The organism is Sphingobium lactosutens, assembly GCF_013393185.1.
Taxonomy (GTDB): domain Bacteria; phylum Pseudomonadota; class Alphaproteobacteria; order Sphingomonadales; family Sphingomonadaceae; genus Sphingobium; species Sphingobium lactosutens_A.
The window spans coordinates 1-41,237 of record NZ_QJQX01000074.1; the positions used below are offsets into that span (position 1 = coordinate 1).

A 41,237-nucleotide genomic window follows, 5' to 3' on the forward strand; every position below is an offset into this window, starting at 1 on the left:
TGTGCCCACCACCTTCCGCGTGCTGGTGACACGCCGCCCGCGCTATGGCTGTCGCTCCTGTGAAGGCGCGATCGTCCAGGCTCCCGCTCCGGCGCGCATAGTCGAAGGCGGGATTCCGACCGAAGCGCTGATTGCACAGGTGCTGGTCTCAAAGTATGCCGATCATGTGCCGCTATACCGGCAGGCTCAGATCTATGCCCGGCAGGATATCAGACTCGATCGCTCCACCCTGGCGGACTGGGTGGGCCGGGCAGCATGGTATCTGCGGCCGCTGCGCGACCGGACCCTTGAGGAGCTCCGGCGATCCGAGCGCCTGTTCGCCGACGAGACTACCGCGCCGGTGCTTGATCCAGGGCGCGGCAGAACGAAGACCGGTCAGCTATGGGCCTATGCCCGCGATGATCGACCATGGGGTGGCGCAGGTCCGCCGATGGTCGCCTATGTCTATGCGGCAGACCGCAAGGCCGAGCGGCCCGACATCCACCTTGGAGACTTTGCAGGCATCCTGCAGGTCGATGGTTATGGCGGCTATACAGCTCTCGCCAAGCGGCGCGGGCAGCAGCTCAGCCTCGCCTTCTGTTGGTCCCATGTCCGGCGCAAGTTCTACGATCTTGCCGCCAGTTCTCCCGTCGCGACCGAGATATTGCGCCGGATCGCCATGCTCTATGCCATCGAAGACGAGGTGCGCGGCTCGACCGCTGAACACCGCCGCCTTGAGCGCTCTGAACGCAGCCGCATCATCATCGAGGACCTCAAGCTCTATTTCGATGGCCGGCTCCGGCAGATCAGCGCCAAGAGCAAGCTGGCTGAAGCCATTCGCTATGCGACCGGCCGCTGGGCTGGCCTCGTCCGCTTCATCGACGACGGCCGCATCGAACTCGACACCAACACCGTCGAGCGATCAATCCGCCCCTTGGCTTTGAACCGAAAGAACGCGCTCTTCGCCGGCTCTGACGAAGGCGGCGACAACTGGGCGGTCATCGCCACGCTCATCGAAAACTGCAAGCTGGGCGACATCAATCCCCACGATTGGCTGGCCCAGACCCTGACAGCACTCGCCAAGGGCCATCCCGCCAATCGCGTTCATGAACTCATGCCCTGGATCGCGGTGGGCTGAGGCCACCGCTTACACATCAGCGGCTTGGACTACCCCGTCAAGAGTGTTGATAGTCGAAGCACTCTAACACTCCTGCATCCCTATCCCGGCCAAACTGCTGCTGGCGTCATCTACTCGTTTGTTCCGGTTTATCCGAACAACATGACATCGACCAAAGCGGTTACGGCTGTTATGGAATCGATCAACGAAATCCTTGAACTAGGCACACTGCAACCCGGTGATGATGCCTACGAACTTGCCGTTAAGAATGGCTTCGTCGGCACAGAACAGGAATGGCTCGCTAGCCTCAAGGGTCGCGATGGCGTTGACGGCTCGGTCAGCATTCCTGCAATTCTGGACTACTCGAAGATCACCGGCTTGCCTGTTGGTGGAACCGGCATTTTCCTGCTGACGCAGCTTATGAACAGCGCAGCCCCGTTGAACCTCACGCAAAAAGGTGAGGTCATCATTCCTGCAAATAGCACGACTGCCGGTATGGGCATTTGGGCTTACCCCCGATCCGATGGCAGCATTGTTGCCACTTTCGGCCTCACTAATGCGCCAACACCGCAGCCACCGGGATCTGATGAAGAGCTAGATATGTCCGGTTCCGGCGCAATCGTCGCTGAACCCGGCGCGATCACCCCTCTCGGCATCTATCTCGCAGGATCGACCGCGAACTTCACACTAACTGCCCCGACGAATTTCCCCCTTCGCATTGAGCGTCGCACCGACATTACGGTCCCCGTTGCAACTAATTGGGCAATCACCAGTGCAGGTTCGCCCTACGCGAACGCGGGCGATGCAGTTTCCGCATCAGCAGTTCTGAACAAACGCATCTATTCCGGCCAAGGCGGTGCGACCGGCGACAACAGCGAAATGGTCAGTGGTCGTTTGAAGCTGATGAGGCACATTTACCTGACCACGGATGCTCTCGGCTTGAACTTCAGAGCCACAACCGACGACACGACCACACAGGCACCACCAAGCATTAAGCTGTCGTTCCGTGGCACGATCAATGAAGAATATCCAATCCTCGCTTCCCTGTTCCATTATCAGGTCGGCGAATTCACGCTACGCCCACATTGGGACGGCAACACTATGATCGTCACATGCGGTCGCGGTAGCTCGCCTCCACAAATCAAGAGTGATCAAAACCCAGCATTCGCTATCGGTCCCGGCATCCTCAAGACTTATGAAGTTGAGTATGTCGACAACGTTGGCGGTGTTGGCGGCGTCGTGAAATTCTATGTTGATGGCGTTCAGATTGGTTCTGAAAAGCCGGTCGAAGCCAAGCTGCGCATCACGCCCTCGATGGAATTGCAATGCAATGCGTCTATCGGCAACACCTCAGATTCGGTCAACAATCTGGAAGTTGCATCGCTTGGTGTTTCGTTCGGTAGGCCCGATGTGCAGCGCAGCTATGACCCGGTTTCATCGGGTGCGATCAGCGCGGCCGATCTGCAAAACCTCGTCGTTGATGCGCGCACTATCTCAACGGCACAGGCTCCTGTCACAGTTCGCTATCAAGCTGCTGGTCAGAACCCCTTCGACATGGAAATCACTATCGGTGACATGGTTCTGCCTGCCGGTCGCGCTTATAAGGCCGTTCTTGAGGACTGGTCATCCGGTGAAGGTGTCGTTCACCCGAACGAACTCGTTATGACAAAGCCGATCAATCAGAACGTCCGATTTGAGGATAGTTGGCTATATGGCAAGCAGGCTCCTTGGACAGAAGTTGGTCCAAAGGGTCCGGTGCCGAACATCGGTGGCATCAATTATCACTGCGTCGGCAATCGCATCGGCACCTTTGTTGAATTCCAGTTCGGCTACGAGTGGGATGCAGCGACAATGCCATATGCGCCGTTCGGTGATCCATCGGGCAAGAACAGTTACATGGTCCCGCACAAATGGCTGATCTACGACAACGCAGGCACTTTGCTGGGTCGTATCGAACAGCCAAATGGCCAGCCTTTGAACTCGGCCAGTTCGCCAGTTTCATGGGGGGGAGCGCTCGACGGACGAGGCAATCCAGTCGTGACCTCCGCGAACAAGTGGTATCCGAAAGGCACCGTGCGTTCGTCGATCATCTGGCGCTCACATGCTGAGCCACCAGCTTACAGCCAAGCCGACATTTGGGCTAATGTCCCGACCTACGACATGCCAGTTCCTTTCGGTTCTGAAGGCGGCGCTTCGGTCAACGGAGGCGACTTAAGGACCGGAGCCGGCGAGCAGCTAAACGGCTTCGCAAACTGCCGCAAAATGTCGTGGGAGCAGACCACGTACAATGAGATCATCACTGCTGGTCAGAACACACAAAGCCCGTGGAAGTTCGGCTATGACGAACAGGGCATGGCACCAAATGCCAGCGTCTGGTTGAAGGATGATCCATTTAACCAGATGGGTCGTTCGCCAATCACTGGTCCTGGCGGTGTGCGTTGCGATCGTCAGATTATAGCCGAGCCTGTCGCTCGCTATGCGCGCAATGCAGCTTCTACGCGACCACATGACGGCAGGACATGGAAGCAAATCGCATATGCCTACCTCAACGGATATGCTGCTGATCCATATCACTGCTGGGAAAAGGGAAGCATCGCGCCGCTGTTTAAAGGCGATCCTCGACGCAATATCACCTTGCGAAACCACTACTATGGTGGCGGCGAACAAAGCACTCCACCTGAACAGGCGTATTACATTCAGGGCGGACGCTCATACGAGATTGCGTCGTCATATAACCCACTTCGAGTAAATGTTCCGGCCAAGGGCGCGGCGTCTGACAAGCCATATTTCGGCACGAACCAAATCGACTCTGCTCACGCGCACCAGTTCCCTCATTGGGGTTCGCTGATGTGGCAATCGCCGTTGTTTGCAATGCTGGGTCACAAGTTCTTTGACCAAACTAGGCTCTATGCGAACTGGATTTTGAACAACCGACTTGAAAATGCGTCTGAATTTGCATCACGTGACGCTGCGTGGAAGTTCATGCACGCCGCATTGGCATGGAAAACCGCTTCGGCCAACTCCCACAGGCTCTACAGCCGAGCTGAAATTATGGACTTCGTAGTTTTCGACTTTGAATCATTTTATGACAATTATTACGATAGCGAACCCGGCTTCCTAAAGGTGCCAGCGAACATCAGCGGTGGCGGCAACAATGCAGTGTTTGCTGCTGCAAAGGATTTCGGGCCTTGCATGTGGAATGACGAACTCGGCATCTATCAGCATGACTTCTTTATCGGCTACTGGGTGTCAGCACTTCAAGCTGGTCACTTCTTGGGCTTCAACGCTGCAATTCGAGCAGCTTCGCCAAAGGCAGCAGCTATCTTGAATTGGCTAATTGCGATGCACGTTAAGCGCATCACCGGAAGGATCAACGGCGGCATGTTGGTGAACGCGATTGGCATCGAATACCAGCTATCTATCTGGACGCCACAAATGGTCGCTGCGGCAGGTAACAATCCTGCGAACTTGCCAAAAACACACGCGGCGGTAGCTGCCGCTCAGGGTTCTAACGCCGCTCGTAGCTGGGATACGTGGAACAATAACGGCACCAACAACGGACGCGACGGTCAGGCGATGGATCAACTTCTAGTTGGAGCATCACTGTTGCTCGACATGGGGGAGGATACTCCTGAAATTCGCCAAGCTGAAGCCACATCAGCCAGCTATCGCCAGACCAAAATCGATAGTGCAACTGCTAAAATCAATGCAGGTCAAAACCCTGACTGGTATTACTACCTACAAGCCACGAACGGCACACCGCGCAAGCCCTAACATAAGTCTGCTGGAACGGTCCTCCAACTAAATATCCGAACAAAATGGTTCGGATAGGAGGGCCGCTCTGGTGGCAACAAACAAAACAATTGAAGTCCGACATATCCCGGCACTTGATGCCGATGCGATTGTCTATATCGACAAGTTCGGACTGATCGACACCGCTACCGGCGAACCGATCCCCTACACTGCTGAACAAGCAGTTTTCAGCATCAGCGAAAACGAGCGCTCCAAGCTGCAACTCACCTTGGGCGAAGGCTTGCTGTGGGACGATCTTGAGAAGTCCTTCTCCATCGTAATTCGCAACAGCCAACTGCGCTTCATTCGTGAGGACAGCGAATTTGAACACGCGCTGTCGGTGAAGTGGTCCGGCAATCAACTCGCAGAGACAATCATCGAAGGAACCGTAACAGCGGTCAGGGTGGCCTAATGACAACAGAAATCGGGATCACCGATCTACTCAATCAAACCGAAACCGGCACTGTCCAATATACTACCGGCCTCGTTCCCATTCCCGGCCCCAAAGGCGATCAGGGCGATACTGGCCCTGCTGGTCCGTCCGGTGACGCTGGCCCCGCCGGTCCTGCTGGCACAGCCGGTCCCAAGGGCGATAAAGGGGATAAGGGAGACAAGGGCGACACCGGCAATGTTGGTTCTGCCGGTCCCGCTGGCGCAACCGGCGCCGCTGGTCCGAAAGGCGACAAGGGCGACACTGGCGAGCGCGGCCCTCAGGGCTTGGTCGGTGCAACTGGTCCTGCTGGCGCGAAGGGTGATCGCGGTGACACAGGTGCGGCGTCGACCGTCCCCGGTCCTACTGGCCCTGCTGGTGCTACCGGCGCAACCGGACCAAAGGGCGATAAAGGTGATCGCGGCGATACTGGCCTAACCGGCGCGCAAGGCCCGAAGGGTGACACTGGTGCGACCGGCCCTGCTGGTGCTGCTTCGACCGTTCCCGGTCCTAAGGGTGACACAGGCGCGCAAGGCCCAATCGGATTGACTGGCCCAGCGGGCGCAGCTTCCACAGTGCCAGGCCCAAAGGGAGACAAAGGCGACAAGGGCGATACTGGCCCTGCTGGTACTCCCGGCGTTCCCGGTCCTGCTGGTACGGACGTTGCCGACTTCAATTTCGCAGATGGCACTCTTACGCTTGAGATGAGCAACGGCTCTGTCTGGGAGGCTTTCATTCCCGTTGGCAGTGGCGGCTCCACTCCCGGTCAAGATGGCGTCGGCGTCTCCAATGCGGTGATCGACGGCAACGGGCATCTGCTCCTGACACTCACCGACGGCGCGATCATTGACGCTGGTGTTGCGAAGGGCGCGAACGGCGCTGCTGGTGCAACCGGCGCACAAGGTCCGAAAGGCGATAAAGGCGATACCGGCAATGTTGGCCCTGCTGGTGCTGATGGCGCAGCCGGTGCGACCGGCGCGACTGGTCCTAAGGGTGACAAAGGCGATACCGGAAATACTGGCGCGACCGGCGCTAATGGCGTTGGCGTTCCTGCTGGCGGTTCAACGGGACAGGTTCTCCGCAAAACCAATGGCACCGATTACAACACATCATGGGTCACGCTAACCGGCATCCCAACTGGTGGCACGACCGGGCAGGTTCTCGCGAAGAGCAGCGCGACCAACTATGCCGTTGGCTGGGTCACGCCATCAAGCGGCGGCGGTGGATCGGGCAAGCCTTGGTATTTCGACGTTCCGCAGGCCAGCACTTTCTCAAAGCTATCCGGTGACGCCACGCAGATCACGATGACCGACGACACCGATGCTGGTTTGCTGATCCAGAGCGGTGCGAGCGTATCCGGCGATATTAGCCGCGTGGCCTTCAAGACGCTGACAAACAAGGCGCTGGATTGGGACATCGTTATCCGCGCTCCGATCCTCATGAACGAAGCTGATTACCGCAAGGCTGGCCTGATGATTATGGACAGCACAACCAACAGGCACATCATCTGCGGTCAGATGAACGAGTATCAGCCGTTCGGCGTCATCAAGTTCACAGGTCTGGTCGGCGGGTATAATGGCCCGGTTGGCGATGCACAGGTTTTCAAGAGCCAGCCCGATTTCTACCGCGCATCATGCGTGGGATCGACCCTGACATTTTACGTCAGCCGTTGCGGCAAGAACTGGCTTCCAGTTGGTTCGACCCCGGTTGGCGATGCTTTTGGTGCAAGGCCGGATCGCATTGGCGTCGGCTTCAACATCAGCACTTCAAATCCGTTGCAGGCGACCATGACCGTCGATTGCTTCAAGCTAACTGGCCCGGCTGTTTAAGGGTCAGGAAAAACATAAGAATGGTGAGGGTCGCAGTGAAAGCAAAAACAAGAAAAATGTTGGCCGGGGTTCTCGGCTTCGTAGGTCGTTCAGTTGTGGGGCTGGTGAAAAACCCTGTCACGCAGACTGTCGTAGCAACCGTGGTCAAGCATAAGGTCAAGAGTGGCGTTGCCGCTACCCTGATCGTCGCTGCCTACGAAGCGTTTGCGGGGAACCTCTGATGATCGACAATCCAGTCAAATTCGCGGGCGACATTGTGAATGGCGTGATGGCGTTCGGTGCGATGTTCACCCTCAACGAGTGGGCCGCTATCTTGTCGATCTGCTGGTGGGTGTATCGCTTCGGCGACGAGTTCTACCAAAAGCGAAAGCGCAGCAAGGCCGCTGAATAAGGAAAAGCCCCATCCTGTGGTGAAAAGCGAAATGGCGATCGAACGAAGCGTGACGGCGACGAACCGAAATTGCTCGCTCTTTAAAACCTACCCCTCCTGCATAGATGCAAATCAATAACAGGAGAGCCGTATGGAATACGAAATTATCCGTTTTATCAACGGGAAGCGGCGTGATGGTAGCGAGAAGCTAAAGGGTTTTCCTCTTGCTGATGCACAGGGCCAGGCCAAGCAGCTTGTCGAAACTGGCGTTGCCGAACGTGTGGAAGTTCGCGGGCCTGAGGATGTGCTGTTGTTCCAATGGCCGCGCACGATGAGCGTTGCGTCCTGATATGGAAAAGCCCCGGAAGCAATTCCGGGACTTTCTTCAATTTGCCAGTTTCCAAAGCATGGCGGCTTCTAATCCCTGCTTTCTAGCGATCTGCCATATGGTGCGCTTTCGCCGCGCATCTTCCATTGCCAATTCAAATTCAGCTGTATTGGGCAATGGAATCCAGTTACCAGCGGCGACAGATTTGATCTTGGCCAGAGCCGCTACATAATCCGCTTTGAGGGTGGCGACAGTGACCTTGGTCATTCTGCTGGCTCCTTTCTTGCTGGAAACTGCAACAGCTTGCCTTCTGCAACCTCTTCCACTGCCGTTAAATGAGGTTCCTGTATCAATCCTACCGAAGCAAGAGCAGTATGATGCTCAATCATAATTTCATGTGTTGCCAAGAACTGCTCTTGAAGCTGTATTCCGAGTTTAGAGAATGCACCATCGTAGCACTCGCAAACGCTGGAAATCGTTGTTCCGAGAAGGACTAGGCGATCACTTACTTCGGACTCCAAAGCTAAAGCAGCATTGGTGAGCGTATCCAGCTTTCTTTCAACGTTCAGGATATAGATAGCCAGAAGTCCAATGATGATGTAAAGGAATGAAACACTCATTGCGCACCTCCCCAAGTCAGCTTGGCGAGAATGGCTGTATCCCTATCGCGGATAGTCCCTTCATACATACCATCGCCGTCATGCGTGAGTTTGACCTTGCGGTTTTGCATCCACTTGCGAACTGCGCTCATGTCTTCGAGACGGTAAAAGGCAACTTCCCAAACAGTGTTACCATCATCGTCCTCTGATTGCGTCAGTTCAAAGAACGGATCAATTGGCTCACCAATTCTGATTTTACCAAACGCCTGACCCAGCTTTTGATAGACCGATGCTACGTGCTGGATAGAGTAGCCGCCACTTTTATGCTTTGAATATGTCTTAATTTCTTCTGCGCTGCCATTCAGCAGCAAATCTACGATTTCATTCGACATTGCGATATATCCCTTATGTTCTGTTCTTTCGGGTTTCACACTTGTGATTAGCCGATTTGTGCAGCGGCTTCCTCGGCCTTCCTGCGCGCCCAATATGCCTTTGCGGCATCCGAGCGGGCCAGCTTGCCAGCGTCGTCCATCGGACCTTTCGACACGCCTGTGCAGCTTGCCGCGATCTTTGCGCGGTGTTTAGCGGACTTCGGCTTGCCCTTGGTGCTGTTGCTGATCCTCGCCTTGCTCTTCTCGGAATGCTTGTCGCCCTTCTTCATCTTGCAGTCTTGAAGCGCTTTGCCACGAGTGCAAATCTGCATGTTCTGGGCGGTGCGGACAGGCTGCTGGGTGGCGGCAAAGCTGATCGGGCTGAGAACGTAGCCGTTTAGGTTTGGGTCGGTCTTCGTGCTTTTGCGGTTGCGGGCATAAAGCGATCCGTCATCCATCCACTGCGCAAGGGTGCGGAGACGGCGGCGACCCCAGAGGTTCAGGAATTCACCGAACGAAAGCAGGAACTCTTTTTCGTTCTGCTCCTGACGCTTCTTGGCTTTATCGTACCAGCCTTCAAGATAGGCCAGAACATCGGGGCGAACGTCTGCTGGTGTGATGATCTTCATGCTCCACCTCAACCGAAACGGACTTCGCCAAAGGCGGAAAGCTGCACAATTCGGGAATAGTCACACCCGTCGCCTTCGCCATTCAAAGCCGATGCGAATTCCGTTGGATAGTCACGGGCGAAAAGGCGAAGGCCGCGCTGAAGCATCTTGTGTGACACCCAGACTTTGCGCTGCTCACCCTCAGGATGCGTCGTGACGAGCAAACGCATGTCTGGATCGGCAAGTGCCTCCGACCAAGATGGGTGAAAGGGATGGTCGATACAGCAGAAATCGCCGAAGCCCTCGTAACCGAAAAGCTGCTCGACCTGAGTTGCCGATACCGAAACTGGAATGGTGAAATTGTAGGTCATGTGTAGTGTTCCTCAAATAGAATGACCCCGGATAGAACACTACTAATCTCCGGGGTCTAAAGGCTTTTGGCCTCTAACTCGTTAAACGCATTGATGTAGTGTTCGGCGTTCGATCTATTTATCGGATGGGCTTCAAAACCGGCATCAAACGGATTGGGCGAGCCATAACGTTTTGGCCACTGTTCCAATATGCTGCCTTCGGACTTCTGCTGTCACTATTATTCTCGACTGCTGGGCAATCTCGTGAAGTGATGTAAGTCCTAGTGGATTGGGCATCATGATAGCCGAGAAGTGAAGTAACACCTCTATTATATAAGGGCATATCGGACATGACTTAACTGAGAAGTGAAGTAACACTATCTACTTCGTAGAAGTATATAGCGTCCTTTCCACCTCCCAACTAAATCACATCCGACACTACCGCACCGCGCGGTTTTCGCCGCACTTCTTCGCTCTCGCTCAGAAGCCCGTCAAACCCGCCTGTGCGGATTGCGATTAGTTCGTTGAACGGGATGCTTCGCTCACCCATTGTCTGCGACGCCCATTGTCCTGCGGACGGCCAACGCTCCGCTTTTGGGTGGCTCGGCTTCGCCTCGGAACTCGCCGTTCGGGCAGAGAGAAAATCGGCGATTGAAGGGAAACGGGCTGACGCAGCCAGATTGCGACCGCACCGCGCCAACCCGCCCCATCCTGATATGTCCATGCAGTTAGGGATACATGGACACACCGGAACCAATGTAGTGCTGAGAGAACATCTCAGGGCTTCGGCACGATCAACTGCGTCGGCCCCTTCCACACTTGTGTAAGCCAATATCTGCGCTCCAGCAGGTGCGGCTTGCTGGCCTTCATTTCGAGCGGCGGACCAAATTCCTGAACCATGCGCTCGTTGGCGGCCTGCATGAACGGCTTGCGATCCACATCGGCGGCACCAAACGCACTGGACGCCAGCCCCTTCTCCTTCAACACGATGTTTTCGCACCGCATTACCGAATGGCCAACCGCCACGGCGTCCATGGCCAGCTTGCCGTCCTCGCACCAATCATAGGTCGTGTCGGGATAGATTTCTGTCTGCCCGGCCCTTCTGAAATTGCGGACGAAGATCATGCTGCCCTTCACGTCCATGTGGCGCACGAAAATGTGATTGGACTGGAAGGCGTCTGATGCGAGCTTTTGCGTGAAGGGCATCTTCCGTGGGTCTATCGGCACGAACATGCCCAGCCCGCTATATGACGCCAACTGCTGTTCCATTTCACGGATCAATCCGTAGGCCGAATTGTGCTGCGGGGCATGGTAGAGCATCGCATCGTTGTCCATGATGACGCCCCATTCCGCTTCACTCCCGTAGAACAGCTTGAACGCTTCGTGCCGCGCTGCGCTGGTCTTACGGGCAGAGATGTCATGATAGGTGATGCGGGGATCGGTGCGATAATCACCCTTCTGGTAATTCATCGATACGATGTGGATCGGAATGTTGGTGTGAGCCAGCCACTCGTCAATTTGTTCGTTATGGACGGCGAACCTCGCGGCTCTCCTGTCCGGGTCTGCATCAGCATGGCTGATGATGAATGCTGCAAATGCCAATGGAAATTCCTTGTGTGGGGGAGCGGCGATCAAGCCGCCCCCTCGTTTTCGACTGCCCATGTGAGGAGTTCCAACTGTCGCACCCGTTGAGGTGGTTCGTTGGGCGCCCAATGGAGGAACGGCCAACCGGCATCGAGCGGGTAGCTACAGGCCCATGTGAACCGTCCTGGCGGCGCTGCTAGGTATTTGCGGTCTTCCTCCGTCAGCCCGTTCCAGAGTTCGGCCGCCCTCTCAAAATAGTATTTGATACGCTGCTCGTCGAACAAAGCTAACTTGAGGAATTCTGCATCCTCTTCATTTAATGGCGGGTCAGAGGAATGTTTCTCCTCCTGCTGCCGATATAGTTTTTTCGCTCTCGAATAGTTCTTGGATAGCCGGTTTTCATGTGTTTTGCTTGATCTGCGAAACATCTCCACCCATTCGAGATAGCTGCTTACACGCCCCGGCAGTTCTGGCATTTGAATTGGCTTGAGGGGCATTTTGGCGAGTTCGGCCAGCATCACATCATTAGTGCTGCGTCGGATCGCGAACGGAATGCCTAGATTGATGAATTCCTGTTCTGGGAAGAGCAGGAAGCGGTCGCCGTGGTGGGCGGCCAGCATTTCTGCTGGCCGACTCCACTTCTTTAGTTCGGTCATTCCGCTTCGGAAGCCGGTTCGCTCGGCACGGTGAGAGCTGCTTTTGCCGTGTAGGCATCAGCCAGCTTCTTTGTCAGTGTATTCTGACCCGCAATCTGCTCAACAATGTCGAGGCCGTGACTTTCTACACGGGCAAGCACCAGCACATACGTCCCCTCATCACCCCATTTCGCATGAGGAGCGTGAGCTTTGGCCAGCGGAGCAGCCTTCCGTGCCATCTGGTAATTGTGATCGTGTTCCTCCTTGGAAATCTCGCCCTTTTTGGGCTTGGCAGCTTCCAAGATACCACCGGACTTGCCCTTATGCGTGAGGATCGTCTTGCGCAGGGTTTCGACGGCGAATTTCTCCGGGTTTCGGTAGAAAATGCAGTAGAATGAACCTTGGCGCTCGTCGCGGCGGCTCGTAACGGTCCAAACGGTGGCCGTCTTGGTCGCTTTGTAAAAACCCAACTGCAACTTGGCAATCTGACGAAGCAACCCGAAGTCGTCGTTCACCGGGGTCAAGCCCCGCTTCACCAGTTGCTTGAGCAATTCTTCCCTGTTCGACAGCCAATCGAGTGCATTCTGGTAGCCCATGGCCAAGCTAGTGGCATGGCGCTCTTCTGCGCTGTTGTAGGCAGCAGCTTCCGCGACAAGCATGGTGTCGAAGTGGTCTTTGACCAGCTTGGTACACTCCCAGAGGGCGTCACCGCCAAGCGGCTTGCCTTCTTCGATTTGGTTAGCGAACTCAGTACGGGCAGTGGCGAAGGCCTCCAGCACGTCAACTGCATTTGAAGGAAGAGCCTCTTCCATTTCCTTGCGGGACATTCCGGTGACAGCCGGATCAGTCGCCGGGGCCGCCACGGCCTGACCGCCCAACTGCGGTGCCGTCACCTTGTCCGAGAGCGTGATGGCTTCGGCGGCGGGGGTAGTAACTTCGTTCGACATATTAAAACGTACCTTTCTACAAAAACCCGGTCGTTGTGATCCGGTGATTTCGTTCTGGGGCCGTTTGATCGAGGGGCAGAAATTAACTACATTTTTGGAAGTTGGCGTTTTAGCAGTCCCATGATCGACGCACCGAAACGGCTGATTTCTGTGGAAGACGAAGGGCTTGGCTGGGACGTGCATCTGCCGCACAATCCGTCATGCTACGGCAGCGAAATGATCCTGCGCATGGTGAAGCTGATAAACCGACGCGGGCGGGTCAGGTTCTTTCAAAAGGATAAGACCGGCAAGTTCTGGCGATGGGAGGACCACCCAGATAACGCTAAGGGCGAGGAAGATCTGCCTTCTTTTTTGAGGGATGCCGTCGACCTTATTAGCCAATGCGAACTAGTCATCAGTTTCGAGGATCAAAAGGAAGCGCATAAGCTGGTACGCGACTTATCCCCTGCTCAACTCACGCCAGCAGTCCAGCATGGAATTGAACAAGAGCAGAAAAGGCGACTGTCTCTTTACAACAAACATTCGCGACAGGATTACCCCCGACCTCTGCGTTTCGTCGCGAGGACAAAACAGGCATTTGCTCCGGTCCTCATGGGCGTCGGTTGGATGGTGATGGTAGATGCCAGCGAGGGTAATGCAGCCGAAATACATCGTTGGATGACGCGTAACATGGAAGAGCGGATTTGGGCTGGCGTGTGGAATGGAATTGATGGCGTCGAATTAGCCCGCAACTCGTGGCGCTATCACCGCCTCTCGGTGAGCGATTGGCAGGGATTGATCGACAAGTGCCGCGCAGACCCATCAAATCTCCTGATCGTGCATTTCTTTTTCAAAGGCGACCTTGCGCGTTTCGACAAACGGTATGGCCCTAGTCAATTTCTATGAGAGCAAAAAGCCCCAGCCGAGTTTAGCAGCTAGGGCTTCTCTTTTAGGAGTCAACTTACAAGACTGAGCAGCTCCGACGGAGCGTCCTGTTCGTTAATTGTATTTATGCCTTACTTGCCTACAAGGCCCGACTTGTATGCACCGCCCCACCAGGACAAAACCTGACCGCGCATACGCGGATCGAAGCTAATATGAACCCACTGGTTTCTTTCCATGATTAGCTGATCGAACTTGATGCCCGACGCGACGATAGCTCTGCAGATCGCCATGGGATCGCCGAACGCAGGGCAGACAAAATCAACAGCGTAACCCAGCGCATGGGCAGACGTTGGAGAACCACCAACTTTGCGATTAACCGCTGCGCTACGGAACCCGCTATTCACGCGGATTGGGCTTCCTAGCAGCTTTCTGACTGCATCCATGGCCTGTGCCGTGCCTGTCAGAATGGCAAGCTGCTGAGTGTTAGGTGTGTTGTTCAGGCCGGTGGACGTTACAGTCATTTCGGCCAGCGAGAAGTATTGCGAGAGCTTTGTCATGCCGATAGTTATCGACTTCTCTCCACCATCCACGCCGTAACGCTGCTTTCCTTATGAAGCCGGTTTTGATGCTTTTTGCGTAAATATATTGACAGCAGAAAACTGCTGCAAACCGCTTTTAGGAGAGCAACATGATACAACAATACCTAACCCGCTTCGACGTCACTCGTGATGGATACAGCCTAGTCGATAGCTATCTTGCAGACTGGAACCCGACTTCACATCACGACAACGGCGGCAAGACCTACGACATTGCGGGATACCTATTCGGCGCAGTCGGCTTGATGAAGGACTACCCCAACGAACCAAAGGCATGGGGCTTCGGTCGCTACTCCAGCAAAAAGGGGAGCGAGAACGAGAAAGCAAATTGGGTCGAGACACGAACCATCAAGCTAGAATACTACACCAAAGATCGACCACAAAAGCGTAGGGAATTGCATGAGGCCGCCGAAAGGCTGGGCTACGCGCATTGCGTCTTCGATAGCAGCGACCGCTATGGCGCTACCACGGTCGCGATCATCCTTCCCCTCACCGAAGCGATTAATCAGGGCCAATATGCTCGCTTGGCGACCGTGTTTGCATTTGAATTGAACCACTGGCGCGCCGTCGATGGCTATTCCTCAATGACCCATCTGGCCCATGTGGACAAAGACTGCGTGATCGAAACATTCGAGGGTGCGGTGATTTCGCCGAACGCGAAGATCAAGGAAACGAAGAACCTCTACCAGCACATCAATTCCAAGCACTTCTGTGCCGGTGGCCCAAAGGCGGTGGCTCACTTGGTGCCGCCAGTCATCACCAGCCACGATGGCTTGTTTGAATGGACCGCAACGCCGGTCGAGACTGCACAGAGGACCGCTGACGAATTGCTGGCATCCATCGGTGTGAAGCTGGGCTGATAAGTAGAACAAAACGGATCAAGGAGAGGCAAATATGTCCACCGACGCGAACAAAGAGATTTACCGCATTCCCGAAGGCGAGAACCAGAAGGGCAAGCCCAACTATTTTTTCGAGGCCGACAAGGCGATTGGCGAAGCCGCGATCATGCTCGACAAGGTGTATAACCTGACGACCAAGCGCGAAGAGTTCGTGACTGTCAACATCGACCCGGCGCTGGATAAGGTCGTCGCCCTGCTCGAAGAGGCGAAGGCACTGGTCGAGAAGGCCCGCGCTGCCGATAAGGAAGCGACTGACGCATAAATACTGCGACCTCGCGAAAGGGTCGGATAACGTTGGAAACCCGGTGGCCCAGAAGGTCGCCGGGTTTTCCCATTCTGGCGGCTGTTTCCGCATCTGCTATGGACAGGCTTCAAATGGGAAGGCCTGCATGGTGAAGTTCACATTCAATCTCGACGGCGTGGTTTATCAAGATGGTGTGTCGAACATCTTGGTCAGCTTCAACGCTGCCCATGATGCGCTCGATCAGCAATATAAGAAAGCTGAGGCTGAAGCTGCCGACTACGAGCGGTCGATCGACGATGGTGCCGAACCAATCGAGGAACGGGACGAGGACGGCCACCTCATCTATACGCATTCAGATCTTCTGGAGATGCACATTCGGGACGCAAACGATGCTGCTCGCGTTCTACGGAAAGCGTTCGCGATTACCATCTACCACTACTGGGAACGCAATGCTTTGCGGTGGATCGGCAAAGACAAGTTGGAACACTCCAAGCTGGTGAAGCGGGTGCAGGCCATCGGCTATCCCATCGCACCTCGGTTGGAGGAACTGCACCTGTTGGTAAATCTCCTAAAACATAACAATCCGGTTTGGGGTCAAAGGCTCTACGCCGTGAGGCCTGACCTGTTCTGGGTGCTGCTAAAGCCGGATAATCCGAAGCCAAATTGGGAAGCTAGGGTTGTTTTAAGCCGCGAGCATATCGAGCAATTTGTGGACACTATCGCATTTTCTGGACCCACGACAGAGACGCTAAGGACCGATCAGACCGATTAGCCTCTTGTCTTGTTCCCGTTCTGTTCCTTATATCGTTCTCATGAACCAGCCTGATTCCCTCTGGCTCGCGCAGAGCCTTCTTCACGCGCCCGGTTGGGCAAGAGTGGCACTGACTGCACCGAACGAGCGCCTGCGAGAAAATGCCGCGCTTGAACTGGCGCAGAGCATACTTGCGGCTTGGGACAAGCAACAGCCGATGCCTGATGCGCGCCAGATGACCTTCCCGCTTTGACGTGGGGGCAAACCCGACGCTGCGCAATTTGGGCGACTACGCTCGGCGACAAGCCAACCTTTTTATAATCTGCAAATGCGGTCACTCAGGAGTTCTCGATGCCGATAAACTCAACCGTTGGTTCCTCGCCCATTGTTGGAACACCACAATGGAAACAGTCGGAGCGCATCTGCGCTGCTCGCGCTGTAGGGGTCATCCTGAACGATTTGCTCCCTCGCCTCGCAGACCAGATAACCCGGACTGGATGAGCAGCGAGGATCAGTGGAAACGCTTAATCCGGCGTCTCAGGAATTAATCAATAAAATCAATGTATTGTAGGCTGTGCAACTGTTGACGCTTGCATCAGCGAATTGCATCCCTGCGCGCGCGGGTCGAGCGGCGATCCCGGCACCGCCATCACCTCGCGCCCCGCCTCGCCCGCCAGCCGCGCGGTGATGAGCGATCCGGACTTGGGTGCCGCCTCCACCACCACCGTGCCGAGCGCCAGCCCGGCAATGATCCGGTTGCGCGCCGGGAAATGGCGGGCGAGCGGCTGGACGCCGGGCGGATGCTCGGTGACGAGCAAGCCTTGGCTCGCGACCTGCTCCTGCAAATCCTTGTTCTCAGGCGGAAACACGACGTCGATACCGCTGGCGATCACGCCGATCGTCCCGCTTTCGATCGATCCGCGATGCGCCTCCGTATCGATGCCCCGCGCCAGCCCCGACACGACGACCGCGCCGCGCTGTCCCAGCTCCTGCGCAAGGGTTCGCGCAAAGCGGCACGCCGCCGCAGAGGCATTGCGCGCCCCGACCATCGCGACACAGGGCCTCGCCGCCAGCGTCACATCGCCCCGCGCGATCAGCGCGGGCGGCGCGCCCTCCATCTGGTCGAGCAGCGCAGGATAATCGGCATCCCCCATAAGCAGGTAGCGCGCGCCCAGCGCCCGCGAGGCTGCAATTTCCCGCTCCACCACTCCGGCATCAGCGACGCTCGCCTTGCCGCCACCGCGCGCGGCGAGATCGGGAATGGCGCGCAGCGCCTCTCCCGCCGTCCCGAACCGGGCGAGCAATTGCCGATAGCTGACCGGACCGATCCGGGGAGAGCGGATGAGCCGCAGCCTGTCGAACCGCTCCCGCTCGCTCATTCAGGCGACACGCTCTTGGACTTGCCGACCTTGGGTTCCTCACCCTTCATCAGCCGGGCGATATTGACACGATGCCGCCACAGCACGATCAGCGCAAGCGCGAGGCTGACCGGCACCAGGTCGATCCGCCCGAACGCCCACATGGCGATCGGCGCGCTGACCGCCGCCGACATGCCGCCGACCGACGACCATTTCATCCCGAACAGCGCGCCCAGCCACACGACCGCAAAGACGATCCCGGCGGGCCAATATAGCGCCGTCACCACGCCCATCATCGTCGCCACGCCCTTGCCCCCGGCAAAGCGCAGCCACACCGGATAGCAATGGCCGATGAAGGCCATCGCTCCTGCCATCGGCCCGCCGCCTTCGACCAGCGCGGCACCGATCAGCACCGCCGCCGCACCCTTCAGCAGGTCGAGCAGCAATGTCGCCGCCGCCAGCCCCTTGCGCCCGGTGCGCAGCACATTGGTCGCACCGATATTGCCCGACCCGATCTTGCGCAGGTCGCCCGCGCCGGTGACACGGGTCAGGATCAGGCCGAAGGGGATGGAGCCGAGCAGATAGCCCAGCACCAGAAGGAAAGCGGGAAGAAGCCAGGGAGGTGTCATGAAATTCGCCAGTATAATTTGCGCGCGACCATAGCGTGACAGGCGCGCGCGGCAATGGGGTTATGCGGCGTCTAACGCACCCGGGCCGGATTGCCGACCACGGTCGCGCCCGCTGGCACGTCGCGCGTCACCACGCTGCCCGCGCCGATCAGCGCATCGTCGCCAATGGTCACGCCGGGCAGGATGATCGCGCCGCCGCCGATCCAGACATTGCAACCGATACGGATCGGCCTGCCCCATTCGATGCCGGTGGCACGCTCGGCCGGATCGCGCGGATGGTCGGCGGTCAATAACTGAACGCCCGTCCCGATCTGCGTTCCGTCGCCAATGCGCACTTCCACCACGTCCAATATCACGCAATTGAAGTTCAGGAACACGCCAGCGCCCAGAAAGATATTGAAGCCATAGTCGCAGTGGAAGGGCGGCCGGATGGTCGCCGCCGCGCCCAGCGCGCCCAGCCGCTCGCGCAGCAGCGCTTCCCGCTCGGGCGGCAGGGTCGCATTGAAACGCCGCATCCATTCCGCCGCCGCCAGCTGATCGGCAATAATCTCAGGGTCGCTCGCATGATAGGGTTCGCCCGCGATCATCTTCTGCTTCATGCTGCGTTCGGTCATCTTCGGCTCCTCCATCGGGCAGGCGAGGTGGCAGTCGAGAGGCCGCTTTGCAAGCGGCAGCCGTTGACACTCCCGCCCCATGCCGCGACACAGGCGCGCATGACGGTCGCACCAGACGCTCCCATCCTCTTCTTCGATTCCGGCGTGGGGGGATTGTCCATTCTGGCGCCGGCCCGCGCGGCGCTGCCGACCGCGCCCATCGTCTATGCCGCCGACAGCGCCGGCTTCCCCTATGGCACCAAGAGCGAGACGGAAATCGCCGCGCGCGTGCCCACCCTGCTCGGCCGGCTGGTGGAGCGCTACCGCCCCCGCCTTGCGGTCATCGCCTGCAACACGGCCTCGACCATCGCGCTCCAGCATGTACGCGCCGCGCTCGACATTCCGGTGGTCGGCACCGTCCCGGCGATCAAGCCCGCCGCCCTGCTCTCCAAAAGCCGCGTCTTCGGCGTGCTCGGCACCGACGCCACCGTGCGCCAGCCCTATGTCGACCGGCTTGCCGCCGAACATGGCGCGGACTGCACCGTGCTGCGCCACGGCTCGGCCGCGCTGGTTCAACTGGCCGAGGCGAAGCTGCGCGGCGAGCCGCTTGACCCCGCCATCGCCCGCGACGCGCTCGCAGGCCTCATCGACCAGCCGGGCGGCGATCGGATGGACATGGTTGTCCTTGCCTGCACCCATTTCCCTCTGGTCGAACAGGAACTTGCCGCCGCCGCGCCGCACCCGATGGGCTTCGTCCATGGCGGCGAAGGCATCGCCAGGCGGATATTGTATCTGACACAGGGTCAGGCATGGCCTGACGCGCCGTCGCCCGGCACCGCCGTCTTCACCCGCGTCGATGAGAGCCAGGAAGCGCTGCGTCCCGCGCTCGCCACCTATGGCCTGACGCAGATCGAAGCGCTGTGAAGACCATGTTTTGAAAGGCATGGGCCATTTGTCCAATGGCCAATCCTTTCTATCAGAGTGATAGGTATTTCTCGCTAGTGACCCGAACCTGAAGTTCGTCATAATGTTGGCAGGCGGTGAACGAACTTCAGGTTTATCAGGGTCACTAGCAAATATATGATTCCAGCGCGGTTTATGGATTTGAAATACGCTCCCCACCTGGCTGCCATGACATGGCGTATTTCAAATCCACCGCACTGGCGTTGCGAGCGGTTATCGCTGGTAATGGCGGGCCCGCGCAGGTAAATGCGTCATCGGGCAAGAGGATGGCGCAGCGACAAAAATCAGCGCGCGAAGAAACGGGAAGACAGGCGTAGTGAACTACAAACATATCTTTTCGCAGGCGATCGACCGGCTCCACAGCGAAGGCCGCTATCGCGTGTTCATCGACATCCTGCGCAACAAGGGGGCATTCCCCAACGCCCGCTGCTTCCACGGCCATAACGGCCCCAAGCCCATCACCGTCTGGTGCTCGAACGACTATCTCGCCATGGGCCAGCATCCCAAGGTCGTCGCCGCCATGGAAGAAGCGCTCCATGATGTCGGCGCCGGTTCGGGCGGCACCCGCAATATCGGCGGCAACACCCATTATCATGTCGATCTGGAAGGCGAACTGGCCGACCTGCACGGCAAGGAAGGCGCCCTGCTCTTCACCTCGGGCTATGTCTCGAACGAAGCGACGCTCTCCACCCTCGCCAAGCTGCTGCCGGGCTGCATCATCTTCTCCGATGAACTGAACCACGCCTCGATGATCGCGGGCATCCGCAATTCGGGCTGTGAGAAGCGCGTCTTCCGCCACAACGACGTCGACCATCTGCGCGAACTGCTCGCCGCCGAAGATCCCGACGCGCCCAAGTTGATCGCGTTCGAAAGCGTCTATTCGATGGACGGTGACATCGCCCCGATCGCGGCGATCTGCGACCTGGCCGACGAACATAACGCCCTCACCTATTGCGATGAAGTTCATGCCGTCGGCATGTACGGCGCGCGCGGCGGCGGCATTTCGGAACGGGACGAGGTCGCCGGCCGCATTACCATCATCGAAGGCACGCTGGGCAAGGCGTTCGGCGTCATGGGCGGCTATATTGCCGCCGACCAGATGATCATCGACGTGATCCGCAGCTATGCGCCTGGCTTCATCTTCACCACCTCGCTTTCGCCCGTGCTGGTCGCAGGCGTACTGGCCAGCGTGCGCCATTTGAAGGGATCGAGCGAGGAACGCGAAGGCCAGCAGGCGTCCGCTGCCCTGCTCAAGCGCCTGATGGCCGAAGCCGGCCTGCCGGTCATGCCGTCGGTCACGCATATCGTGCCGCTGATGGTCGGCGACCCGGTCAAAGCGAAGCGGATCAGCGATATCCTGCTGGCCGAATATGGCGCCTATGTGCAGCCGATCAACTATCCCACCGTCCCCCGCGGCACGGAGCGCCTGCGCTTCACCCCCGGCCCGGCCCACACCGAAGAGATGATGCGCGACCTGGTGTCGGCGCTGGTGGAAATCTGGGACCGCCTGGAACTGGAAAAGGCGGAGCGTCAGGCGGCGTAGGATGCGCTGGAGCGGGTTACGATCACTTGTCCTTGAGCGTTTCGCGCCTGAACTGCGCGGGCGACTGGATATCCATAGTACCCGCTATGGCAATTGCAGTTGCGGTCATGCCTGGATGACTTTCGACGGTGAAGTCATCGCCAATTTCTGTACGCGCGCCAATTATATTGCGGATGGGCATGAGACCGGATCGCCCAGACGCAATCCCATGTATCGACATCAATTTGCCGACTTCGGAGAATTGAGCAGGCAGGATGCCTATCATGCCTGCTGGGATTTCGTGCATGCACTGTCCATCGAGCAGGCGATGCAGGACGAAGATCCCCTGATCCAGTCGCTGGCGATGGCGGACGGTCGGATAGGAAAACGCCGACTGGCGCAGATCGACGCAAGCAAACTCCACCGACTGGCTGCGCATATTCTGGATACCCGTCGCAAAGCGCAAGGACGTGTCCAGCACGCGGTGGCGTGAATGTGCTATAAAGCCGGAGAAAAACGCCTCATCCGGCCTAAAGGCCTAATCCCAAAACCCCGTTCCCACACGCGCAGCGCAGGGGCCAGGCTGCTATAATCCCGCCGCACTCGCCCGGGCGCAGAGTCGGGCGTCTAGAGCGTTTTCCAAGCAGGTGGAAACACCTGCTGACTTGGAAAACGCGGTAAAATAAACGACTGGAGCAGCCGAGCCGATGCAATCGGATCGGAATCTGCTCCAGCGGGAGGAGCGCAGCCATGGCCGCACCGATCGACGAAGCGAAACTTAACGCCTTTGTGGGCAAGATGCTGGGCGACCTGGGCGGCGCGATGAGCGTGCCCACGGTGCGGCTGGGCGTCCGGCTGGGCCTGTTCGATGCGCTGGCGACCGGGCCGGCGACCTCCGCCGAACTGGCGCAGCGCGCGGGCGGGCTGCATGAACGCTATGTCCGCGAATGGGCGATGGCGCAGGCGGCCAACGGCTATGTCGGTTTCGATCCGGCCAGCAGGGAGTTCAGCCTATCGCCCGAGCAGGCGATGGTGTTCCACCATGCCGACAGCCCGGTCTATCTGGTCGCCGCCTATGAAATGGTCGCGGCCATGGTCGAGGCCGAACCCAAGGTGGAGGAATGTTTCCGCAACGGCACCGGCGTCCGCTGGGGCGACCATGCCGGCTGTCTCTTCTGCGCGACCGGCGCCTTCTTCCGCCCCGGCTATGTCAATCATATCGTCCAGACATGGATACCTGCGCTGGACGGGGTCGAAGCGAAGCTGCACGCGGGCATCAGGGTTGCGGACATAGGCTGCGGCGTCGGCTTCTCCACACTACTGATGGCGCAGGCCTATCCGCAGAGCCAGTTCACCGGCTATGATTTCCACGCCCCTTCCATCGAGGAAGCCCGCCGCCATGCACTGGCGCACGGCCTTGCCGACCGGGTGCAGTTCGAGGTCGCGACCGCCAAGGAGGTTCCCGGCCGCGATTTCGACCTCGTCACCATGTATGACTGCCTGCACGACATGGGCGACCCGCGCGGCTGCGCGAAGCACATGCGCGAAATCCTCGCTCCGGACGGCTGCTGGATGATCGTGGAGCCGATGGCCGGCAACCGGCCGGAGGATAATCTCAATCCGGTCGGACGGCTTTACTATAACGCCTCGACCATGATCTGCGTGCCGACCTCGCTCGATCAGGAGGTCGGCGAAGGCCTCGGCGCGCAGGCCGGGGAACCGAAGCTGGCCGAAGTGATCCGCGATGGCGGCTTCGCCCATGTCCGGCGCGCGGCGGATGGGCCATTCAACATGGTGCTGGAGGCGCGATGAGGACCGCCTGTCCTACAGGGCATTGCTCTGCTAAAAGAGGGCCGGCTCTTGCGCCCATTGCGTAATAATATTTCCAACATTTATCAGGAAATATCAAAATTTGCGGGAAATGTGCGAAGTTAAGCGCGCATTTCCCTACAACATCAGACGCGGATCAGCCCGCCCCGAACGGCATAGCCGCGATAGAGCGTCCGGCTGTGCGGGAATCCGCCCATATCCTGCGCCAGCCGCTCGATCGCAGGTTTCAGGTCATGGCGCGGCGACACATGGAAGCGCCCCAGCCAGCCGAACAGCGCCCGCCGCCATAGCGCCGGCAGTTCGTCCTGCTGGCCGAAGTCGACAATCTCCAGCTTGCCGCCCGGCGCCACGCAGCGCGCCGCTTGGCGCAGCGCCATTTCCCATTCGGGGATCATCGACAGCGCATAGCTGATGAACACCCGCTCGAACCTCGCGCGGCCGAACAACGCCTGCGCATCGAAACCGCACGCATCACCCTGCGCCAGCGTCACCCGATCGCCCACGCCCGCCTTCGTCACCGACGCGCGCGCTGTCTCCAGCATCGCCTCGCTGATGTCGACGCCATAGAGCCGCGCCTGCGGCCAGGCCTTGCCCACTGCGATCAGGTTGCGCCCGGTGCCGCAGCCAATCTCCAGCACCGCGCCGCCCGCCGGCGGATCGAGATCGGCGATCAGCCCGTCCCGTCCCAGCAGATAATATTTGCGCGTGAGGTCGTAGATATGCCGTTGATAGCGGTATACCCCATCCATCAACTGGCTATGGCCGCTCACAGCACATCCTTCAGCACATAGAGATGGACCCCGCCATAGATGGCCGAGCGGTCGCGCGCCGTATAATCGAGCGACTCTTCCGCCCGATAGTCCCAGCGGTTCAGCACGGCATCGACCACCCGCCCCGGCAATATGCTGGGTTCGCCCGCGGTGCGGAACAGCACGCGTGCGCCGGGCTTTGCTGTCCGTGTGATCTGCGCCCAGATCGCGTTCAGTTGCTCATCGTCCATCCAGTCCTGCGCGTCGAGCAGGATATAGCGGTCGCACGACGCATCCGGCTGGCTGGCAAGAAAGTCGGTGAAATTGATATGCCGCACATCGACCCGCTCGGCCCGCGCGCGCACCGCCTCATGGTTCGCCGCCTGGAGATAGGGCGGCAGCGGCCCCTCACCCCCGGCATAACCACGCCCGAAAGCCTGCACCGCGAAATAATTGTCCTTGAGGTCGAAGTCGCAGGCCAGCTTCTTGAGCCGCGCCTTCAGCACAGTGTCCATCCGGTCGTCGCCCGCCAGCGCCTCGAACTGCGCGGGCGGGATGCCGAGGCCGAAGAGCGAGGCAGGCTGGCTGGTCAGCCAGCGCACGAAGCCCTTGTCGAAGATCGGCGCCAGTTCACGCTCGAAAATCTCGACCTGCTCCTCGCGGCTCTGCGCGTCCAGCATCCGCTTGGGGTTTACGCCATGCACCCGCGCCAGCAGATGCGCCGCGCCGATAAAGCGGCCGAGCAGCCCATGCTTGTAGATGCCGCGCGCGAAACCGCCGATGCGGCGGCGGCCGATCATGTCGCGTCCTTCCCAGTAGCGGCGGGTCGCCTCGTCCAGATGCGGCGCGACCACGCTCCTATAGGCGGCGACATTCGCCTTGTTATCGGCCTGCGCGAAAAAGCGGTGGAAGGCGGCATGATCGGGCAGCTTGCGCGCCGCCATCAGCTTCAGCTTGTTGAGCGCGATATGCGCGGTGTTTAGGTCGACCGCCGTGATCTTCGCGGGGTCGGCGGTCAGGTAGGAGAGCACGTTGCAGCCACCCGACGCGATCGTCACCACATGGCTGTCGGGCGTGATCGCCAGCGCTTCCATGTCCACCGCCGGATCTTCCCAGATCTGGGCATAGACCAGGCCTCGAAAAGCGAAGGTGAAGGCGCGCTCAAGCAATCCCTGTTTCGACAGGTGGCGGTGGCGGTGCACCGCATTGGTGATTTTCTTGTGGCCGATATCACTGGCTGTTACTGCCATGGCGCACTCCTCGCTGCCGGGTCGTTCCCGCGCCGATAGGGCAATGGCATGTCGGCCGCATGACGCACGGGTTACGCGGCGATGACTCCTCTTGCGGAACCATGACGCCCTCTCCCATCTTCTGCACTTGATGGCCCACTGGATCGAACCGCACCCTACCGGCATCTATGTCCGCCCCGCCGATGCGTGGATCGACCCGTCGCTGCCGCAGGAGCGCGCGCTGGTGACGCACGGCCATGCCGACCATGCGCGCGGCGGCCATGGCCATGTCTGGGCGACGCGCGAGACTTTGGCGATCATGGCGTTGCGTTACGGCACCGCCAGCGGCACGGCGGTCGGCTATGGCGAAGAGGCGCGAATGGGCGGCGTGACGATCCGCTATGTCCCTGCCGGCCATGTGCTGGGATCGGCGCAGATCGTGCTGGAACATGCCGGCGAGCGCGTGGTCGTCACCGGCGATTACAAGCGCCGCCCCGACCCCACCTGCAAGCCGTTCGAGCCGGTCCCCTGCGACATTTTCGTGACGGAGGCGACCTTCGGGCTGCCGGTGTTCCGCCACCCCGACACGGGCAGCGAGATGGACCGGCTGCTCGCCGCGCTCCATGCCCATCCGGACCGCTGCGTGCTGGTCGGCGCCTATGCGCTGGGCAAGGCGCAGCGCGTCATCTGCGAATTGCGGGCGCGCGGCCATCATGATCCCATCTATATCCATGGCGCGCTGGAGCGGATGTGCGCCCTCTATGCGGATTTCGGCATCGACATGGGCGAACTGCGTCCGGCGACGGGGGTGCCCACCAAGGACATGCGCGGAGCTATCGTCCTGTCGCCGCCATCCGCCCTCAACGACCGCTGGAGCCGCCGCCTGCCCGATCCCATCACTGCCATGGCGTCCGGCTGGATGCGGGTGCGCCAGCGCGCGCGGCAGAAGAATGTCGAACTGCCGCTGGTCATTTCCGACCATGCCGACTGGGACGAGTTGACCGACACGATCCGCGAGGTCGCGCCGACCGAAACATGGATCACCCATGGCCGGGAGGAAGCCCTGCTCCACTGGTGCATGACCCACCAGATCCGCGCCCGCGCGCTGGCGCTGGTCGGCCGCGAAGATGATGAGGATGAGGGGTGATGCGATCCAGCACCTCCCCTCCGTTCGGTTCGAGCCTGTCGAGAACCTTAGCGCGATGGTTCTCGACAGGCTCGAACCGAACGGGAGGGATGCTATGAGGCAATTCTCCCAACTCCTCGACGGCCTCATCTACACCCGTTCGCGCAACGGCAAGCTCGACCTGATCGCCGCCTATATGCGCGACGCGCCCGATCCCGACCGGGGCTGGGCGCTCGCCGCGCTGACCGGCAATCTCGATCTCAAGGCCGTCAAATCCTCCGCCATCGGGGAGATGATCCGCGCCCGCACCGATCCGGTCCTCTACGAAATGAGCCGCGACTATGTCGGCGACCTCGCCGAAACTGTCGCCCTGCTCTGGCCTAAGCGCGAAGACCAGCCCGCCGAACTGGACGACGGCTCGCTCAGCCTGTCCGCCGTCATCGACCGCCTGCACGCTATCAGCCGCGCCGCCGCGCCGGACGCGCTGGCGCAGATGATGGATCATCTCGATTCCTCCGGCCGCTTCGCTCTGCTGAAACTTGCCACGGGGGGCTTGCGCGTCGGCATCTCCGCCCGCCTCGCCAAGACTGGCTTCGCCCAGGCTTTCGGCCTCGACGTCGACGATGTGGAACAGGTCTGGCACGCCCTCGCCCCACCCTACACAGCCCTGTTCGACTGGGCCGAAGGCCGCAGCGGCCGTCCCGATCCCGAAGGCACGCCCTATTTCCGCCCCTTCATGCTCGCCCATCCGCTGGAGGCCGACAGCGTCGACCTCACCGACTATGCCGCCGAATGGAAATGGGACGGCATCCGCATCCAGATCGTCGGAACGGGCAAGGAAACGCGCCTCTACAGCCGGGCGGGCGACGATATCAGCGGCAGCTTCCCCGAAATCGCGCAGGCCTTCACCGGCCATGCCGTGCTGGACGGCGAACTGCTGGTGCGGGGCGAATTTCAGGGTGGAGAGGCCGCCAGCTTCAACGCCCTGCAACAACGGCTCGGGCGCAAGGCCGTCACGGCGAAGATGATGGACGATTATCCCGCCTTCGTCCGCCTCTACGACCTGCTGATCGAGGGCGATGACGATCTGCGCGCCCTCCCTTGGGAACAGCGCCGCGCCCGGCTGGAAGCCTATATGGCGCAGCTTCCCGCCGACCGTTTCGACCTCTCGGCCGTCATCGATGCGCCCGACTTCGAGGCGCTTGCCGACATCCGCGCCGGCGCCCGCGACGCCGCGATCGAAGGGGTCATGCTCAAGCGCCGCGACAGCCCCTACGTCGCCGGGCGCAAGGCCGCGCTCTGGTATAAATGGAAGCGCGATCCGCTAACCGCCGACTGCGTCATGATGTACGCCCAGCGCGGCCACGGCAAACGCTCCTCCTTCTATTCCGACTACACATTCGGCTGCTGGACCGAGGACGGCGAACTGCTGCCCGTGGGCAAGGCCTATAGCGGCTTCACCGACGAGGAGCTGAAATGGCTCGACCGCTTCGTGCGGGGCAATACCGTCAACCGCTTCGGCCCGGTGCGGGAGGTGGAGAAAACGCTGGTGCTGGAAGTTGCGTTCGACAGCATCCATGACAGCAAGCGGCATAAGTCGGGGCTGGCGATGCGCTTTCCCCGGATCGCGCGCATACGCAAGGACAAGCCGGCGCAGGAGGCGGATACGGTGGCGGGATTGCGCAAGCTGGTGAGCTGACGCATGATATGATCAAAGGGAGAACGGATATGGCCTATGAAGGAAGCTGCCACTGCGGCGCGGTGACATTCAGCGTCAATGCCGACGCGCCGACCGAAGCAATGACCTGCAACTGCTCCCATTGCAGCCGCAAGGGCTTCGTCCTGACCTTCGTGCCGGTGGACCAGTTCACCCTGGAAAGTGGCGAAGACCAGCTTACCGACTATCTCTTCTACAAGCACAATATCACGCATCAATTCTGCAAAACCTGCGGCACGGAAGCCTTCGCCAAGGGCAAATCGCCGCAGGGAGAAATGCGCGCGATCAATCTGCGCTGCGTGCCATCGGTCGATATCGATGCGCTGACGATCAACAAGGTGGACGGCGCCAGTTTCTAAGTCTGACTTTGCGCTGTCACGCGACGTCCCTATATGGGCGCTTTCGCGCGTCGGGCGCGGCACAGCTATGGAGCAGTTGAATTGAGCAAGGTTCTGGTCATTGGCGCGGGCGGCGTGGGTTCTGTCGCGGTTCACAAGATGGCGATGAATCCTGATATTTTCAGCCATATCACGCTCGCCAGCCGTCGCATCATCAGCTGCGAAAAAGTCGCCGAATCGGTGAAGGCCCGCACCGGCGTGACCATCGACGTGGCGCAGGTCGACGCCGACAATGTCGAAGAGACGATCGCCCTCATCGAGAAAGTCCAACCCAAGCTGGTCGTCAACCTGGCCCTTCCCTATCAGGATCTGGCGATCATGGACGCCTGCCTCGCGACCAGGACCGACTATCTCGACACCGCGAACTACGAACCGCGCGACACCGCGAAATTCGAATATAGCTGGCAGTGGGCGTATCAGGACCGCTTCAAGGAAGCCGGCATCATGGCGCTGCTGGGTTCGGGCTTCGACCCCGGCGTCACCAGCGTCTTCGCCAGCTACATCAAGAAGCATCTGCTCGACCAGATCGACACGCTCGACATTCTCGACTGCAATGGCGGCGACCATGGCCAGCATTTCGCCACCAACTTCAACCCGGAAATCAACATCCGCGAAGTGACCGCCCCGTCGCGTCACTGGCTGAACGGCGAATGGGTCGAAGGCCCGGCGCTCAGCCACAAGCAGGTGTTCGACTTCGACCAAGTGGGCGAAAAGAACATGTACCTCATGTATCATGAGGAACTGGAATCGCTCGCGACCCACTATCCGGAAATCAAGCGCATCCGCTTCTGGATGACTTTCGGCGACGCGTACCTCAAGCATCTCGAAGTGCTGCAGAATGTCGGCATGACCCGGATCGATCCGGTCATCTACAATGGCCAGGAAATCATTCCGCTCCAGTTCCTGAAGGCGGTTTTGCCCGAACCGTCGAGCCTGGGTTCCACCACCAAGGGCAAGACCAACATCGGCGACATCGCCACCGGCCAGAAGGACGGTCAGGACAAGACCGTCTACATCTATCAGGTCTGCGACCATGAGGACGCCTATGCCGAAACCGGCAACCAGGCGGTCAGCTACACCACCGGCGTGCCCGCGATGATCGGCGCCGCCATGATGCTGACCGGCGCCTGGAAGGGAGAAGGCGTGTTCAACATCGAGCAGTTCGATCCCGATCCCTTCATGGACATGCTGAACAAGCATGGCCTGCCCTGGCAGGTGAAGGAACTGGACGCACCGCTGGATTTCTAAGCGGCGGTTGTATCTGAAACCTCGTCATTCCCGCGGAAGCGGGAACCCATCTCCAGGCCTCACATCTGGAGATGGGGCAGGAGATGGATCCCCGCCTGCACGGGGATGACGGAGTTGGCCGGAATGCGAAACCTTATGGGCGCCGTTCTGGCCCTTTCACTATTTGCTTCAGCCGCCACGGCGCAGCAGCCCGCCGATCCCTACGCCATGGCAAAGGAGATCGTCGCCGACATCAACCGGATCGTCACGCCAAACGGCGTGCAGGAAAATCTGGTCGTCACGCTGGGCGGCGCGCGGCAGGCGATCAATGTGCGCGGCGCCGACCGGGCCAACCCGATCCTCATCTACGTCCATGGCGGCCCCGGCGCGGTGGAAATGCCCTTCGCCTGGTCGTTCCAGCGGCCATGGGAGGATGTCTTCACCGTCGTTCAGTGGGACCAGCGCGGCGCGGGCAAAAGCTATGCGCTGAACGATCCCAAGGCGATCGCGCCCACCATGACGCTGGATCGCTATCGCGACGATGCGATCGAACTGATCGACTATCTCAAGGCCCGCTATGGCAAGCGCAAGGTCTTCCTGCTCGGCCATAGCTGGGGGTCTGCGGTCGGCCTGTCGGTCGCGATCAAACGGCCCGACCTTCTCTACGCCTATGTCGGCATGGGCCAGGCGATCGACTTCCGCGCCGGCGAGCGCATGGGCATGGACTGGACCATCGCGCAGGCGAAGAAGGCCGGCAATGCCGAAGCGGTAAAGGCGATAAAGGCACTCGCCCCCTATCCCGACAGCGGCCCCTTCACCATCGCCAAGGCTGACGGCTGGCGCAAATATGCCATCGGCTATGGATCGCTGATGGCCGACCGGCCCGACCCGACGCTCTATTTCCAGACGCCGCGCCTCTCGCCCGACTATACGCCCGAAGACCGCAAGGCGTGGGGCGCAGGCAGCGAATTTTCGACCACCACCCTGTGGCCGCGCCTCGCCGATGTCAGCTTCGCCAAGATCCGCGAAATGAAGCTGCCGGTCATCATGCTGCTCGGCCGCACAGACTATACCGTGCCGTCGCCGCTCGCCGCGCAGTGGATGGACCGGTTGAAAGCCCCCGCCAAGAAAACCATCTGGTTCGAGCATTCAGCCCATATGCCGATGGTCGAGGAACCGGGACTGGTTCTCAAGGCGCTCATCAACGACGTCCGCCCGCTGGCGGATCAGGAGTAACTATTTCATGGAAACCAAGGCCGGCGATCCCGCCGCTTTCGCCCGCTTCGACCTGTATCGCGTTCCCTCGCCCGCCTTCGTCGTTGACGAGGCCGCAATCCGCCGCAACCTGACGGTCCTGCGCGACATTGGCGATCGCGCGGGCATCAAGGTGCTGGGTGCGCTAAAGGCCTTTTCCATGTGGTCGCTGGGCGGCGTGATCGGCGAATATCTGGACGGCGTCTGTGCGTCGGGCATCTATGAAGCGCGCCTTGGCCGCGAGGAGTATAAGGGCGAGGTCGCGACCTATTGCGCCGCCTACAAGCCCGACGATCTGGCCGAAATCCTCAAGATTTCCGACCATGTCATCTTCAACAGCCCCGGCCAGATCGCACGGATGAAGCCCGTGATCGACGCCGCCCGTGCCGAAGGCCGCGTCTTCGACATCGGCCTGCGCCTCAACCCCCTCAATCCCGAAGGGGAAGTGCCGAAATATGACCCGTCGCAGCCGCACAGCCGCCTCGGCTTCCCGATCGACCAGCTGCGAGCCGAACATCTGGAGGGCGTCGATGGCCTCCATGTCCACAATCTCTGCGAACAGGATTTCCTGCCGCTGGAGCGCACATGGGCGGCGATCGAACCCTATGTCATGCCGCATGTCGCCGGCCTTAAATGGTTGAATTTTGGCGGCGGCCATCATGTAACCCGTGCCGATTACCAGATCGACGACCTCATCGCCTTCCTGCAACGGATCAAGACGCAGACCGGCCTTGAACTCTATATCGAGCCGGGCGAGGCGATGGCGCTCGACGCAGGCATCCTTGTCGGCGAAATCCTCGACGTGATCGACAATGGCATGCCCGTCGCGATCACCGATATCAGCGCCACCTGCCACATGCCCGACGTGATCGAGGCGCCCTATCGCCCCGCCATGCTGCATGAGCAGGCCGATGGCCCCGTCACTCGACTCGGTGGCCCTTCCTGCCTCGCGGGCGACATCATCGGCGACTATCGAGTCCCCGGCGGCGCGGAACCCGGCGCACGGATCGCCTTCCTCGACCAGGCCCATTATTCTATGGTGAAGACCAACACCTTCAACGGCGTCCCCTTGCCGGCCATCTGGCTGTGGAACAGCGATACGGATCAACTTACGGAAATCCGGTCATTTTCCTATGACGACTTCAAGGCTCGTCTCTCGTGACGCACGTTTCGTAGCGGACGGCGCAACAAAATTTTCACATGCGCTTTACAGGGGGGACCCCTCCGCATATATCGACCGTCCGCTGCCCCATGGGACTTCCACCGCAAGGCAGCTTTTCGCCCTGAACTACACTGGAGGTCCCTTGAGTTGCACAAGCATCATAGCGCGCTGGGGGTAGCGACCGCCCTCACACCGGCAGCACCGGTAACGCTGATTCGTCCCGCAGCCGCAGCGCGGGCCGCCCGCTTCTTTACCGAGAAGTTTCCGGGCCGCTCTCTCTATGCGGTCAAGGCGAATCCGTCTCCTGATCTGATCCGCACGCTCTTCGCATCGGGCATCACGCATTTCGACGTGGCCTCGATCGCGGAAGTGCGCCTGGTGGCTGACGCGCTGGCTGATGCGGAAGGTCAGGCGAAGCTCTGCTTCATGCACCCGGTCAAGGCCGAGGAAGCGATCGCGGAAGCTTACCATGTCCATGGCGTGCGCACCTTCTCGCTCGACACGATCGACGAGCTGGAAAAGATCATGCGCGCTTGCCGAGGTGCGACCGATCTGGAGCTGTGCGTGCGTCTGCGCGTCTCGTCCGAACATTCGGAACTCAGCCTTGCGTCGAAGTTCGGCGCGGAACTGGGCGAAACCCGCGAACTGCTGATGGCGACCCGTCAGGCGGCCGATGCCCTTGGCATCTGCTTCCATGTCGGCAGCCAGGCGATGAGCCCCCAGGCCTATAGCGACGCGATCGAGCGCGTGCGCGCCGCAATCGTGGACGCAGCCGTCACGGTCGACATCATCGATGTCGGCGGCGGCTTCCCGTCCATCTATCCGGGCATGGAGCCGGTCGCGCTCGAAAATTATTTCGACGCCATCCATCGCGGTTTCGAAAGCCTGCCGATCAGCTATTCGGCTGAACTGTGGTGCGAACCGGGCCGTGCGCTGTCGGCGGAGTATAGCTCGATCATCGTGCGCGTCGAACGTCGCCGCGGGACCGAACTTTACATCAACGACGGCGCCTATGGCGCGCTGTTCGACGCCGCGCATATCGGCTGGCGCTTCCCCGTCGCCCTGCTGCGCGAGGAGGAGAGCGAGGAGGAACTGACCGCCTTTTCCTTCTACGGCCCGACTTGCGACGACATGGACCATATGGTCGGCCCCTTCATGCTCCCCGCGGACGTGAAGGTCGGCGACTATATCGAGATCGGGATGCTCGGCGCCTATGGCGCGGCGATGCGCACCGGCTTTAACGGCTTCACGTCAGAATCAACGATCGAAGTGTCGGATGAGCCGATGGCCAGCCTCTACGCCGAAACCGTCGCGCCGCGCCGTCGCGCAACCGTCATCAAGCTGGGCTAGGCCCGCTTCCAGCTTCCCAGCTGGAGAGGATAAACGTCCCTCGCCGCTTCCCCTTTGCGGCGAGGGATTTTCTTATTTTCGGAAGATCCCAACCAGTTCGACATGGGTGGTCCAGCGGAACTGGCCGACCGGCTTGACGCTTTCCAGCCGATATCCCGCCGCGACCAGATGCGCCGCATCGCGCGCGAAGCTGGCGGGGTTGCAGGACACATAGGCGATCAGAGGCACGGTGGAGGCCGCAAGCTGCAACACCTGCTCCTTCGCACCGGCGCGCGGCGGGTCCAGCACGATGACGGCGAAGCGGTTCAGTTCCTCCGGCCTCAGCGGGCGACGGAACAGGTCGCGATGATCGGCGGCCAGTCGCCGCTGCGCCCGCGCCGCGCCCAGCTTCAGCGACAGGATCACGTCCCGCGCGCCTTCCGCCGCATAGACGGGCCGCTTGTCCCCGAGCGCCAGTGCAAAGGTGCCAAGCCCACAGAACAGGTCCGCAATCGCCCCGGTTTCCGGCAGGGCATCGCGCACCGCGCCGACCAGCGCCGCCTCGCCATCGGGCGTCGCCTGCAGGAAGGAGAAGGGCGGGAAGCCGACCGACGCGCCACCGAAGCTGACCGTCACCGCCTCCGGCTCCCACCGCGTCTGCGGTCCATCGCCTTCGTCGATGGTCAGCCGGGCCAGCCCCTGTTCGCGGGCAAAGTCGCCCAGCGCCTCATCGGCCGCCAGTCCCGAAACCTTCACCCCCTCCAGCAGCAGGTCGACGCCCTGGTCGGTCAGCGACATGCGGACATGGGCCGCGCGCTTGTCCGGCAGGATCTCGCCCAGCAGCCCCCGGAGCGGCGTCAGCAGCCCAAACAGCCGGGGATCGAGCACCGCGCACATCTGAAGGTCGATCAGCTTGTGGCTGCCCTCCTCGGCAAAGCCGATGGTGATGCGCCTGCCCGCCCGTGCCGCGCGCAACGACGCGCGCCGCCGCGTCATCGGCGGAGAGATATGGGGCGTCAGCACCGCGCCGGGCGTCACATTCTGCCCCGCCAGCGCGCCGGTGACGCGCGCCGTCACGAAGTCGGCATAGCTTTCCTCGTCCAGATGCTGGAGCTGGCACCCGCCGCAGGCCGGGAAATGCGCGCAGGGCGGCATCGCATGATGGACACCGAAATGGACAATTCCATCCACTCCGATCCGGTCGCCCGGCGCGGTCAGCGGAAAGTGGCGGCCATCGCCGGTAACGCCATCGCCCTTGGCGGCGACGCGGATGATGAGATTGTCTATTTCGCTGTCTGTCACAATCGCGCGGCGATAGCCGCTGGCAGCGTAGCAAGCAAATCATCCGCGACAAAAGCCGGACCGGACCGCTTCGCAGCCTCCCCATGCAGCCACACCGCCTCGCACGCCGCACGAAAGGGATCGCCCGTCACCGCCAGACGACCGGCGGCCAATCCTGCCAGTACATCGCCCGTCCCGGCGGTCGACAGCCAGGTCGATGCGCCACTCGCCACCGCTGCCCGGCCGTCCGGGGCGGCGATGACGCTGTCCGCCCCCTTATAGACGATGATCGCGCCCGATAGACGCGCCGCCGCCAGCGCCCGATCGATCTTGCTGCCGGGCAAGTCGCCGAACAGGCGTTGAAACTCCCCTTCATGCGGCGTCAGAATTGCGCCAGCCGGGATGCGGTTCATATTGTTGGCCAGCAGGACCAGCGCATCGGCATCGAGCACCAGCGGATGGCCCTCTGCAATCGCACCATCCAGCTTTGCCAGCGCCTGATCGTCGCGGCCCAGCCCCGGCCCGACCAGCAACGCCCTGATGCGGCCATCATCGAGATCGCCTCCCGCCTGCCGCACAATGGCATGGGGCGGAATGAGCGGCGCATCCTCACCATATAGCCGCACCATGCCCGCGCCCGAATGAGCGGCAGCGGCGGCGGCCAGCGCGGCGGCCCCCGGCATCGCGCCTTCGACCACAGCAACCAGACCACGACTATATTTATGCGCCTCGGCCCCCGGCACGCCGATCCTCGGCGGAGCCAGCCGATGGACGGAACCCGGCACATCTATGCCGATGTCCGCCAGTGCCAGCCGGGCGAAACGATCGGCGGCCGGATAGAGGAGATGCGCGGGCTTGAACGCGCCCAATGCGATGCAGATGCCGAAACGCGGAACATCCGACAGCAAGGCGCCATTGTCGGTATCGACGCCGCTCGGCAGATCGATCGCATGGGAGAATGTGGCCGCATCCACCAACGTCACCAGTCGCGACGCAACCGCTTCATCCAGCCCGCGCGTCAGCCCGGTCCCGAACAGGGCATCCACCAGCTGCGTCGCGGGCGGCGCGGCCATCATGTCTTCCACCGGCCCGGCCCAGAGCGCACGCGCGCGTTGCGCCGACGGCGTCCGACTTTCGCCCAGCGCCGCCACTCGGACGGCCACGCCCCGCTCCCGCAGGATGCGCGCGATCACGAAGCCGTCGCCGCCATTATTGCCCGGACCGCACAATATCAGCGTGTCGTGTCTATACCCCGCGCGCCAGATGATCTCCGCCGCCGCCGCGCCGGCCGTTTCCATCAATCCATATTCGTCGACGCCCGCGTCGAAGGCCGCCTGCTCCGCCGCCCGCATCTGCGCCGCGGTCAGGATCGGCGCGCCCGTCACCGATCCGTGCCGGCAATCTGGGCGGGTAGCCGATAGCGGTCATTGCCTGCCGCGACCTCGATCTGCTTTTCGCCGGTGATGCTGAGCTTGGCAGGCTCCGCGCCATCGGCCGCTTCCAGCCCATGCCCGTCAGCCAGCACGCGGAACCGGCGGAAGCCGCCGTCGGGATGGCGAATCGTCAATATGTCGCCCTTGCGCTCGACCAGGCAATCACGCTCCCATTGCTGCGTATCGCCGGTCATGCAGTCGGCCTTGCCGTCGTCGATTTGAGCGTCGGCGGCATCAACCGCGTTGCCCGGCGTCGATACGCCGTTCCCGCACCCGGCAAGCGCCAGCAGCAGCATCGATCCAAGAACGCGCCTCATGCCAGCCTGCTCCGGCATTCCAGCGCGATCGGGCCGACAATATCGGCAAAGCGCTTCTGCCCCGCTGCATCACCGACCAGATCCTGCCGCATCTCGATCCCCAGATAGGCTATGCCATTGGCCTCGGCATGGCGGTTCATCGTCGCGTTCAACAACTGGCCCGAATAGGGAAGCTGGTCCCCGACCTTCAGGCCCGCCGCTTCCAGTAACGGGATGGCGATCCGCGCGGCGCGGTCATCCTGATTATAGAGGATGCCGATATCCCATGGCCGTTTCTGCCCCGGATCGCTCGCCAGCCGGGGCGTGAAGCTGTGGACCGACAGGATGAAGGGCGCGGTCATGCCATCCAGCAACCGCGCCACCTGATGATGATAGGGATGGTGGAAACGGATCATCCGTTCGGCGAGGTCCGCGTCGCGATTGCCGGGAATGGCGTGGCCGTCACTCATGACCGGCAGCAGCCCCGGCGCATCATCCTCGCGATTGAGGTCGATCACCAGCCGCGACACGCCGCCCAGTATCGCCTTGCAGCCCAGTTGCCCCGCCAGCAGTTGGCTCACCTCCGCCACGCCGATGTCGACGGCGATATGCTCGTTGAGCAGCGCCGGATCGATGTCCAGATCGATATCGTCGGGGACATGGGCGGACGCATGATCCGCGATGACCAGCAGGTCGAGGTCGCCTCCGTCAATCTGGGTGAAAGCCTCGCTCATACGCTTCTGATCCGTGTTTCCATGACCCACCAGTCGGTATGTGCGGCGCGTATCGCGACGGCAGACTGTGCCATCGCTCCCCCGTCCTCGAACAGCGCGAAACAGGTCGCGCCGGACCCTGACATGCGCGCGAGCAGCAAACCGTCCGCGCCCTGCAACGCCGCCAGCACCTGCGCGATCACCGGCGCAGCCGCGATCGCCGGCTTTGCCAGATCGTTGCGCCCGTTCTTGATGAGCATGTCGAGGCTGCCAGCATCCAGCGCGCCACGGTCCTGCCGGTCCCATCCGGCAAAGACGCTGCCCGTCGAAACGCCGACGCCCGGATTGACCAGCAGCATCGGCAGGCCTTCCAGTCTCTCGACTTTATGCCGTGCGAGATGCTCGCCCCTGCCCTTCACCAACTGGGTGACACTCGCGACGCAGGCCGGCACGTCCGATCCCAGGTCGAGCGCAAGTCCGGCCAGTTCTTCCGGCTCGATCCGCACTTCCCATAGCCGCGCCAGCAAGCGCAGGGTCGCCGCTGCGTCCGCCGACCCGCCGCCGATCCCGGACGCGACCGGCAGATTTTTCGTCAACCGGATCGCCGCGCCGCGCTGCTCGCCGAGATAGGCCTGAAGCCCCCGCGCCGCCCGCATGACGAGATTGTCCGCCCCCGCATCCAGCGCCGCGCCGAATGGTCCGTCGATCAGCAGGTCGATGGCGCCGTCATTGGTCGCCTGCCCCTCCAGCCGGTCGCCATCCTCGGCGAAGACGAACAGGCTTTCCAGCGCATGATAGCCATCATCGCGCCGCGCCCGCACATGGAGTGCGACATTCACCTTGGCATAGGCGGTTTCGACGAGCGTTTTGGCGGCGGCCTCCATGTCAGGGCGCTGCATATTCGGGCTTCAATCCTTCCTTGCTCTTCGCCGCCAGCCGCGTCGCCACGTCGCCTTCGGCATAGACCGCCGCGGCGTTCCAGGCATAGCGCGCCTCATAGCGCCGTCCCGCCGTCCATAGCGCATCACCCAGATGCTCATTGATGGTCGGGTCATCCGGCGCACCTGCGGCCGCGCGCTCCAGCACCGGAACGGCCGCCCGAACATCGCCGGTCACGAACTGCGCCCAGCCGAGCGAGTCGGTGATGGACGCATCCTGCGGCTTGAGCGCGCTCGCCTTCTTGAGCAGCGCTAACGCCTCCTCGACATTCTGCCGCCGTTCGATCTGCGCATAGCCCAGATAGTTTAGAATGACCGGCTCGTTGGGCGCCAGCTTCGCCGCGCGTTCCAGGACGGCGCGCGCCTCATCCCAGCGCTTGCCCTGCTCCAGCGCGCTGCCCTCGAACAGCAGCAGCGTCCAGGGGACGGCGTCGGCGGGATAGCCAGCCTGCGCCGCCTTGAACGCCGCCGCCGCGCCGGTAAAATCCTTTGCATCGGCCAGCAGTCGGCCGAGACGGACCTGGCGTTCGGCATCCGCTCCCGGTTCCGCAGCCAGCGTCCGGGCGAGGGCGATCGCACCGTCGCGATCACCGGCTTCTGCCTGCGCATTGACCAATTCGGCCCTCGCCAGCCCGCCATACCAGGTCTTGACCGGGACTTTACCGGCCTCCTCGGCTCCGAAGGCGGGATAGCCGGCGGCGGTCAGCAGCCGCGCCGCGACGATATGGGCTTCGGCTCCCTGCGGATCGGCGAAGGTCGCGATCCGCGCCAGCCGCATGCCAAGCACCAACCCCGCATCATCGGAGGCTATGTCGGCCGCCAGCCGAGAAAGCAGTCGTGCAAAGCCCTGCGCGGGGCTCAACAGCACCTTGCGCCCTCCGCCTCCCTTGCCCCGCGCAATATCCGCGCGCGCCATCACGAAATTCGCATTGCCTTCCGGCAGAAGGGCAAGTGCTTCGGCCTTCGCTCCCTGTGCCGCAAGCTGCGCCGCGAAGCTGAGCCGCAGCGCAGCACCGTCACTGCTGCGAAGAGCTATCGCCCGCCGCAACGCCGGCACCGCCGTCGCTAGATCGTTATGCCCGATCGCTTGCAGCGCCACATGCTCGTCCAGATAGCGCTGGCCAAGCGTCGCGAACTGTTCCTTGCCGCCAACAACGGGAAGGGCGTATCCCCCTTCTCCCGCAGTGATCCAACTCCGCACGATCGGGGCAAGGAAAGCGAAATTACCCTCTTCCACCATGCGGTCGACCAGCAACCGGGCGCCGGCCCAATCCTTCCGCGCCAATGCGTTGCCGATGCGCAGCAATGTGCCGTCGCGCGGCAACATGCCCTGCGCATCCAGCAAAAGGGCCGATCGCATCGCCAGCGCCTGATCGCCGCTTTCCAGCGCCTGCGCATAGGAGCGACGCGCTATCTCCGCGCTGCCCGGATCGAGTGCCAGCGCGGTACGATAGTTCATAACCGCGCTCCCCAGGGCGCCGCTCCCGTCAGCCAGCCGCGCCCGCGCATAGGCGTGCAGGGCGCTGCCGGGATCGACCGACGCCCCGGCCGCTGCCGGAAACGCCAGCATCAGGATCGGGATCAGGCGCTTACATATTGGGATAATTTGGTCCTCCGCCGCCTTCGGGAACGACCCAGTTGATATTCTGGGTGGGATCCTTGATGTCGCACGTCTTGCAATGGACGCAATTCTGCGCGTTGATCTGGAACTTGGGATCGCCCTCTTCCTGACCGACCACTTCATAGACGCCCGCTGGACAGTAGCGCTGCGCCGGCTCGTCATAAAGGGGCAGATTGTAGCTGATCGGAACCGATGGGTCTTTCAGCTGGAGATGGACCGGCTGGTCCTCCTCATGATTGGTGTTGGAGAGGAACACCGACGACAGCCGATCGAAGCTGATCACATTGTCCGGCTTGGGATAGGCGATCTTGCTGGCGTGGTCCTTGGTCCACAGCTTCTCGCAATCGGGCTTGTGCTTCATCGTGAAGGGCAGGCCGATTTTCAGCGTGCGCATCCACATGTCGATGCCCGCCAGCAGCGTGCCGATCGTGTTGCCGAACTTGGCCAGCAGCGGCTCGGCATTCTTCACCAGTTGCAGCTCGTCAGCGATCCAGCTGGAGCGCAGGGTCGCGTCATAGTCGTCGAGCGCATCGCCAGAGCGGTCGGCCTGCACTGCGGCGAACGCTGCCTCGGCCGCCAGCATGCCCGACTTCATCGCGGTATGCGTGCCCTTGATCCGGGGCACGTTCACGAAGCCCGCCGAACAGCCGATCAGCGCGCCGCCGGGGAAGGCCAGTTTCGGGATCGACTGCCAGCCGCCCTCGTTGATCGCGCGTGCGCCATAGGAAACGCGGCGCCCGCCCTCGAGGAATTTGCGGATTTCCGGATGCTGCTTCCATCGCTGGAACTCCTCGAACGGATAGAGATGCGGATTGCGATAGCCCAGCCCCACGACGAAGCCCAGCGCCACCTGGCCATTGGCCTGGTGATAGAGGAAGCCCCCCCCGTAAGCATCGGTCAGCGGCCAGCCCTGCGAGTGAATGACCAGGCCCGGCTTGTGCTTGGCCGGATCGATGTCCCACAATTCCTTCATGCCCAGGCCATAAACCTGCGGCTCGCTGTCCGCGTCGAGCGCGAACTGGCGTTTCAATATCTTGGTCAGGTGGCCGCGCGCCCCTTCGGCGAAGAAGGTGTATTTGGCGTGCAGTTCGAGGCCCGGCTGATAGTCGGGCTTGCGATTGCCCTCGCGGTCGATGCCCATGTCGCCGGTGGCCACGCCCTTCACGCTGCCATCCTCATGGTAGAGGATCTCCGCCGCGGCAAAGCCGGGGAAGATCTCCACGCCCAGCCCCTCGGCCTGCTCGGCCAGCCAGCGGCAGAGGTTACCCAGCGATCCGGTATAGGCGCCCTTGTTGTGCATCCAGCCCGGCGTCAGGAGATGCGGCATCGCGATCTTGCCGGTCTTGGTCAGCATCCAGTGCTGATTGTCGGTGACGGGGGTTTCGGCCAGCGAACAGCCCATGTCGCGCCACTGCGGGATCAGCTCATCCAGCGCCTTGGGATCGATCACTGCGCCCGACAGGATATGGGCGCCGATCTCCGACCCCTTTTCCAGCACGCACACCGCCAGTTCCTGACCCGCATCATTGGCCAACTGCTTGCACCGGATCGCCGCCGACAGTCCCGCAGGCCCACC

General features: G+C 61.0%; 44 protein-coding genes and 1 pseudogene. 24 read left to right on the forward strand and 21 right to left on the reverse strand.

Features of this window, described 5'->3' with window-relative positions:
* The 8 genes from tnpC to DM806_RS20290 form a co-directional block, all read left to right on the forward strand.
* Window positions 1-1,117, forward strand: a 1,117-nt coding sequence (gene tnpC / locus DM806_RS20260; RefSeq protein WP_179044973.1) for an IS66 family transposase, incomplete at its 5' end; no start/stop codon positions are given.
* Window positions 1,118-1,141: 24 nt separating this feature from the next.
* A complete protein-coding gene (locus DM806_RS20265) occupies window positions 1,142-4,870 on the forward strand; it encodes a hypothetical protein (protein WP_179044972.1) in 3,729 nt (1,242 codons plus the stop codon).
* A 70-nt stretch (window positions 4,871-4,940) separates the two neighbouring features.
* Window positions 4,941-5,300, forward strand: coding sequence for a hypothetical protein (locus DM806_RS20270; RefSeq protein ID WP_179044974.1), 360 nt, complete (start codon window positions 4,941-4,943; stop codon window positions 5,298-5,300).
* A 216-nt stretch (window positions 5,301-5,516) separates the two neighbouring features.
* A complete protein-coding gene (locus tag DM806_RS27015; protein WP_218647589.1) occupies window positions 5,517-5,756 on the forward strand; it encodes a hypothetical protein in 240 nt (79 codons plus the stop codon).
* Between the two features lie 266 nt (window positions 5,757-6,022).
* Window positions 6,023-7,147 carry a hypothetical protein gene (locus tag DM806_RS27020; protein WP_218647590.1) on the forward strand — a complete coding sequence of 375 codons (1,125 nt, stop codon included), beginning with the start codon at window positions 6,023-6,025 and terminating at the stop codon, window positions 7,145-7,147.
* A 20-nt stretch (window positions 7,148-7,167) separates the two neighbouring features.
* On the forward strand, window positions 7,168-7,368 hold the full coding sequence (locus DM806_RS20280; protein ID WP_179044976.1) for a hypothetical protein: 201 nt from the start codon (window positions 7,168-7,170) through the stop codon (window positions 7,366-7,368).
* Window positions 7,368-7,538, forward strand: a complete 171-nt coding sequence (locus DM806_RS20285) for a hypothetical protein (RefSeq protein ID WP_179044977.1) — start codon at window positions 7,368-7,370, stop codon at window positions 7,536-7,538. The genes DM806_RS20280 and DM806_RS20285 overlap by 1 nt, the downstream gene beginning before the upstream one ends.
* 130 nt (window positions 7,539-7,668) lie before the next feature.
* Entirely contained in the window at window positions 7,669-7,866 is a 198-nt protein-coding gene (locus DM806_RS20290) for a hypothetical protein (protein WP_179044978.1), read from the forward strand.
* Window positions 7,867-7,902: 36 nt separating this feature from the next.
* On the opposite strand, the gene DM806_RS20295 is transcribed toward DM806_RS20290, so the two are convergent.
* The 8 genes from DM806_RS20295 to DM806_RS20330 all read right to left on the reverse strand — a co-directional run bounded on the left by DM806_RS20295 (window position 7,903) and on the right by DM806_RS20330 (window position 12,939).
* Window positions 7,903-8,112 (reverse strand): hypothetical protein, encoded by a 210-nt coding sequence (locus DM806_RS20295; protein ID WP_179044979.1) that lies wholly within the window; start codon window positions 8,110-8,112, stop codon window positions 7,903-7,905.
* Window positions 8,109-8,465, reverse strand: a complete 357-nt coding sequence (locus tag DM806_RS20300; RefSeq protein ID WP_179044980.1) for a hypothetical protein — start codon at window positions 8,463-8,465, stop codon at window positions 8,109-8,111. Before DM806_RS20300 ends, DM806_RS20295 begins: the two co-directional genes overlap by 4 nt.
* A complete protein-coding gene (locus DM806_RS20305; protein WP_179044981.1) occupies window positions 8,462-8,836 on the reverse strand; it encodes a hypothetical protein in 375 nt (124 codons plus the stop codon). The genes DM806_RS20300 and DM806_RS20305 overlap by 4 nt, the downstream gene beginning before the upstream one ends.
* Window positions 8,837-8,883: 47 nt before the next feature.
* A complete protein-coding gene (locus DM806_RS20310) occupies window positions 8,884-9,444 on the reverse strand; it encodes a hypothetical protein (protein ID WP_179044982.1) in 561 nt (186 codons plus the stop codon).
* Window positions 9,445-9,452: 8 nt separating this feature from the next.
* Window positions 9,453-9,794, reverse strand: coding sequence for a hypothetical protein (locus tag DM806_RS20315; RefSeq protein ID WP_179044983.1), 342 nt, complete (start codon window positions 9,792-9,794; stop codon window positions 9,453-9,455).
* A 756-nt stretch (window positions 9,795-10,550) separates the two neighbouring features.
* The gene (locus tag DM806_RS20320; protein ID WP_179044984.1) at window positions 10,551-11,408 is read right to left on the reverse strand and encodes a hypothetical protein; all 858 of its coding nucleotides are present in this window, start codon (window positions 11,406-11,408) and stop codon (window positions 10,551-10,553) included.
* Window positions 11,405-12,013, reverse strand: a complete 609-nt coding sequence (locus DM806_RS20325; protein ID WP_179044985.1) for a hypothetical protein — start codon at window positions 12,011-12,013, stop codon at window positions 11,405-11,407. The genes DM806_RS20320 and DM806_RS20325 overlap by 4 nt, the downstream gene beginning before the upstream one ends.
* Window positions 12,010-12,939 carry a hypothetical protein gene (locus DM806_RS20330; protein ID WP_179044986.1) on the reverse strand — a complete coding sequence of 310 codons (930 nt, stop codon included), beginning with the start codon at window positions 12,937-12,939 and terminating at the stop codon, window positions 12,010-12,012. The genes DM806_RS20325 and DM806_RS20330 overlap by 4 nt, the downstream gene beginning before the upstream one ends.
* A gap of 120 nt (window positions 12,940-13,059) precedes the next feature.
* On the opposite strand from DM806_RS20330, the gene DM806_RS20335 reads away from it, so the two are divergent.
* A complete protein-coding gene (locus tag DM806_RS20335; RefSeq protein WP_179044987.1) occupies window positions 13,060-13,824 on the forward strand; it encodes a hypothetical protein in 765 nt (254 codons plus the stop codon).
* A gap of 110 nt (window positions 13,825-13,934) precedes the next feature.
* Here the strand turns inward: DM806_RS20335 and DM806_RS20340 are convergent, their stop codons facing one another.
* Window positions 13,935-14,393 carry a D-Ala-D-Ala carboxypeptidase family metallohydrolase gene (locus DM806_RS20340; RefSeq protein WP_179044988.1) on the reverse strand — a complete coding sequence of 153 codons (459 nt, stop codon included), beginning with the start codon at window positions 14,391-14,393 and terminating at the stop codon, window positions 13,935-13,937.
* Between the two features lie 98 nt (window positions 14,394-14,491).
* Here DM806_RS20340 and DM806_RS20345 point away from each other — a divergent pair, with 98 nt between their 5' ends.
* Genes DM806_RS20345 through DM806_RS27865 form a run of 4 tightly spaced genes read left to right on the forward strand, consistent with a single transcriptional unit; the run spans window position 14,492 to window position 16,546 of the window.
* A complete protein-coding gene (locus tag DM806_RS20345; RefSeq protein ID WP_179044989.1) occupies window positions 14,492-15,259 on the forward strand; it encodes a hypothetical protein in 768 nt (255 codons plus the stop codon).
* 34 nt (window positions 15,260-15,293) lie between these two features.
* On the forward strand, window positions 15,294-15,560 hold the full coding sequence (locus DM806_RS20350; RefSeq protein WP_179044990.1) for a hypothetical protein: 267 nt from the start codon (window positions 15,294-15,296) through the stop codon (window positions 15,558-15,560).
* Window positions 15,561-15,603: 43 nt separating this feature from the next.
* Window positions 15,604-16,314, forward strand: a complete 711-nt coding sequence (locus DM806_RS20355; protein ID WP_179044991.1) for a hypothetical protein — start codon at window positions 15,604-15,606, stop codon at window positions 16,312-16,314.
* A 40-nt stretch (window positions 16,315-16,354) separates the two neighbouring features.
* A complete protein-coding gene (locus DM806_RS27865; RefSeq protein WP_217674887.1) occupies window positions 16,355-16,546 on the forward strand; it encodes a DUF6771 family protein in 192 nt (63 codons plus the stop codon).
* A 325-nt stretch (window positions 16,547-16,871) separates the two neighbouring features.
* Here the strand turns inward: DM806_RS27865 and dprA are convergent.
* The 3 genes and pseudogenes from dprA to DM806_RS20370 form a co-directional block, all read right to left on the reverse strand.
* A pseudogene (gene dprA / locus DM806_RS20360) lies at window positions 16,872-17,672 on the reverse strand (DNA-processing protein DprA); the annotation flags it as partial.
* Window positions 17,669-18,280 carry a glycerol-3-phosphate 1-O-acyltransferase PlsY gene (plsY, locus tag DM806_RS20365; protein WP_179044992.1) on the reverse strand — a complete coding sequence of 204 codons (612 nt, stop codon included), beginning with the start codon at window positions 18,278-18,280 and terminating at the stop codon, window positions 17,669-17,671. The gene plsY and the pseudogene dprA, both read right to left, overlap by 4 nt.
* Before the next feature lie 71 nt (window positions 18,281-18,351).
* Window positions 18,352-18,894, reverse strand: coding sequence for a sugar O-acetyltransferase (locus tag DM806_RS20370; protein ID WP_179044993.1), 543 nt, complete (start codon window positions 18,892-18,894; stop codon window positions 18,352-18,354).
* Window positions 18,895-18,993: 99 nt separating this feature from the next.
* On the opposite strand from DM806_RS20370, the gene murI reads away from it, so the two are divergent.
* The 4 genes from murI (at window position 18,994) to DM806_RS20390 (ending at window position 23,170) form a co-directional block, all read left to right on the forward strand.
* Complete coding sequence (murI, locus tag DM806_RS20375; RefSeq protein ID WP_179045010.1) at window positions 18,994-19,797, forward strand: glutamate racemase; 804 nt, start codon at window positions 18,994-18,996, stop codon at window positions 19,795-19,797.
* Window positions 19,798-20,152: 355 nt separating this feature from the next.
* Window positions 20,153-21,379 carry a 5-aminolevulinate synthase gene (gene hemA / locus DM806_RS20380; protein WP_179044994.1) on the forward strand — a complete coding sequence of 409 codons (1,227 nt, stop codon included), beginning with the start codon at window positions 20,153-20,155 and terminating at the stop codon, window positions 21,377-21,379.
* Window position 21,380: 1 nt separating this feature from the next.
* On the forward strand, window positions 21,381-21,851 hold the full coding sequence (locus DM806_RS28045; RefSeq protein ID WP_444860959.1) for an SF0329 family protein: 471 nt from the start codon (window positions 21,381-21,383) through the stop codon (window positions 21,849-21,851).
* Between the two features lie 257 nt (window positions 21,852-22,108).
* Window positions 22,109-23,170 carry a class I SAM-dependent methyltransferase gene (locus DM806_RS20390; protein WP_179044996.1) on the forward strand — a complete coding sequence of 354 codons (1,062 nt, stop codon included), beginning with the start codon at window positions 22,109-22,111 and terminating at the stop codon, window positions 23,168-23,170.
* 143 nt (window positions 23,171-23,313) lie between these two features.
* On the opposite strand, the gene DM806_RS20395 is transcribed toward DM806_RS20390, so the two are convergent.
* Window positions 23,314-23,958, reverse strand: a complete 645-nt coding sequence (locus DM806_RS20395; RefSeq protein WP_179044997.1) for a class I SAM-dependent methyltransferase — start codon at window positions 23,956-23,958, stop codon at window positions 23,314-23,316.
* The gene (locus tag DM806_RS20400) at window positions 23,955-25,187 is read right to left on the reverse strand and encodes a DUF3419 family protein (RefSeq protein ID WP_179044998.1); all 1,233 of its coding nucleotides are present in this window, start codon (window positions 25,185-25,187) and stop codon (window positions 23,955-23,957) included. The genes DM806_RS20395 and DM806_RS20400 overlap by 4 nt, the downstream gene beginning before the upstream one ends.
* A 130-nt stretch (window positions 25,188-25,317) precedes the next feature.
* Between DM806_RS20400 and DM806_RS20405 the strand changes: the two genes are divergently transcribed.
* From DM806_RS20405 to DM806_RS20435, 7 genes are all read left to right on the forward strand, one after another.
* The gene (locus DM806_RS20405; RefSeq protein WP_179045011.1) at window positions 25,318-26,313 is read left to right on the forward strand and encodes a ligase-associated DNA damage response exonuclease; all 996 of its coding nucleotides are present in this window, start codon (window positions 25,318-25,320) and stop codon (window positions 26,311-26,313) included.
* Window positions 26,314-26,407: 94 nt separating this feature from the next.
* Window positions 26,408-27,991 (forward strand): cisplatin damage response ATP-dependent DNA ligase, encoded by a 1,584-nt coding sequence (locus tag DM806_RS20410; protein WP_179044999.1) that lies wholly within the window; start codon window positions 26,408-26,410, stop codon window positions 27,989-27,991.
* Window positions 27,992-28,020: 29 nt separating this feature from the next.
* Window positions 28,021-28,368: a GFA family protein gene (locus DM806_RS20415; RefSeq protein WP_179045000.1), complete on the forward strand. Its 348-nt coding sequence runs from the start codon at window positions 28,021-28,023 to the stop codon at window positions 28,366-28,368.
* A gap of 81 nt (window positions 28,369-28,449) precedes the next feature.
* The gene (locus DM806_RS20420; protein WP_179045001.1) at window positions 28,450-29,655 is read left to right on the forward strand and encodes a saccharopine dehydrogenase family protein; all 1,206 of its coding nucleotides are present in this window, start codon (window positions 28,450-28,452) and stop codon (window positions 29,653-29,655) included.
* A gap of 123 nt (window positions 29,656-29,778) precedes the next feature.
* Window positions 29,779-30,870, forward strand: a complete 1,092-nt coding sequence (locus DM806_RS20425; protein WP_179045002.1) for an alpha/beta fold hydrolase — start codon at window positions 29,779-29,781, stop codon at window positions 30,868-30,870.
* 7 nt (window positions 30,871-30,877) lie between these two features.
* Window positions 30,878-32,050 (forward strand): carboxynorspermidine decarboxylase, encoded by a 1,173-nt coding sequence (locus tag DM806_RS20430; RefSeq protein WP_179045003.1) that lies wholly within the window; start codon window positions 30,878-30,880, stop codon window positions 32,048-32,050.
* Between the two features lie 147 nt (window positions 32,051-32,197).
* Window positions 32,198-33,400: a type III PLP-dependent enzyme gene (locus DM806_RS20435; protein WP_179045004.1), complete on the forward strand. Its 1,203-nt coding sequence runs from the start codon at window positions 32,198-32,200 to the stop codon at window positions 33,398-33,400.
* Between the two features lie 72 nt (window positions 33,401-33,472).
* On the opposite strand, the gene DM806_RS20440 is transcribed toward DM806_RS20435, so the two are convergent.
* From DM806_RS20440 to DM806_RS20470, 7 genes are all read right to left on the reverse strand, one after another.
* Window positions 33,473-34,681, reverse strand: a complete 1,209-nt coding sequence (locus tag DM806_RS20440; protein WP_179045005.1) for a class I SAM-dependent RNA methyltransferase — start codon at window positions 34,679-34,681, stop codon at window positions 33,473-33,475.
* Window positions 34,678-36,045 (reverse strand): NAD(P)H-hydrate dehydratase, encoded by a 1,368-nt coding sequence (locus tag DM806_RS20445; protein WP_372859663.1) that lies wholly within the window; start codon window positions 36,043-36,045, stop codon window positions 34,678-34,680. The genes DM806_RS20440 and DM806_RS20445 overlap by 4 nt, the downstream gene beginning before the upstream one ends.
* The gene (locus DM806_RS20450) at window positions 36,042-36,410 is read right to left on the reverse strand and encodes a hypothetical protein (RefSeq protein WP_256869417.1); all 369 of its coding nucleotides are present in this window, start codon (window positions 36,408-36,410) and stop codon (window positions 36,042-36,044) included. The genes DM806_RS20445 and DM806_RS20450 overlap by 4 nt, the downstream gene beginning before the upstream one ends.
* Window positions 36,407-37,123, reverse strand: coding sequence for an N-formylglutamate amidohydrolase (locus tag DM806_RS20455; RefSeq protein WP_179045007.1), 717 nt, complete (start codon window positions 37,121-37,123; stop codon window positions 36,407-36,409). Before DM806_RS20455 ends, DM806_RS20450 begins: the two co-directional genes overlap by 4 nt.
* Window positions 37,120-38,001, reverse strand: a complete 882-nt coding sequence (locus DM806_RS20460; RefSeq protein WP_179045008.1) for a 4-(cytidine 5'-diphospho)-2-C-methyl-D-erythritol kinase — start codon at window positions 37,999-38,001, stop codon at window positions 37,120-37,122. Before DM806_RS20460 ends, DM806_RS20455 begins: the two co-directional genes overlap by 4 nt.
* On the reverse strand, window positions 37,988-39,610 hold the full coding sequence (locus DM806_RS20465; RefSeq protein WP_179045009.1) for a tetratricopeptide repeat protein: 1,623 nt from the start codon (window positions 39,608-39,610) through the stop codon (window positions 37,988-37,990). Before DM806_RS20465 ends, DM806_RS20460 begins: the two co-directional genes overlap by 14 nt.
* Before the next feature lie 19 nt (window positions 39,611-39,629).
* On the reverse strand, window positions 39,630-41,237 hold a 1,608-nt coding region (locus DM806_RS20470; protein ID WP_179044961.1), incomplete at its 5' end, for an electron transfer flavoprotein-ubiquinone oxidoreductase.

Excerpts from the sequence above, each read along its gene's own strand:
- DM806_RS20350 (WP_179044990.1), top strand. The coding sequence starts at position 15,294 with ATGTCCACCGACGCGAACAAAGAGATTTACCGCATTCCCGAAGGCGAG.
- DM806_RS20290 (WP_179044978.1), top strand. The coding sequence starts at position 7,669 with ATGGAATACGAAATTATCCGTTTTATCAACGGGAAGCGGCGTGATGGT.
- DM806_RS20310 (WP_179044982.1), bottom strand. The coding sequence starts at position 9,444 with ATGAAGATCATCACACCAGCAGACGTTCGCCCCGATGTTCTGGCCTAT.
- DM806_RS20465 (WP_179045009.1), bottom strand. The coding sequence starts at position 39,610 with ATGCTGGCGTTTCCGGCAGCGGCCGGGGCGTCGGTCGATCCCGGCAGC.
- DM806_RS20400 (WP_179044998.1), bottom strand. The coding sequence starts at position 25,187 with ATGGCAGTAACAGCCAGTGATATCGGCCACAAGAAAATCACCAATGCG.
- plsY (WP_179044992.1), bottom strand. The coding sequence starts at position 18,280 with ATGACACCTCCCTGGCTTCTTCCCGCTTTCCTTCTGGTGCTGGGCTAT.
- DM806_RS20325 (WP_179044985.1), bottom strand. The coding sequence starts at position 12,013 with ATGACCGAACTAAAGAAGTGGAGTCGGCCAGCAGAAATGCTGGCCGCC.
- DM806_RS20390 (WP_179044996.1), top strand. The coding sequence starts at position 22,109 with ATGGCCGCACCGATCGACGAAGCGAAACTTAACGCCTTTGTGGGCAAG.
- DM806_RS20280 (WP_179044976.1), top strand. The coding sequence starts at position 7,168 with ATGGTGAGGGTCGCAGTGAAAGCAAAAACAAGAAAAATGTTGGCCGGG.
- DM806_RS20410 (WP_179044999.1), top strand. The coding sequence starts at position 26,408 with ATGAGGCAATTCTCCCAACTCCTCGACGGCCTCATCTACACCCGTTCG.
- DM806_RS20345 (WP_179044989.1), top strand. The coding sequence starts at position 14,492 with ATGATACAACAATACCTAACCCGCTTCGACGTCACTCGTGATGGATAC.
- DM806_RS20295 (WP_179044979.1), bottom strand. The coding sequence starts at position 8,112 with ATGACCAAGGTCACTGTCGCCACCCTCAAAGCGGATTATGTAGCGGCT.
- DM806_RS20460 (WP_179045008.1), bottom strand. The coding sequence starts at position 38,001 with ATGCAGCGCCCTGACATGGAGGCCGCCGCCAAAACGCTCGTCGAAACC.
- DM806_RS20405 (WP_179045011.1), top strand. The coding sequence starts at position 25,318 with ATGGCCCACTGGATCGAACCGCACCCTACCGGCATCTATGTCCGCCCC.
- DM806_RS20370 (WP_179044993.1), bottom strand. The coding sequence starts at position 18,894 with ATGACCGAACGCAGCATGAAGCAGAAGATGATCGCGGGCGAACCCTAT.
- DM806_RS20285 (WP_179044977.1), top strand. The coding sequence starts at position 7,368 with ATGATCGACAATCCAGTCAAATTCGCGGGCGACATTGTGAATGGCGTG.
- DM806_RS27865 (WP_217674887.1), top strand. The coding sequence starts at position 16,355 with ATGAACCAGCCTGATTCCCTCTGGCTCGCGCAGAGCCTTCTTCACGCG.
- DM806_RS20450 (WP_256869417.1), bottom strand. The coding sequence starts at position 36,410 with ATGAGGCGCGTTCTTGGATCGATGCTGCTGCTGGCGCTTGCCGGGTGC.
- DM806_RS20335 (WP_179044987.1), top strand. The coding sequence starts at position 13,060 with ATGATCGACGCACCGAAACGGCTGATTTCTGTGGAAGACGAAGGGCTT.
- DM806_RS20425 (WP_179045002.1), top strand. The coding sequence starts at position 29,779 with ATGCGAAACCTTATGGGCGCCGTTCTGGCCCTTTCACTATTTGCTTCA.
- DM806_RS20300 (WP_179044980.1), bottom strand. The coding sequence starts at position 8,465 with ATGAGTGTTTCATTCCTTTACATCATCATTGGACTTCTGGCTATCTAT.
- DM806_RS20415 (WP_179045000.1), top strand. The coding sequence starts at position 28,021 with ATGGCCTATGAAGGAAGCTGCCACTGCGGCGCGGTGACATTCAGCGTC.
- murI (WP_179045010.1), top strand. The coding sequence starts at position 18,994 with ATGACGGTCGCACCAGACGCTCCCATCCTCTTCTTCGATTCCGGCGTG.
- DM806_RS20305 (WP_179044981.1), bottom strand. The coding sequence starts at position 8,836 with ATGTCGAATGAAATCGTAGATTTGCTGCTGAATGGCAGCGCAGAAGAA.
- DM806_RS27020 (WP_218647590.1), top strand. The coding sequence starts at position 6,023 with ATGAGCAACGGCTCTGTCTGGGAGGCTTTCATTCCCGTTGGCAGTGGC.
- DM806_RS27015 (WP_218647589.1), top strand. The coding sequence starts at position 5,517 with ATGTTGGTTCTGCCGGTCCCGCTGGCGCAACCGGCGCCGCTGGTCCGA.
- DM806_RS28045 (WP_444860959.1), top strand. The coding sequence starts at position 21,381 with ATGCGCTGGAGCGGGTTACGATCACTTGTCCTTGAGCGTTTCGCGCCT.
- DM806_RS20330 (WP_179044986.1), bottom strand. The coding sequence starts at position 12,939 with ATGTCGAACGAAGTTACTACCCCCGCCGCCGAAGCCATCACGCTCTCG.
- DM806_RS20430 (WP_179045003.1), top strand. The coding sequence starts at position 30,878 with ATGGAAACCAAGGCCGGCGATCCCGCCGCTTTCGCCCGCTTCGACCTG.
- DM806_RS20455 (WP_179045007.1), bottom strand. The coding sequence starts at position 37,123 with ATGAGCGAGGCTTTCACCCAGATTGACGGAGGCGACCTCGACCTGCTG.
- DM806_RS20315 (WP_179044983.1), bottom strand. The coding sequence starts at position 9,794 with ATGACCTACAATTTCACCATTCCAGTTTCGGTATCGGCAACTCAGGTC.